The following is a 46,968-nucleotide window of genomic DNA, read 5'->3' as shown; positions in this document are numbered from 1 at the left end:
CCGACCCCAAGCCCTACCTCTGGACCAAGACCGCAGACGAGATCCTTGAACGCCTCGCCTCTTATCTGAACAGAATTCCCGACTCAGAAGACTAGGGCCGGTCGGTCGGGGCAGGAACGTTCACGTGGGCCGCCGGCTCGCGTGGACGCCGCCATGACAGTCTCCGAGGCGCCAGGAGTGAAGTGGGTACTCCTGACGCCGAGCCTTTGTACGGAGGCTTCTCTGCGGTGGCCGGCGCGAGGGGCGGGCGCCGCTTCAGGGGTGCGTTGGTAGTGCCGGGATGTTGCGGAACGCGTGGTGTCGGGCCCCGGTGACGATGAGCAGGCTGACTGCTCCGAGGGCGGCGGCCGACGCGGCGACCGCGGAGACACCCGCGCTTTGCAGCAGGAGACCTCCGATGATGCCGCCCAGGGCCATCGCCGCGTTCCAGAGGGTGACGAGGACGGCCTGCGCGCTGTCGGCGGCGGCGCTGCCGCGTCGCATCCCGGCCTGTCCGGCCGCGGTTTGCAGCAGGGTCGGCGCACCGCCCCACCCCAGGCCCCAGAGGACAGCGGCGATCCAGACGATGGCGTGTGCGGTGGTGACGGCGAGAGCCGCCGTGGCGAGGGTGAACAGCGCCGCGTCGGCGACCGTCAACGTCCTTGGACGCCGGTCGACATGGCGTCCGACGTACCAGATGCTCAGCAGGCAGGCGACACCAAAGGCGAGGAGAACCGCGTCCGTTGCCGCCCCGAGCCCGGCGTGCCGCAGATAGGGCGCGATGTAGGCGTAGATGATCGTGTGCCCGAGGACGAACGTCGTGACCGTGGCCATGATCGCCGCGACACCGGGCACCGCGAGGGTCTGTCGCAGGGAAGACTTCGCTGATGCTGACGCTGACGCGGGGCCCGGATGGTTGGTGTCCGCCTTTTCGGGGGCGGGCCGACCCACGCCGGGGACGGACGCGCCGATCCAGCCGATGACGGCGAGAGTGACTACGGAGACAGCGCCGAACGCCGCCCGCCAGCCCACCTGTTCACCGATGAGGGTGCCCGCGGGAACTCCCAGGGACAACGCCACCGGGATCCCGGCCATCGCCACCGCGATGGCCCGCCCCTCCATACCGGCGGGTGCGATACGGCGGGCGTAGCCGGCGAGGATCGCCCACGCGAGGCCCGCGGCCACGCCGGCGAGGAAGCGGCCCGCGAGCAGGACGGCGTATCCGGGGGCGGCGGCAGTCAGTGTGTTGGCCACCAGGAACACGGCCATGGCGCCGAGCAGCAGTGGTTTGCGTGGAACGGACGCCGTCGCCGCGGCGAGCGGGATGGCGGTCAGGGCCGTACCGGCGGCGTAGACGGTGACGGCCTGGCCGGTGGCACCTGAACTGGTGCCCAGCGAGGCCGACATCTCGGGCAGCACACCGGCGGGCAGGGTCTCCGTGAGGCTTGTGATGAAGACGGCGGTGCCCAGGGCCAGCAGCGCCGACCAGGGCAGGCCGGACTGTCGCGCACGAGGCTGTGGGTCACAGGACGTGGTGGTCATGGACCGCATCCTGAAACGTTCACACAGGTGTGATGGTCAAGCCCGGATGTGCCGGGTAGCTTCGGCGGGTGTGAGGATCGGTGGCTGGTGTGAGGATCGGTGAACTGTCGCGCCTGACGGGCGCGTCGCGTCGGCTGCTGCGCTACTACGAGGAGCAGGGGCTGATCGTCCCGGACCGGGGCGAGAACGGGTACCGGGACTACGACGACCGCTATGTGGACCGGGTCAACCAGATCCGCGGCCTGCTCGACGCGGGCCTCCCCACGCGCATCATCAAGCAGATCCTTCCGTGCCTGGACAAACCGCGCTCGATCCACTTTCCCGACGCGACCCCGGAGATGCTGGCCCTGCTGGCCGCCGAGCGGGACCGGCTCACCGAGCGGATCGAGGTACTCGTCCGCAACCGCGACGCGATGAGCGAGTACCTGGCGGAAGTCGGACAGTGCCGGGCGCCGGCTCCCCGCGGCACGCCGGACTCCCCGTCGGTGGCGTCGTCGGTTACGCCCCGACGCACAGGAGCGTCCCCGTCGTGGTGACGGGGACGCTCCTGTCCGGAAGCCGGGGTCAGCAGCTCAGACGGATGTCCCCCCAGTCCGCGTGGTCCCAGGTGGAGCCGTCGCCGCCGTCGGTGACGAGGAGCCGGACCACGGTCGCGCCGGTGACGTCCGCGGTGAGCGACTCGGCGGGCATCGCGGTGGTGAGCACACTGCTGGCGGCGGTCCGTTCGTCGTCCGCCCAGACCTCGAAGGCGACGCTGCCCGTGTCGTGCGCCTCGTCGTCGACGCCGACGTGCGCGGTGACCGTCTCGCACTGACCGCCGGTGTAGTACTCGATCACACTCTCCGCGTGCACACCGAGCCCCTTCCGGTACACCGTGCCCTCGATGGTCAGGGGCGCGCCGTCGCCCGCCGCCTGCTCGCCGTTGCTCATGTCGCGCTCGGCCGGCCCCCATCCGTTGACCGACGACAGCCAGGGCAGATCACTCAGGGCCGAGGTGCCCGCGGGCGGCGCCACGGCCACGGTCGCGGTCAACGGCAGCTCGTTCTGGACGCGTTGGCCGTCCGGCGAGCGATAGCGCGTGCGCAGCGTCAGATCGTAGGAGCCCGGCTCGGTGCCCTCGGGTGCGGTGACCTTCCAGCGGGTGGTGAGGGAGCGGCCGGTCGGCAGCGAGCGGGCGGTGGTCGGCGAGGTGGCGCGGACCTTCCAGCCCTCGGGGCCGCGCAGAGAGACGGACACGTCCTTCGCGGCCGTCCGGCCGAGGTCGGTGACATGGCTCGTGAGCGTGGCCGGCTGACCGCCGACGACGAACGGGCGGGCGTCCAGCCCGAATTCGACGGCCGGCGGGTGCGTGGCCCAGCGGGAGTCCGCCCGGACGCGGAGCAGGACCGTGCCGTGCGCGGGCACGGTCGCCGCGATCGTGCCCGCGGTGTTGTAGCTGCGGTGCTGCCACAGGTCGCGGGCGGTGTACCCGGAGGCGCCCTTCAGGCCGACGGCCTTGGCGGTGGTGCTGACGCGCTGCGCGGTGCCGGTCTCGTTGAACAGCGCCACCGTACGGCTGCCGTCCTTCATCTCCTTGGAGACGACCCAGCGTCCGGCCTCCGACGACACGACCGCGCCCTGCTTGCCCAGCGGGTCCTGGTCGACGGCGATGACCTCGCGGTTGCCGAGGATCTCGAAGGTCTCGTCGGACGCCTCCCGCAGATCGCTGCCGATGAGCAGCGGCGCCGCCATGATCGACCACATGGAGAAGTGGGTGCGGTACTCGGTGTCCGTCATGCCGCCGTTGCCGACCTCCAGCATGTCGGGGTCGTTCCAGTTGCCCGGCCCCGCGTACGGGGCGAGCGGCAGGTTCCGCTTGAGGATCGACAGCATCGAACCCCACTCGTCGGTGATGTCACCGGTGGTGCGCCACAGATGGCCGACGTCCTGCGCCCACTCCCAGGGCCGGTTCTCGCCCCACTCGCAGATGCTGTAGACGATCGGGCGGCCGGTGGTGGCCGACGCGGCCCTCAGGGCGTCACGCATGGTCGTGTAGCGCAGTTCGGCGTCCACGCCCTCGTTGTTGCAGTTGTCGTACTTGAGGTAGTCGACACCCCAGTCGGCGAACTGCTGGGCGTCGCTGTACTCGTGGCCGAGCGCGCCCGGGAAGCCCGCGGTGTTGCAGGTCTTCACTCCGGCGCTGGTGTAGATGCCGAGCTTGAGGCCGCGGGAGTGCACGTAGTCCGCGACGGCCTTGATCCCGTTGGGGAACCGGACCGGGTCGGGGACGAGTTTGCCGTTCGCGTCACGGGAGGGCAGGGCCCAGCAGTCGTCGAGGTTGACGTACTCGTAGCCGGCGGCCTTGAGGCCCTTCTCGACGAAGATGTCGGCGATTCCCTTGACCATCGCCTCGTTGAACTCCGCACGGCAGTGGGTGGAGTTCCAGTTGTTGAAGCCCATCGGAGGGGTGAGGGCGAGACCGTCGTCCAGGGTGGGTGCGGCCGGTGCGGCGGGCGGGGTGGTCGCCTCCTCGGCGGAGGCCGCGGGCGCGGTGGCCGCCAGTGCGGACGGCGCCGCGAGTCCCGCCGTACAGAGAAGTCCGGCGGTGAGCAGTCCGACCAGTCTCCGTGCCGTGCGGTGGTGAAGGTAGCGCGTCATTACGTTCCTCCCAACGCGAAAGATCGGATGACAGCATGCCCATGCCATCCGTGCGGTCACGGTAGATCCTGTCCGAGTCTGTTGGAAGGGGTTGGATCCCGTTTGTTTTGCCGTGCCCGAAGGGGCAGCCGTGACCCTCTGGCGTCTGTGCAGTTGAGCCGTGCATGAAGAAGCGCAGCATGCTGGCCATCGCCTCCCTCGCCACCGGTTTCGTCGTCGCGGCCGTCACCCCGTCCCACGGGCTCGGCAGCGATCTGACCGAGGTCGACGTGCCGGGCACCCTGAACACCGTCGAGAAGACCATCGCCAGCGAGAGCCTGGCCATGGACCACAACCCCCTCGGAGGCGGCGCCGAGGCCAAGTGACCGCACCGCCGACCGAGCGCCGTGGGGGGGGGGGGGGGGGGGGGGGGGGGGGGGGGGGCCCCCCCCGCGGGGGGCGCCCCCCCCGCGGGGGGGGGGGGGGGGGGGGGGGGGGGGGGGGGGGCCCCCGCCCCCGCCCCCCCCCCCCCCGCCGGGGGGGCGCCCCCCCCCCCCCCCCCCCCCCCCCCCCCCCGCGCGGGGGCCCCCCCCCCCCCGCCGGGGCCCCCCCCCCCACGGCGCTTTCACGCACCCTCAACTGGGGCTGGTTTCCGTGGCAGGGTGGAGCGGGCAAGCCTCAGGGGGCCAACAGAAGAGGGGGAAACGTGATCGTTTGGATCAACGGCGCGTTCGGTGCGGGGAAGACCACCACCGCACGGGAACTGATCGAGCTGATCCCGGACAGCACGCTCTTCGACCCCGAGGTCATCGGTGGCGGGCTGACACATCTGCTGCCGCCCAAACGCCTCGCCGAGGTCGGCGACTTCCAGGACCTGCCGATCTGGCGCCGCCTGGTGATCGACACGGCCGCCGCGATGCTCGCCGAACTCGGCGGGACCCTCGTGGTGCCCATGACCCTGCTGCGCCAGGACTACCGCGACGAGATCTTCGGTGGCCTCGCCGCCCGTCGGATCAGCGTCCGCCATCTGCTTCTGACCCCGGCCGAAACGATCCTGCGCGAGCGCATAGCCCAGCGGGAGATACCCGCCGACCTCCCCGACGGCGAGATACGCGTACGGCAGTGGTCGTACGACCACATAGAGCCGTTCCGGGCGGCCCTCGCCGGCTGGCTCGCCGCAGACGCGCACCCCGTCGACAACGGCACCCTCACCCCGTACGACACCGCCGTGCGCATCGCCGAGGCCGTCGGCTCCGGGACCGCGCCCGTCAGCGACATCGTGCAGACCCCGGAACCCACCGCCGAGACCGTCGCCTCCGGTGTGCTGCTCTTCGACGAACAGGACCGCGTGCTGCTCGTCGACCCCACCTACAAGCCCGGCTGGGAGTTCCCCGGCGGCGTCGTCGAGGCCGGCGAGGCCCCCGCACAGGCCGGTATCCGCGAGGTCGCCGAGGAGACCGGCGTCCGCCTCGACGGCGTACCCCGGCTGCTCGTCGTCGACTGGGAACCGCCCGCACCACCCGGTTACGGTGGTCTGCGGCTGCTCTTCGACGGCGGCAGCCTCGACTCCACCGAAGCGGCGCGGCTGCTGCTGCCCGGCCCCGAACTGCGCGACTGCCGGTTCGTCACCGAACAGGAGGCCGCCCACCTGCTGCCCCCTGTGCGCTACGAACGACTGCGCTGGGCGCTGCGGGCCCGGGAGCGGGGCGCGGCCCTCTATCTGGAGGCGGGGGTGCCGGTGGGGGCGGGGGCCTGAGGCGGGTGTCGGCCGAGCCGGCTCCCGCAGCGACGATGCCGGTGCAGACCTGCGGCCGTGACTCGTCCTCGCCGGTGCCGGGCGCCCGCACGGCGGCCCGCTGCTCGCCGGTACCGCCGAAGTACTCGGAGCCCAGGGGTGCCACCGGTCCGCGTGCCGACCACTCGGAGAGGATCGTCCCGGCGTCCCGGCGTCCCGGCAGCCCGGCGTCCCGGCAGCCCGGCGGCCCGGCGGCCCGGCGGCCCGGCGGCCTGGGAGTCCGGGAGCCCGGGAGTCCGGGAGTCCGGCGGCCCGGGAGCCCGGCGGCCCGGCAGCCCGGGAGTCCGGGAGTCCGGCGGCCCGGCAGCCTGGGAGCTCGGCGGCCCGGCAGTCCGGTGGCCCGGCAATTGGCGGAGGCCCGGCAGACGGCGGAAGCCCGTCGCGTGCTCCCCGGCGCCGTCCGCGAGCGAGTCGCACGGGGTGTCCGTCACCGGCATCGGAGCGAGGCACTGTCCGATCGGCGCCGGGCGGGTGGCGGTGAGGGCGTCTGAGGCGGGGTCTCCGGATCGGCGTCGGGTGGGCGGCGGTGAGGGCGGGGGGTCACCCCCCGCCCAGGAGTCCGGCGTCGGCGGGTGCTGCCCGCGGTTCGTAGCCCGGGACCCGCGCCCGCCCCTCCGTCAGCTCCCCGCGTAGTTGCGCAGGAACAGGGCCTCCGCCACCGACAGACGCTCCAGCTCCTGCGGGGACACGCTCTCGTTGACCGCGTGGATCTGCGCCTCCGGCTCGCTGAGGCCGATGAGCAGGATCTCCGCGTCCGGGTAGAGGGCGGCGAGGGTGTTGCACAGCGGGATCGAGCCGCCCTGGCCCGCGTACTGCATCTCCTGGTCCGGGTACGCGACCGCCATCGCCTCGGCCATCGCCGCGTACGCCGGGCTGGTGGTGTCCGCGCGGAACGGCTGGCCCTGCCCGATCTGCTCGCTGCTCACCCGCGCGCCCCACGGCGTGTGCCGCTCCAGGTGGGCCTGGAGCAGCCGGGTCGCCTCGGCCGCGTCGACGCCCGGCGGCACCCGGAGGCTGACCAGCGCCCGCGAGCGCGCCTGCACCGACGGGGTGGCGCCCACGACCGGCGGGGCGTCGATGCCGAGGACCGTGACCGCAGGGGCGGCCCAGATCCGGTCGGCGACCGTGCCGGACCCGATCAGCTCCACGCCGTCCAGCACCTTGGCGTCCTTGCGGAACTGCTCCTCGTCGTAGCTCAGCCCCGTCCAGCCGGGACCGTCGCTCAGCCCGTCGACGGTGGTCGAACCGTCCTTGGCGCGCAGCGAGTCCAGTACGCGGATCAGCGCGGCCAGCGCGTCCGGGGCGGCGCCGCCGAACTGGCCCGAGTGCAGGTTGCCTTCGAGGGTGTCGACCGAGACGCGGACCAGCGTCATGCCGCGCAGGGTGGTGGTGACCGTCGGCAGGCCGACCCGGAAGTTGCCGGCGTCGCCGATCACGATGGTGTCCGCGGCGAGCAGCTCCGGGTGCTCCTCGGCGTACCGCTCCAGGCCGCCGGTGCCCATCTCCTCGGAACCCTCGGCGATCACCTTCACGTGTACCGGCACGCCGCCGTTGGCCCTGAGCGCGCGCAGCGCCAGCAGGTGCATGATCACGCCGCCCTTGCAGTCGGCGGCACCGCGCCCGTACCAGCGCCCGTCGCGCTCGGTCAGCGTGAACGGCGGGGTCGTCCAGGCGGCCTCGTCCAGCGGCGGCTGCACGTCGTAGTGCGCGTAGAGCAACACGGTCTTCGCGCCCTCGGGGCCGGGCAGATATCCGTACACCGACTGCGTGCCGTCGGGGGTGTCGAGCAGGGCGACGTCCTGGAAACCCTCGGCGCCCAGCGCGTCCGCGACCCAGCGCGCGGCACCCTCGCTCTCGCTCCTCGGGAACTGGTCGAAGTCCGCCACCGACTTGAAGGCCACCAGTTCGGTGAGCTCCGCCTTCGCCGTGGGCATCAGCGAGGCGACGGTCTCGGCGACCGGATTCGACGACATGGGCACGCTCCTCGTAGGTGCGACGTTGTACTTCTCTGTACGGGTCTGCGCGGTCGGCAGACGCCGCGAAGTGCAGTCTGGTTCTTGTGTGGACGCTTCTCCGCACGGACGGATCACGCTTTTGCGCACTGTTGACCGCACGGATGTAGGCGCGCCCTGGTGTGCGGGGCGCATACGGGCCGATCCTCCCACAGTGACCTGCGGCGCCTCCGCCGTAGGATGCGGGGGACAGTCGGCAGGCGGCGGATCGGGAGCAGTAGACCATCGTGAGCAGCGAGAACTCTTCGGCGGACGACGTGCGGCAGGTGTGGGACGTCGTCGTGGTGGGCGCGGGACCTGCGGGTGCCTCGGCCGCATACGCGGCGGCGGTCGCGGGACGGCGCGTCCTTGTGCTGGAGAAAGCGGAGCTGCCGCGGTACAAGACCTGCGGCGGCGGCATCATCGGCCCTTCGCGCGACGCGCTTCCGCCGGGCTTTGAACTGCCGTTCCAGGACCGGGTGCACGCGGTCACCTTCTCCAACAACGGCCGCTACACGCGCACGCGGCGCTCCAAGCAGATGCTGTTCGGCCTGATCAACCGGCCGGAGTTCGACCAGCAGCTGGTGGAGCACGCGCAGAAGGCGGGTGCCGAACTGCGGACCGGGGTCACGGTCACGCGGGTCGAGCAGCACGGCTCGGCGGTGCCCGACCGGCGTACGGTCGCGGTCGTCCTCCAGGGCGGCGAGACGCTCCTGGCGCGGGCGGTGGTCGGCGCGGACGGGAGCGCCAGCCGCATAGGAGCGCATGTCGGGGTCAAACTCGACCAGGTGGATCTCGGTCTCGAGGCGGAGATCCCGGTGCCGGAGACGGTGGCCGAGGACTGGAGGGGACGGGTCCTCATCGACTGGGGTCCGATGCCCGGCAGTTACGGCTGGGTGTTCCCCAAGGGCGACACCCTGACCGTCGGCGTGATCTCCGCGCGCGGCGAGGGCGCCGCCACCAAGCGGTATCTGGAGGACTTCATCGGGCGGCTCGGCCTCGCCGGCTTCGAACCGAGCATCTCGTCCGGCCACTTGACCCGCTGCCGCGCCGACGACTCGCCGCTGTCGCGCGGGCGGGTGCTGGTGTGCGGGGACGCGGCCGGGCTGCTGGAGCCGTGGACGCGCGAGGGCATCTCCTTTGCCCTGCGGTCGGGGCGGCTCGCGGGGGAGTGGGCGGTCCGGATCGCCGAGTCGCACGACGCGGTGGACGCCCGCCGCCAGGCACTGAACTACGCGTTCGCCGTCAAGGCGGGCCTGGGTGTCGAAATGGCCGTCGGCAAGCGGATGCTGAGCATCTTCGAGCGGCGGCCGGGGCTCTTCCACGCCGCGCTGACCGGGTTCCGTCCGGCGTGGAAGTCGTTCATGGACATCACGCGCGGCGCGACGACGCTCGGTGAGCTCGTCCGCAGCCGTCCGATGGCCCAGCGGGCGCTGCACATGATGGACCGGCGGGCGGCGGAGGCCCAGCAGCCGACGGACGCCGAGGAGTTGTCGAAGCCCGAGCCGGAGCCCGCGGAGGAGCCGGAGACGGGCAAGGGCGCCTGAGAGGGGCGTCCGTCGTGGACGCGGGCCGGTCGGTGACCGGCCCGCTTCGGCTGTCCGACTCGCTTGGGCTGCCCGCCCCGTCGCGCTGCCGCCGGCCCGTCCCGTTCACCACGGCGACCGCCGCCAGGGCGACGGCCAGGCCGATGCCGGTCTGGATGGTGAACGTCTCGCCGAACATCAGCGCGCCCCATACGGCGGTCACCGGTGCCATCAGGAACATCAGCGTGTTGACCCGGGTCACCCCGGAGCGCCGCAGCACCAGCCAGTAGAGGCCGTAGCCGCCGAACGTCGACAGGGTCACCAGCCACACGGTCGCGATCCAGAAGGACGCCGTCGCCGGCGGTGCGGCGGCGCCGGTCACCAGGGCGGCGCCGGTGAACACCACCGCGCTGGACGAGCAGTGGACCGTCATCGACACCAGGGGCGCGACCGGCGTCCGGGACCGCTCGTCGAGGAAGGTGGCCGCCACCAGGCAGAGCATCCCGGCGAACGGGACGAGGTACGTCCACCGGGCGACGGAACCGTTGGCCGCCGCGTCGGCCGTGCTGACCACCACGACCCCGGCGAGGCCGAGCCCCAGCCCGAGCCACTGCCTCCCCGACACGTACTGCCGCAGCAGCGGGCCCGCCAGCGCCCCGGCGACCAGCGGCTGGGTGCCGTCGATCAACGCCGTGGTGCCGCTGGAGACACCGAGCTGGATCGCGTAGTAGACGGTCAGCAGATAGCCGCTCTGGGAGAGCAGTCCGATCACGGTCTGCCGGCCGAGGTCGCGCGCGGTCAGGCGTCGCCACGCGTCCCGGCCGCGGATCACCGCCACGGCGCCGAGGACCACCGCCAACGGCAGAAAGCGCCACATCAGCAGCGTCACGGCACCGGACTGTCCGGTACCGAGCTTCGCGCCGACGAACCCCGAGCTCCAGCACAGGACGAACGCGGCGGAGAGGAGGACGTTCATGATGCGCTCCCTCGGTGACGTCTGGACGCTCGTGACTCGGCGGACCCGTGACTATACCGATCTGTATACCTGCCTCGGGGAATCCACTATACAGATCGGTATAGTCTGGTGTCATGAGCATCAGGCGGATCACGATGACCCCCGGCGCCCGCCGGGTGCTGGAGGCGGCGTCCCGGCTCTTCTACGAGCGCGGAATCCACGCCGTAGGGGTGGACCTGATCGCCGCCGAGGCGGGCGTGACGAAGAAGACGCTCTACGACCGGTTCGGCTCCAAGGAGCAGCTCGTCGTCGAGTACCTCGCCGCCCGGGACGAGCGCTGGCGGCAGTTCCTCGCCGAGCGGACCCCAGAGGTGGGGGCGGGGCCCGCCGACCGTGTCCTGGCGGTCTTCGAAGCCTCCCGTGCCTGGATGTCCGAGAACGGCGCCAAGGGATGCAGCATGGTCAAGGCGCACGCAGAGATCAGCGACCCCGTCCATCCGGCGTTCGCGATCATCACCGCCCAGAAGCAGTGGATGCTGGCCCTCTTCACCGGGCTGGTGGGGGAGTTGGGCCCGGACCGCGCGGACGAGCGGGCCCGGACGCTCATGCTGCTGCACGAAGGTGCGCTGGTCGCCCACGGGGTCCGGGTCTTCCCGGATCCGATCGGGCACGCGCGGGACGAGGCGGGCAGACTCCTCGCCGACTGGGCACGCGAGGCGGCCGGGTGAGGGACCGGTGGCCGCCGTGTCTCAGGACACCGGCACCGCGGGCAGCGGCAGCAACTCCGGGTCCTGACGCAGGATCCGGGTGTGCAGTGACCGCAGGGCCGGCGCCGGGTCGGCGCCCATCGCCTCCGCCAGCCGCTGTCGTGCCGCCTCGTAGACGGTGAGGGCGTCCGTGGGGCGGCCGGTCCGGCACAGCGCGATCATCAGCAGCTCGACCGGGCGCTCGCGCAGCGGATGCGCGGCGACCAGACGCACCAGCTCATGGACGTACTCGAAGGAGCGGCCGAGGGTGATCTCGCCGGTCAGCCGGGCCTCCAGGACGGTCAGCCGCTTCTCGGCCCAGCGCAGGCGCTCCGCCGCGAGATACGGCGCCGCAAGTCCCTCCGCGAAGTCGCCGCGCCACAACTCCTCGGCCCGCCGGGCGAGTCCAACGGCCCGCTCGACCTCACCGGCGTCCCGCGCGGCCAGTGCCTCGTCGACGAGACGCCGGCGCTCGCGCAGGTCGGCGAGGTCCGTGCCGGAGAGCCGGTATCCGGCGCCGGTCCACGCCAGCTCCGGCCCCGGGCCCAGCGCGCGGCGCAGTCCGGAGACGTACTTCTGCACGAGGTTGCGCACATGCACGGGCGGTGTGCCGCCCCAGACGGCTTCGACCAGACCGTCGTAGGAGAGCGGGTGGTGCTCCTGGAGGAGGAGTACGGCGAGGACGGCGCGCTGTCTGGGCGGGCCGAGGGGGATCTCGGTGCCGGACCGCAGGGCGCGCAGGGGGCCGAGGATCTCGAAGCGCAGCGTGTCCGCGTCCACCGGTCCGACACTCGCCTCAGCCATGCGTCGAGCCTATCCCGGGCCGCGTCTTCCAGTGGATCTTCCAGCGGGCCTTCCAGTGGCCTCGCCGACGGTGAGCGGGACAGTGACCTCCGGCGAAAGGCTCCACGATGCTCACCCGGCTCGGCCGTCCGGCGGTGGGGCACAGCCGTGCCGTGCTGCTCGGCTTCCTGATCGCGTTTCTCGGTCTTGCCGCCTACGGCGCCGGCGCGCAGGCCGATCTCGAACTTTCCCGCTGGGACTCGCCCGGCACCGAGTCGGTGCGCGCGGGCGAGCAGGTCCGCGACCACTTCGGCACCGGAAACCCCAATCTCGCCCTGCTCGTCACCGCCCGCGACGGCGACGTCGACAGCCCCGTCACCACCCGGGCCGCCCGTGAACTCGCCGCCGAGGTCGGGCGGTTGCCCCTCGTCGGCGACGTCACCTCCTACTGGGACAGCGACAGTCCGGCGCTGCGCGGCGAGGACGGCCGCCGCGCGCTGATCCTCGTGCACCTGGTGGGGACGGCCACCGAGACCCGGCAGGAACTCGCCACACTCTCGCCCGAGTTGACCCGCACCACCGCCGAACTCGCCGTACGGGTCGGCGGTCAGGAGGAGATCAGCCGGCAGGTCGGCGAGCAGGCGCGGGCCGACTTCCTGCGCGCGGAGGTCTTCGCGCTGCCCGCCGTACTCCTGCTGCTGATCCTCGTCTACCGGCGCACAACGGCCGCGCTCCTGACGCTCGGTGTCGGACTCTTCGCCGTGCTCGGCACCCTCGCCGGGCTGCGCGCGATCGCACAGTTCACCGAGGTGTCGACGTTCGCGGCCAACCTGGCACTCGTCCTCGGTCTCGGACTCGGCGTCGACTACAGCCTGTTCATGATCAACCGGTACCGGGAGGAACGGGCCGCCGGCCGGGCGCAGGAGGACGCCGTGCTGCGCGCCACCGCCGTCGCCGGGCGGACCGTGCTGTTCAGCGGGGTCACCGTGGCCGTCTCGCTGAGCGCGCTGCTGGTGTTCCCGTTCTTCTTCCTGAGCTCGTTCGCCTACGCCGGGATCCTCGTTGTCCTCACCGCGGTGACCGGCGCCGTACTCCTCCTGCCCGCCGCCCTCGCCCGCTGGGGCCACCGCGTCGAACGTCCCGCCGCGCCCGCCTCGGGGTTCTGGCACCGCACCGCCCTGCTCGCCATGCGCCGCCCGCTGCTCGCCGGGGCGGGAGTCCTGACCGTGCTCCTCGTCGCCGCCTCGCCGGTACTGGGCCTGCGCTTCGGCCTCCCGGACGAGCGCACGCTTCCCGAGGGCACCAGCTCGCGCACCACTGCCGAGATCGTGCACCGCGAGTTCGCCGCCGAGCCCACCGACACCGTCCAGATCGTCCTCACCGAACCGGCCGACACCCGCGCCTACGCGGCCGAACTCTCCCGTGTCCCGGGCGTGTTCCAGGTCGACGCGCCCTCCGGCGCCTACCACGACGGCGAGCGGACCGGCCCGCCCGGACAGGGCCGGCTCACCGGCGACGACGGCCGTGTACGCCTCGCGGTCGTACCCGAACAGCGGACCATGTACGGCGACGTGCCCGCCTTCGTCGAACGGCTCAGGGACACCACGGCCCCGGCCGGCGCGCTCGTCGGCGGCTATCCCGCCGAGACCACGGACTTCCGCGCCACCCTCCTGGACCGGCTCCCGCTCGCCGTCGGGATCGTGCTGGTGGCGACGTACGTGATCCTCTTCCTCATGACCGGCAGTGTGCTGCTGCCCCTCAAGGCGACCGTGCTCAACCTGCTCAGCCTGTCCGTGATGTTCGGCTGCCTGGTCTGGGTCTTCCAGGACGGCAACCTCTCCGGACTGCTCGGCTTCACACCCGCGGGATCGATCGAGCCCAGCATCCCGGTCCTCATGTTCTGCGTGGCCTACGGGCTCTCCATGGACTACGAGGTGTTCCTGCTGGCCCGCATCAAGGAGGAGCACGAACGCACCGGCGACACCGTGCGCGCGGTCGGCGAGGGCATCCGGCGCAGCGCCCCGCTGATCACCGCCGCGGCCGGGATCCTCGCCCTGTCCTTCCTGTCGTACGCCACCGGAGGCGTCGTCTTCCTGAAGGAGATGGGTATCGGCACGGCCCTGACGATCCTCGTCGACGCGACCCTGATCCGGGTGGTGCTGCTGCCGGTCACCATGCGGCTCGCGGGCCGCGCCAACTGGTGGGCGCCACGCGCGCTGCGCCGGCTGCGGATCAGGGAGCAGACCCCGGCGCGCGACGACGTACTTCCGCGGGAGTACGTGTGATCACGCCGCCCGGCTGACGTCGGGGACGGCCGGCGGCGTCTAGCGTGGCGGACATGGACAGGGAGCAGGGGCGATGGGCCGCCGCGCCGCGCTGGTGGCGGCAGGGGCCGCCGTGGTGGAACCGCTGGGACGGGGAGAGCACAAGCCGGCTGCCCTGGCGGTCCACCCTGCCGCTGACCGTCTTCGTCCTCGTCGGGTCGAACTTCGCCTCCGAGGCGCAGGCCGGTGAGCGTGTGGCACTGGACCCCTTCGCGCGGGTGCTGCTGATCGTCGGCTGTGCGCTGCTGCTGTTCCGCAAACGCCGGCCGGTCCTCGTCGCGTTCGGTACGGCACTGACCGCGATGCTCTACCTGGGCGCCGGGTACGCGTACGGGCCGGTGTTCTTCACGGTGGCGCTGGGGTTCTTCAGCGCGCTCGTGGCGGGGCACCGGCGGGCCGCGTGGGGTGCCGTCGCCATGCTCTGGGCCGGTCATGTGCTGGTCGGCCACTGGCTCTACCAGTGGCTGCCGCGGTCCGGCGACCACGCCGCGCCCTGGGGACAGGAAGTGGTGGTCGCGGCCTGGCTCGCGGCGATCGGGGCGGTGGCCGAGCTGACCCGGGTACGGCGCGAGCAGTGGGACAAGGAGCGCGAGGAACGCGCCCAGGCGGCCCGGCGGCGCGCCGACGAGGAGCGGTTGCGGATCGCCCGCGAACTGCACGACGTCCTCGCGCACAGCATCTCCGTGATCAACGTCCAGGCAGGAGTGGGTCTCGCCCTCCTCGACTCCGACCCGGAACAGGCGCGGACCGCGCTGACCACGATCAAGTCCGCCAGCAAGGAGGCGCTCGGCGAGGTCCGCCAGGTCCTCGACACGCTCCGCACCCCCGGTGACGCCCCCCGCGCGCCCGCCCCCGGCCTCGACCGGCTCCCGGAACTCGTCGAGCAGGCGGCCTCCGCCGGACTCACCGTCGACGTCGAGGGGAAGGCGCCCCGCCTGTCACCGGGCGCCGACCTCGCCGCCTTCCGGATCGTCCAGGAGGCCCTCACCAACGTCGTACGGCACTCGGGGTCCCGGCGGGCGCGGGTCCGCCTGGAGCACGGCGGCGGCGCGCTGCGGCTGCGGGTCGACGACGACGGCCCCCCGACCGGTACCGACGCGGGTGGCAGCGGCAACGGGCTGGCCGGAATGCGGGAGCGGGCCGCGGCGCTCGGTGGCACCATCGAGGCGGGCCCGCGCGCCGACGGCGGGTTCCGGGTGCTGGCGGTACTGCCCCTGTCGGACCAGGAGCGCAAGGAGGACGACCGGTGATCCGCGTACTGCTCGCCGACGACCAGTCACTGGTACGGGCCGGGTTCCGCGCCCTGCTGGACGCGCAGCCGGACGTCGAGGTGGTCGCGGAGGCGCCCGACGGCGAGGAGGCCGTGCGCAAGGTGCGCGAACTGCGGCCGGACGTCGTCCTGATGGACATCCGGATGCCGGTCCTCGACGGTCTCGCCGCGACCCGGCGGATCACCGGGGACGCCGAACTGGCCGACGTCAAGGTGGTCATGCTGACCACCTTCGAACTCGACGAGTACGTCTTCGAGGCGATCCGGTCCGGCGCCTCGGGCTTCCTGGTGAAGGACACCGAGCCGGAGGAACTCGTGCGCGCCGTACGGGCGGTGGTGGCCGGTGACGCCCTGCTGTCGCCCGGGGTGACCCGGCGGCTGATCGCCGAGTTCGCCGCCCGCTCCAAGGAACCCGCGGCGGCACAGACCCTCGGCCGGCTCACCGAGCGGGAACGGGAGGTGATGGCGCTGGTCGGGATCGGGCTGTCCAACGAGGAGATCGCCCGCCGTCTGGTCGTCAGCCCGCTCACCGCGAAGACCCACGTCAGCCGCACCATGGTGAAGCTCGGTGTGCGCGACCGGGCCCAACTCGTCGTGCTGGCCTACGAGTCGGGGTTGGTCCGGCCCGGCTGGCTCGGCTGACCGCCTCGCCGGCCGAAGCGCAGCAGCACACTGACCACCCGGGCGAGGAACAGCACCGGGGCGAGCACCGAACCGGTGCGCAGCAGCACGGATTCGAGCGTCCGGGACAGGTCGAACAGCAGGGCGGGACCGGCCACCACCGCGAACAGCAGCGCCGCCGCGAACGCCGCGCTGGCCAACGCGTAGCCGATCTCGATGGTCATCGCGTCGCGTTCGCCCTGCGAGCGCCGTCCCCCGTAAGTGCTCATCCCCGCAGTGTCACGGCCGAGTGCCCGGCGAGGCAAGCCAACCCCGCCGGGCACTCGTGTCGGAGGCGTTCCCCCTAGTCGCGGACGGTCACCCGCTCCGCTTCCGGCGCCTCCTCGGTGGTGGACTTGGCGACCACGAGCGAGGAGCGCTCGCGTCGGACGCGCAGGCCGGTCAGGGAGAGCAGCAGGCCCGCCGCCGCGACTCCCGTGACGATGAGCAGGCCGGGGCGGTAGCTGTCGAGGACGGCCTGCGGGGTGGCGTTCTCCGGGGCGCCGGCGGTCACCGCCGCCGTCACTACGGCCAGGAAGATCGCGCCGCCGACCTGCACCGAGGTGTTGAGCAGGCCGGAGACCATGCCCTGCTCGTGGTCGTCGACGCCGTTGGTGGCCTGGATGTTGAGCGACGGGAAGACCAGGGCGCAGGCCGCGCCGATCAGCAGCATGCTGGGCAGGATCGCGAGGGCGTAGACGGGATCGAGGTCGACGCCGAGGAACAGCGCGTAGCCGACGAGCATCAGCGCGAAGCCGACCGCGATCAGGCGTTGGGTGCCGAAGCGGTCGACGACCGAGCCGACCTTCGTCGCCGACAGCGCGACCAGGGCGCCCGCGGGCAGGAAGGCCAGCGCGGTGTGCAGCGCCGACCAGCCGAGCAGCGACTGCATGTAGAGCGTGACCAGGAACTGGAAGCTGACGTACGAGCCGAAGAACGCCATCGCGCCGAGCTGGGCCCGCACCTGGGAGCCGGCCCGCAGTACACCGAGCCGGATCAGCGGTCCGGGCGAGCGGCGCTCGACCCGCACGAAGACGGTCAGCAGCACGATCACGGCCAGGAAGGACAGCAGGGTGCGGGCCGAGGTCCAGCCGACCTCGGGGGCCTCCACGACCGTGAAGACCAGCAGCAGCATCGAGGCGGTGCCGAGGACGGCGCCCGGGACGTCGTAGCCGTTGTGGTCGCGTTCGCGGGAGCTGCGCGGCAGCAGCTTCAGACCGGCGAAGAGCGCGATCAGGGCGATGGGCGCGGGCAGCAGCATGGTCAGGCGCCAGCTGGCCTCGGTGAGCAGGCCGGACAGGACCAGGCCCATGGAGAAGCCGGTGGCGGCGCAGGTGGTGTAGATGGACAGCGCCCGGTTGCGCAGCGGGCCCTGCGGGAAGGTCGTGGTGATGATCGACAGGCCGGCGGGTGCGGTGAACGCGGCGCTCAGGCCCTTGATGAAGCGGCTGGCGATCAGCAGCGGGCCGGAGTCGACGAGCCCGCCGAGCAGCGAGGCGACGGCGAAGACGCCGAGCGCGATCAGGAAGACCTGGCGCCGGCCCAGCAGGTCGGCCGCGCGGCCGCCGAGCAGCAGCAGGCCGCCGTAGCCGAGGATGTAGCCGCTGACGATCCATTGCAGGGTCGAGGTGGAGAGGCCGAGGTCCTCGCCGATGGACGGGAGGGCGACGCCGACCATCGACACGTCGAGCGCGTCGAGGAACATCGCGGCGCAGAGCACCAGCAGGGTGCCCCACAGCCGGGGGGTCCAGCGAACCGTCGGTGACGGGTCCGCGGGGGAGGCGAGCGGAGAGGTCATGCGCCAGACACTACATGCGCATGCATTCAATGCAAACGCATTTAATTCAGATGCAATAAAGTTTCCGCTCTGCTACGGTGCGGTTCATGTCGGTGACGAACGGCGACCGGGCCCTCGTGGAGCAGTGGCGCGACATCCTCGCCCTGCACGCCCGCACCCAGTGCGAACTGGACCGCGTCCTGCATCAACACGGCCTGGGCGCCAGCGACTTCGAGGTGCTGGACGTGCTCTCCGAGGGCATCGCCGACGACGGCAGCTGCTCGTTCCGGGTCCAGGAGATCGCCGACCGGGTCCACCTCAGCCAGAGCGCCCTGTCCCGCCTGATCGCCCGCCTGGAGCGCGAGGGTCTTGTGGAGCGCGCCATGTGTGTCGAGGACCGGCGCGGCGTCCGTGTGGTGCTCACCACGAAGGGCCGTGACCTGCACGGGGACGTACTGCCCGTGCAGCGGGCGGTCCTGACCCGGATGCTGGCGGCCGACGCGGACTGAGTCCGCGCACTCCTCGGGCCGGTCCCGGCGAGCTAACCCACCCCCGACTTCTCCCGCCACAGCACCGCGAGCGCCGGGTCGCCCGTCACCTCCGGCAGCGGCGCCCGGTTCCACAGCGCCGGATACAACTCCGCGGCCGGACCGGACAGTTCGCACTCCGCGTCCCCCACGGCTCCCCGCACCGCCGCGGGCGGCTCCTGCGACAGCCGTACGGTCCACACCGCGTCCGTGTCCGAGGCGCGCACCCGCAGCACCCGCGGCTCCTCCGTGCGCACTCGGCTCCTGGAGCGGGCGTGGAACCCGCGCAGCAGCTCGTCGATGCCGTCGACGGCGAACTCGGTGCCGACGGGGGAGTGCGGTACGCCGAGCGCCGCCTCCGCGTCGAACCGGTGCACGGTCGTCTCGTGCGCCTGGCGCCGCCGCCAGAACGCCAGCGGGGAGGGCGCGGGCAGAAACGCCCAGCACGCGGTGTCCGGCGTGGCGGCCTCCAGGGTCTGCACCAGCTTGCGGTGGCTCTCCCGGTACCAGTCCACCAGCTCGGCCCCGTCGAGCTGCGGCGACGGTCCGAAGGGGCGTCGCTCCATGACCCCCTCGGCGACGAACCCCGCCGCCCAGCGATGCACGTTCCCCGTGTGCAGCAGCAGGTCACGTACCTGCCAGCCGGGGCAGGTCGGCACGGCGGCGGCGGTTCCGGCACGCTCGGCGGCCGCGGCCAGCAGCCGGCCCTCGGCGTCGAGTCGTTCGAGGAGGCGGGCGGTGTCCATGGGGGCGAGTCTGCCGGATGAAGTGCGCTCGCAGGCAAGGGCATCACCGGGGTGGTGGCGCCCTTGCGCCGGTGACGGGCGCGCGGTGCGGTGGGGCGGGCGGCGGTGGGGACCGGCGGCGCGGTGCGGCGGGGAGGGCGAGGCGGCGGGGTGACCGGCGGCGCGGCGGGGGCGGTGGCGCGGGTGTGCGGTGACGTGGGGGGTGGTGACGCCCTGGGGCGTCGGTTACTCGCTTCGGCAGCTCTCGTTCGGTGCTTCGACCGTGACCGGGCGGCCCGTCGGGGTGGCCGCCGCCGTCGCGTGGCGGGTGAGGAAGCCGATCAGCGCGGCCACCCCGGCCAGGATCGCGACACTGGTGAGTGCGGCGGTCAGGGAGAACCACTCCGCTATGAATCCGATCGCCGGCGGGCCGAGAAGCATGCCGCTGTAGCCGAAGGTGGAGGCGAGCGCTACACCGCTGGGTCCGGCCAGGGTGCCTGCGCGTTCTACGGCGACGGGGAACAGGTTGGCCAGGCCGAGCCCGGTGATGGCGTAGCCGATCAGGGCCGCCCAGACGGTCGGGGCGAAGGAGCCGAGGAGCATGCCGGCCGAGGCCACGGTGCCGCCGGCGACCACCGTCCGGGTACGGCCGAGCCGCTCCAGCAGGGTCGTGCCGGACAGCCGGCCAATCGTCATGGCCAGGGCGAAACACGAGTAACCAACCGCCGCCAGACCCATCGAGGCGTCCAGGTCCTGCTCCAGATGGAGCGCGCCCCAGTCGGCCATCGCGCCCTCGCCGAAGGCGGTGCACAGCGCGATGAGCCCGAAGACCACAACGAGCCGGCGATTGCGGCTGTCGAGGGGGCGTCGGCCGTCCTTGCCCGCGTCGGCCACCGGCTCCGGCGGCCGGGGAGGCTCGATGCGCAGCAGGGCCCGGCCGGCGAAGGCGGTGACCAGCAGGCCGATGACCGTCAGCCCGAACAGATGCTGCGTGGGGGAGAGTGAACCGGCGACCAGCGCGCCGAGTCCCGCGCCGGTCATGCCGCCCAGGCTGAACGCCGCGTGGAAGCTCGGCATGATCGGCCGCCGCAGGGCGGTGACGAGATCGACGGCGGCGCTGTTGAAGGCGACGTTGATTCCGCCGTAGGCGGCGCCGAAGACCAGCAGTACGGCGCCGAGAGCCAGTGCCGAGTGGGTCAGCGGGGGCAGGGCGACGCTGAGGGAGAGCAGGACCGCACAGACGACGGTGACCAGATGGCTGCTGTAGCGCCGGCAGAGTCGGCCGGTGAACACCATGGTCACGACGGCGCCGGCGGAGACGCCGAGCAGCGCCAGGCCCAGCGTGCCGGCGGAGGCTCCGGTCTGCTCCTTGATCGCGGGGATGCGGACGACCCAGCCCGCGAAGATGAAGCCGTCGAGGGCGAAGAAGACGGTCAGGGCGACACGGAGGCGGACGAGGGAGTCGCCCGGCACTCCGTTGTGCGATCGGGCTTTGTTTATTCGCGGCACAAACTCAGGCTAGGTGGGGTCCCGGGCTGGGGCAAGGTCGTTGTCCTGGGACTTCGCGCTGCCGGTCCCGGTGCCCGGGCCGGCGCCGGGTGAGTCCGCCCCGAGCGGCTCACTTCCTTCCCTCGGCCCAGGAGGCGGGCCCCGGGGTGATCCGGTTCGGGTGGGGCAGGCTCGTGCCGCTCAGCGGGCCGATGGCGCGCGGGCCGCCGTTGGCCTGCTGCGGCAGCCAGATCTGGGCCGCCGCTCCGAGCGCGCCCCGGAACTCCGGTGGGCTGTACGCCACGTACTGCCGTACCGCGTCGTACATCCGGTAGTGGAACCGGCCCTCGTCGTCGACGCCGCCGACATGGATCATCTGCCGGTCCAGCAGATCGTCGAGGAGGTCCGCCGCGAGGCCCCGGGACGGGGTCACCCGGGCCACCACGTCGTCGACGCCGAAGTCACCGCGTACGGACTTCAGCCGTTGCAGTGAGGCCTTGGCCGGAGCCGGGAGCGAGGAGTAGCAGGCCGCGACGCTCGCCTGAAGGGACAGGTCGCCTATGCGCAGGAACCGGATGCGGTCCTGCTCCGGGGCCAGCCGGTCCGCCAGTTCGCGCAGGGTGCGGTGCGGCCGAGCCAGGAGCCACAGGCCCGCGATGTGCAGGGCGAGCGGGAGCCGTCCGCAGGACCGGACGATGCTCATCGCGGACGCCCGCTCCGCGTGTGTGCGTTCGGCGCCGAGCAGATCCTCCAGGAGCCGGTGGGCGTCCCCTTCGGTGAGGGCGTGGATCCGCTGCCTGAACTGCGCCGGAAGGGCAGGGAGTTCGCGCCGCGCCGCCACCAGTACGGCACTGCGCCCGCCGTCGACCAGCAGCGGGCGGACCTGTGCCTCGCTGTCGACGTTGTCGAGGACGACGAGGACACGGCGTCTGCTCAGCGCGTCCCGCAACTGGGCGCTCGCCTCCTCCGGATGGTCCGCGACGGGCGCGCCGCCGAGCGAGCGCAGCACCCGGCGGACGACCTCCTCCGGGGTGAACGGTGCGGCGGCGGACGCCGGTTGGAGATCGACGTAGACCTGTCCGTCCGGGAATCTCGCGCACACGGTGTGGGCCGTCCGCAGGATCAGCGCGGTCTTGCCGGCGCCGGGGGGGCCGACGACGACCGCGGGCTTTCCGAGTTCGAGCCGTTCCCCGGCGGACAGATGGGCCCGCAGGGCGTCGATGTGCGGTTTCCTGCCGGCCAGTTCGTGGCGGGGGGCCGGGGGAAGTTCCGCCGGGACCAGGGCGGGCGGCTGCTCGCGGGGGTGCTCGGCGAGTGGCCTGCGCAGCAGCCGTCCCATCTCGCCCGGCGTCAGCCCGAGCGCCTTGGCCAGCAGCAGGAGGGACTGCTTTCGGGGCCGGGAGGTCTGACCGGTCTCCAGGTTGCGGATGGCCCGGACGCTGACCCCGGAGCGCTCCGCGAGATCCTCCTGGGTGAGACAGGCCGCCTCGCGCGCGTGGACCAGGGCCTGCGCGAGTGTCTTCAACGACGGTCTCTCGGTCACGACACCACCGTCCCCTCGGTCGCCACAGTCCGGTCGGCTTGCATTCGGCTTGTGCGAACGCCCTGTTGCGTCACGACACTCCCAGTATCGATGTGGTGGGGCAGGGTCCCCGTGCTGTCCGCCGCGGGGTGTGGGGCCCCGGGCGCGGCGTGCGCTCCGTGCGGTCGTCGGAGCGGACGCGGTCGTCATCGTGAGGAAGGGGTGAAGGGGAGCGGTGGAGGCGAACCCTGGGAGGGGGTGACACCGCCGGTTGCCTGCCGCGTCGGGCCGTACCGTGTCGGCGGTCCGGTCGGGTGGTGGGGGGCCGGCGGTGTCCACGGGTGCCGTGGACGGTGTGTGGTGGAAGAGAAGACGGATCCGGGGGCCGTGCGGTTCAGTCCGCGGTGGGCATCAGGGTCACGACGAACTTGTAGCGGGAGCCGCGGTACACGGAACGGACCCACTCGACCGGTCTGCCCTCCTCGTCGTGCGAGTGACGGGACAGCAGCAGCATCGGAAGGCCTACGGCCGTGCGGAGCAGCGCGGCCTCGCGCGGGGTCGCGAGCGAGGTCTCGATGCCCTCCTCGGCCTGCTCCAGGTGCACGCCGTACACCTCGGACAGGGCCGAGTACAGGGATCTGTGCCGGTCCAGCGACTCGCGCAGACCGGGGAACCGCCGGGCCGACAGATGTGTCGTCTCGATCGCCATGGGCTCGCCGCTGGCCAGCCGCAGCCGTTCGATTCGCAGCACGCTCTCCCCGGGCTCGATGCCGAGCAGGCCGGCCAGCTTCTCGTCCGCGTCGATGTGGCCGATGTCCAGCACCTGCGAGGCGGGTTCGAGGCCCTGGGCCTGCATGTCCTCGGTGTGCGAGGTGAGTTGGAGCGTGCGGTAGAGCTTCGGCCGTGCAATGAACGTGCCCTTTCCCTGAACGCGGTCCAGCCGGCCTTCGCCCACGAGCTCCTGGAGCGCGTGTCGGACGGTGGTGCGCGAGGTGTCGAGCCGGACGGCCAGTAGCCGCTCGGCGGGCATCCGCGAACCGGGCATCAGCGACTCCGCGATGTCGAGAACCTGTTGCTTCACGCGGTAGTACTTCGGCACGCGGGCGACGCCACCGGGAGCCCCGGTGACGTGCTGGGCGCTGCTGACGTCGGTGGTCATGACTTGCCTTCCGGGCGCTCTCGCAGGTCTCTCGTTATAAGCCCCCAACCGCCCTGTGGTCTAGTCCAACTCTGGGGGTGTGTTCCGGGTGGAGGACGGCCCGGCGACCTTCCCGGAAGCGCCACGGCGGCCTACTGGGCCGCCTTGACGCTGCGAAAAGTCTAGGCCAAGCTCCCCCGTGCAGGTCTACACCATTCGGAGCAGCCCGCGGCGGCGGCGCGCTCGGCGATCCCGTGTCGGCCCGCACCGCACCGCGCTCGACGACGACCGTGGTGCCGCGTCGGCGCGACCGCCGCCGGCGTGCTGTCCGAGCCGACCCCGACCCCGCTTCTCTGCAATGCAAAGGCCGCGAGTCGCCGAGCCACGCGCCGCGAGCGGCCGGCCGACGGCCCCGTGAAGGGATGACCCCTCCGATGACAGTTTTCGCCACCCTCGACGACACCCTCACCAGAGACGCTCTCGCGGTGCTGCAACCGGGGTTCGACGGCACCACCGCCCCCGACTGGGTGCGCCGCCGGGTCGGTGAGGGACTGGCCTCCGTCGCCCTGTTCGGCCGCAATGTCGTCGCCCATGATCAAGTGGCGGAGCTCACCGCACAGTTGCGGGCGGAACGGGACGACCTCCTGGTCGCCATCGACGAGGAGAGCGGCGACGTCACCCGCCTCGACGTCCGCACCGGCTCCGCGTTCCCCGGCAACCTCGCCCTCGGTGCCGTCGACGACCCGGAGCTCACCCGGCGGGTCGCGCGCGAACTCGGCCGGCGCCTCGCCGAGTGCGGTGTGAACTTCAACTGGGCGCCCTCCGCCGACGTCAACGCCAACCCCGACAACCCGGTCATCGGCGTCCGGGCCTTCGGCGCCGACACCGACCTCGTGGCCCGGCACACCGCCGCCTACGTCCAGGGGCTCCAGTCCAGCGGTGTCGCCGCCTGCACCAAGCACTTCCCGGGGCACGGCGACACCAACGTCGACTCCCACCACGCGGTGCCGCGCATCGACGTCGACGAGACCACCCTGCGCACCCGCGAACTGGTGCCGTTCCGCGCGGCCATCGAGGCCGGCACCCGGGCCGTCATGAGCGCGCACATCCTCGTCCCCGCCCTGGACCCCGAGCGCCCCGGCACCCTCTCGCACCGGATCCTCACCGATCTGCTCCGCGGTGAACTGGGCTTCGACGGGCTGATCGTCACCGACGGCATCGAGATGCAGGCCATCTCGGCGGCCTACGGCCTGGAGAACGGCGTGGTCCTCGCGATCGCCGCGGGCGCCGACGCCATCTGCGTGGGCGGCGGGCTCTGCGACGAGGGCACCGTGCTCAGGCTCAGGGACGCGCTCGTGGCCGCCGTACGCTCCGGTCAACTGCCCGAGGAGCGGCTGGCGGACGCGGCCGCCCGGGTCCGCAGGGAGGCCCGGTGGACCGCCGAGGCCGCGCAGACAGCGCGGGCCGGCGCCGCCCCCGACCCGGAGGTCGGACTGATCGCGGCCCGCCGGGCCCTGAAGGTGACCCGCACCGCTCCCGCCGCGCCGCTCGACGAGCCCGTCTTCGTCGCGACGTTCAACCCGGCGCCGAACATCGCCGTCGGGAACGTGACGCCGTGGGGTGTCGACGCCGACCTCGAACGGCTGCTGCCGGGCACCCGCAGCGGCACCTTCACCGCCGAGGACGCGGCCGGCGCGGCACTGCGGGCGGCGGACGGGCGCCGGGTGGTCGCGGTGGTCCGTGACGAGCACCGGCACTCCTGGATGGGCTCGGCCCTGGACGCGCTGCTCGCCGCCCGGCAGGACACCGTGGTGGTCGAGATGGGCGTACCGCAGGCCCCGCCGCGAGGCGCGGTGCACATCGCCACACACGGCGCCGCCCGGGTGTGCGGGGTGGCGGCGGCCGAGCGGATCGTCGCCGGCTGAACGCACGCGTTCGTACGGGCCGGCGCCCCGCGGTGCCGGCCCGGGGGCGCGACGCCCCTGCCCGGGGGGCGCGATGCCGTCGTACGGAAACAGCGGGTGACGGCGCCGCTACCAGCGTGTTCGGCAACCGGCAACTCACAGGCAGTTGGCGGCAGTTTCGGCTGGTTCTTGTTGACACCCCCAAGTGGTCTAGCCCATTTTTGGGGAACCTCAGTTCGATCAATGTGGCGGCTGAGGTACCACTCGGCCACTGAGGACCAGAGCCTTGGAGTGATCGCATGCCGAAGCCTGCCCCTTACCTGTACAGGGCCTTGACGGAACGGCCTTATTTCAGCGCCGACGGCGAGACCTACCTCGCCCAGACGCAGCTGCGGGACATCGACAAGACGCGGCCCCTGCGCGCGCTGTCGGAGGAGGACTACGCCTTCTGGAAGACGTACGGCTACGTCGTCGTCCGGAACGCCATCTCGCCCGGCGCCGCCAAGAGCCTGCTCGAGTTCGCCTGGGAGTTCCAGGGACTCGACCCGGACCGGCCCGAATCCTGGTACCAGGAGCGGGAGTTCCGCTCCGACCTCGACCGCGACCTGCACGTCTACGGTTTCGTCGAGGCCTACCACCACCAGCTGATGTGGGACAACCGCCAGACCCAGCGGGTCTACGACGCCTTCGCGGACGTCTGGGACTGCGACGAGCTGTGGGTCACGCTCGACCGGCTGAACCTCAACCCGCCCAACCGCGGCACTCGTTCGCGCTCCCTCATCGAGCCGACCGACGAGGGCTTCGACATCGAGCTGCACTGGGACGTCGACACCACCCTCGGCGTACTGCCGCAGCGCGTCCAGGGCATCATCGCCCTCAACGACACCCAGCCCGAGCTCGGTGGATTCCAGTGCAACCCCGAACTGTTCCGGCAGTTCGAGGAGTGGCGGATCGCCCAGCCGGCCGGCCGCGACCCGATCAGGCCCTCGGTCGACCGCACGGAGTTCCCCGTGGTCCGGCCCGACCTGCACGCCGGCGACCTGCTGATCTTCAACGGTCTGCTGGCCCACGGAGTGGCGGGCAACTACTCCGAGAACGGTGTCCGCGCGGTGCAGTACCTGTCGATGATGCCCGCGCTGGAGGAGCACGAGGCGCTGCGCGCGTCCCGCGTCGACTCCTGGCGCACGCTCAGCACCCCGGACTGGAACGGCACGCTCCTCGGCGACGCGGACCGGCCCGAAGCGGACCGCTACGGCGCCGCCGAACTCAACGACCTGGGCAAGAAGCTCCTGGGACTTGAGTCCTGGAGCGGACAAGAGAGCGCGAAGTGAGCCGACAGACCAGCACTGACCGCATCTGCCTGACCCTGCCCACCAACCGGGAGTGCTCCCGCACCATCGTCGCCATGGGCGAGGAGGCCGTCTACGCGGCCCGTACCTTCGGCGTCGAGGTGGAACTGGTGATCCTCGACTCCTGCGACGAGGAAACCTGGGCCGAACACGCCCGGGTGGTGGCCGCACTGCCCGCCGTCGAGCACGTCAACGTGCACCATCTCAACGAGGCCCGGCAGCGCGACTTCCTGGCCGGCGCGATCCGCGAGGCGGGCCTCGACGCACCCGACCGGATCCTCGACCTCATGCTGCCGGACGCCCTCTCCTACGGCGCCTGCACCAACCGCGCCTTCCTGATCGCGAGCGCGCTCGGCTGCCGGTCGATGCACCGCAGGGACTCCGACAGCAACTACCAGGTGCTGGACGGCGAACAGATCTTCCCCATCCACCACGAAGTGATGTCGCTGAGCAGGCCGGCTACCGACGCCGCGGCCGGCGTGTCGGAGACCGACCTCGACCCGGCGCACACCCACCGCCCCGTCTCGATGGTCGGCGCCTCCTTCATCGGCGAACTGTCCGTCGACATCGCCGAGATCGAACAGCTCGACGCGGGCATCTACCACGACGTGGTCAGCCTGTGGGCGCCCGGCGACTGGTCGGACGAGCAGAAGCGCGCCCTGGTCGACGAGTCCTTCCGCGGCGCCGGTACCGACCCGTTCACCGGCGACCACTCGACACTCACCCTCGTCGACCCGATGCGCGTCGACATGCTCAACATCAGCTTCGACCAGGGCGTCTACGAGCGGATACCGCTGCCGCCGGCCACCAACACCATCGGCAGCGACTACTTCCTCATCCACGTGGTCCACGACGCCCAGCTCCCCGGCGTGCTCCACAACCGGCACATCGAGAACTTCTACACGCCGGAACGGCGTACCGACGCCGGATTCGTGGCCTACCAGCTGCGGTTCGTGAAGTTCCTGCTGTCCATGCTCTACCTCAACTTCGTCTACGACCGGATGGGCACCGCCGGCGCCGGCACACTGCTGGACGACCAGGAGCACGTCAGTGGCGACGTGTTCGCGGCCCTGATCCGGGAGAGCACCTCGCTCGACCGCACCGAGAACCTCTGGCGGCTCGACCGCGTGAGCACCTCGTACCGCAAACTGGGCGGCCGCTACGAGGAGTTCGCCGCACTGCTCGACGAGCGCCGCGACCAGCTGCTCGACGAGGCGGAGTGGGACATGCGGGACTTCGCCCTGCTGATCGACGTCTGGCCCGCGCTGGTGCGTGCCGCTCGCGACACCGGACTCGGGAGTGCCGACGGGTGAGCACGGACCTGCACACGCGGCTGTCCTCCGCACTGGCGGCCGCGTCGTCGGACAGCATCGTGTTCGACCTCACGGGGATCGCAGACCAGTACGACCGCCTGATGCGTGAACTGCCCGGCACCGCCGTCCGGTTCGCGATGAAGGCGTGCTCCGTCGACGAGGTGCTGACCTGCCTCGCCGAGCGGGGCGCGGGCCTCGACGCGGCCAGCCCGGTCGAGATCACCCAGGCCCTCCGGCTCGGCGTGCCGCCGGACCGGATCCACTACGGCAACACCGTCAAGTCCGACGAGACCATCGCCGAGGCCCACCGGCTCGGCGTACGGACCTTCGCCACGGACAGCGTCCAGGACGTGGCGGCCATCGCCGCGCACGCGCCGGGCGCCCGCGTCTACTGCCGCCTCGCCACCAGCGGGGACGGCGCCCTGTGGGGCCTGAGCCGCAAGTTCGGCTGCTCGAAGGACGAGGCCGTCCGGGTGCTGACGGCGGCCCGCGACGCCGGTCTGGTACCGGCCGGGCTCTCCGTGCACGTGGGCTCGCAGCAGATGACGTTCGAGGCCTGGCAGCAGGCCACCGACCTGCTCGCCGACACCCTCGTCGCGCTGCGCGGCCGGGGGATCGTCCTCGACCACGTCAACTTCGGCGGCGGACTGCCCGCGCTCGGCTATCTCGACCGGCGGGGAAAGCGGCTGGACCCCCCGCTGGACAAGATGTTCGCCGTCATCCGCGAAGGCATGGAACACCTCCGGATCCTCAACGCGGCGCCCCTCGACTTCGTGATGGAGCCCGGCCGCCACCTCGTGGCCGACCACGGCGCCGTCCGGGCCCACGTCTACCGGCTCACCGAACGCCGGCAGTCCGACGGCGAGTCCGTGCACTGGCTCTACCTGAGCTGCGGCAAGTTCAACGGCCTCTACGAGATGGACGAACTCTGCCACCGGCTCGTCTTCCCCGGCCACGACAGCGGCCCCTACGTGTCCGCCTACGTCGCCGGTCCCACCTGCGACAGCGACGACGCCTACCGGGCCCCGCACCAGCGCGTGCCCAGCACGCTCAGGTCCGGCGACCCCGTCTGGATCCTGTCCGCCGGCGCCTACGCCACCAGCTACATGACCCAGGGCTTCAACGGCTTCCGCCCGCTCCCGTACACCGCGACGGACGACGGAAGCGCCCTGGTGGGGGCGGCGGCCGGAGGGCGGAGCCGGTGACCGCACAGGTGAACATCCGCCCGGTCCTCCACGGCGACTGGCCCGGCATCGCGGCCCTGGAGGCCCGGACGTACGCCGGCTCGTCGCTCGTCGAAGGACAGGCGGCGCTGGAGTCCAAGGGGCGCGCCTCGCCGGACACCTGCTTCGTGCTGGAACTCGACGGACACGTTCGCGGCTATCTGCTCTCCCTGCCCTATCCGCTGTTCCAGTACCCGCATCTGGCGCAGACGGAAGAGCCCGTCCACCGGTCCCGGAACCTCCATCTGCACGACGTGGTCGTCGCCGAGGAGCAGCGGGGCAGGGGCTGGGGCACCGGCCTCGTGAACCGTCTGACGGCGGCCGCGAGTCCGGCGTACGAGCGGATCTCCCTCGTCGCCGTCGACGGGATGGCGACGTTCTGGGCGGCGCGCGGCTACCGGCCCCACCCCGAGGTCGGCCTGCCCGAGAGCTACGGCGACGACGCCGTCTACATGTCCAGCGAGGTGCCCGCAACCGGCACCGGTGGTTCGAAGGAGGTGAGCCGGTTCCCATGCTCGGTGTCCTAGACGACTTCAGACGCGCGCAGTTGGCGATCGCCGCGCTGTTCTGTTTTCTCGGGTTCCAGTACGCCACCTGGGCCTCGCGCCTTCCCGCGCTGAAGGAGCGGCTCGACCTCGACGAGTCACAACTCGGCCTGCTCCTGATGGCCTGCGGCGTCGGGGCGGCGGTCGCCTTCCCGCTCATCACGTTCCTGATGAGACGGCTCGGCGCGCGCCGCCTCGCCCTGGCCTCCGGCCTCGGTATGGTCGCCGTCCTGCTCGGGCTGGGCGTGGCGCCCAACTACCCGGTGGCGCTGCTGATCCTCTTCGTCGACGGCATGCTCGTCGGCTGCCTCAACGTGGCCATGAACGCCCAGGGCGCCGCCCTCGAAGCGACGTACGGGCGTACCGCCATGGCCCAGCTGCACGCCACCTTCAGCGCCGGGTCGTTCCTCGCCGCCCTGGTCGCGTCCGGCATGAACGCCCTGACCCACGACCTCGTCCCGCACTTCGCCGCCGCGGGCCTGCTGCTGGTGCTGCTGCTCGTGGGCTCGCGGCCCCGGCTGCTGCCGGACACACCGCAGGAGGCACCGGCCGAGCAGAAGGACACCAAGCGCCGCCGCACCCTGACCCGGCCGAGCCAGATCACGCTGTGGCTCGGCCTGGCGATGGTGTTCGGCACCGTCGTCGAGGGCGCCATGAACGACTGGTCGGCGCTCTACATGAAGGAGATCGCCGGCGCCTCCGCTCAGGTGGCGCCGCTGGGCATCGCGGTCGTCTCGGTGATGATGGTCGCCGCGCGTCTGCTCGGCGACGGCTGGCGCAGCCGCTGGGGCGACGCCCGGCTGGTCCGTGGCGGCAGCGCGATGGCGGGCATCGGCCTGGCCCTCGCCCTGCTGGCGGGCGGCACGGTCCCCGCCCTCATCGGCTTCGCCTTCGTGGGACTCGGCGTCGCCCTCGTCACCCCGTGCCTCTACGTCGCCGCCGCGGCCGAGGGCCCGGACACCCTGTCCCTCGTCGCGGCCATGGGCACCACCGGCCTGCTGGCCGGCCCCGCGCTGATCGGCTTCGTGGCGGGCTTCAGCAGCCTGGTCTGGGGCATGGCAGTGGTCGCCGCCTGCGCGGTCCTCGTCTCCCTCTGCACCACTCGCGTCCGCTTCACGGTCCAGGAGAAAACACCGGGACTGGCGACGGCGGAGGGGACGGCCTGACGGGCCGGGGGCCCGGGGGCCCGGGGGTCTGGGGGCCCGGGGGTCTGTCGGGCGGGGGCCCGTCGGGCCGTTCCCGACCGGGTCAGCCCGTGGAGCCGGGCCCCGGCCCCGGTCCCCGGTAGTCAATGGAGACGGGCCCCGGTCTCGGCGGCCCGTGGGGGAAGGGCTCCGGCCCGGTCGGCGCGTCAGCGCGCAGGGACGAAATCCGGGTCCGTACGCACCGTGCGGGCCGGGGTCGCCCTTCGGGCGGAGCCTTCCAGAAGGCCGCCCGTGCGCCGCGCCGAGTCGCGCCCCGGCGGCCGGTGACCTCTACCCGCGCTCCATAAGCCCCTTCAGCGTCGCCAGGTCGGCAGTGATCGCGGCCGCGTCCCGGTGGAACTCCTCGTTGCTCATCTCCGGCCTGCGGCGGAGGGTGAAGACGACCTCGCAGCCGGGGCCGTCGGCGATCACCCGGACCGGGTTGTGGACGGTCTTGCCCGACGGCAGCGTCACATGGTGGTCCAGGACACCGAACTCGTTGGGCGGCGCGAACACGACCACCACGCGCCCCATCGGCGAGTCCGCGACCCAGCGCCCGTCGACCTCCTCCACGGACCGGCCCAGACCCGCCGCCCACTCGGGCAGATGGGACGGGACCGACGCGTAGGCGTACACCTCCTCCGCGGTGCGGTCGATGTGGGTGCTGATGTGCTTCGAGTACGTGGTTGCGGTCTCCATGACCCCGACCGTACGCAGCGGGCGCCGACACCGTCTTGAACGAAACGGACGTCGGCGCCCCGCCCCCGGACCGGCCCCCCGGCCCCCGGCCCCCGGCCCCTCGGCCCCTTGGCCTCCCGGCCCCTTGGCCTCCCGGCCTCCCGGCCCCTTGGCCTCCCGGCCTCCCGGCCCCTCGGCCCCTCGGGCCCCCGGGCCCCCGGGCCCCCGGGCCTCCAGCCCCCTGGACCCCCGGCCCCTCGGGCCTCCGGGCCTCCGGGCCCCCGGGCCCCTGGACCACCGGCCCCTTGGACCACCGGGCCCCCTGGACCACCGGGCCCCGGACCCCCGGCCCCGACCGACTACCGGCGGTGATACCGCTTCGGCAGCCGCATCCCGCGGTCGGCCATGATCTCCCGGACCCGGTCCGGGTAGTCGGTGATGATGCCGTCGACACCCAGGTCCATCAGGGCCTCGATGGTGGCCGGGTCGTCACAGGTCCACGGGATCACCTTCAGGCCCCGGGCATGCGCGTCGGCGACCATCTTCGGGTCGGGGTAGAACCGGAAGCCCGGGTCGCCGATCTTGCCGTTCTGCGGGAAGCCGTAGTTCGGCGACAGGGCCTTGACCCCGCGGATCGTGGCGGCGGCCCTCACGAAGTCGCCGCCGTAGTCGTCGGCGTCGATCCCGCCGAGCCACGGGGAGGCGCCCTCCTTGCCGACCTGGAGGAAGTCGTAGTTCGTGAGCGCGACCAGCGGCCACTTCGGCGCCAGCTTGTGCATTGCCTTCAGCGCGCCCCAGTCGAAGGACTGGATGGTGACCTGGTCCTGGATGCCGGACCTGCGGATCTCCTCGTACACCCGGCGTACGAACAGCTCGCGCGGCGCGGTCTGTTCGGGCGCGCCCGCCTCGACCTTCGTCTCGATGTTGAGCTTCACACCCCACGCGCGGTAGCTCTTCACCAGGTTCAGCACGTCCTTCAGCTCGGCCATCCGGAAGCCCTTGACGACCTCCTGCTCCGGATGGCCCGGCAGCTGCTGGAATCCGCAGTCCATGCTCTTGATCTGGGCCAGCGTCAGGTCCTTGATGTACTTCCCGACGTACGGGTACATCGTGTCGCCGGGCGTGATGGGGCCCGTGTCACGGCACTTGGTGGCACTGACCTGCCGGTCGTGCGTGACGACGACCTTCCGGTCCTTGGTGATCTGGGTGTCCAGCTCCAGCGTCGACACCCCGAGCCGCAGCGCCTTGCCGAACCCCTCCAGGGACTCCTCGGTGGTCAGCCCGAGACCGCCCCGGTGGGCCTGAAGATCGAACACGGCCTTCCGGGGCGGCACTCCGGCACCGTCGGACGTCGTCGCCTGCGCGGCGGCGGGCAGGGCGGACACCGTGAACACCGGGGCCAGGGCCAGACCGGCGAGGACTCGTCTTGCGGACATCGGCACCTCACTCATGACGGGTTGGTACGACCCCACGACGGTAGTTCGACCGTCGGCGGGTGCAACCGCCCCGAGGTGATGCGGCCGTGAATGACTGCCGAACGCCTCCTCCTACGTCACCACCGGGCCGGCCGGCCAGGAGCACAACCCCTGCGAGGCCCGCTGCGGCACGGGACGGGTGATGCCCGACAGATCGTGGGCGCGGACGCTGTTGCGGTCGGCCACCGACCGGCCGAGCGCGTGGTGCGGCCACAGACCGCCCGCCACCCGGCGGCTGCGCTCGGTCCACTCACGGGCCGCGGCACCGCCCGCCTTGTAGTGGTTGAGGGCGAACCCGCCGGTGTGGATCCGCAGAAGACTGAACCCGCCCGGATAGTCCTTGACCGCGCTGACCTCCTGCATGGTGACGTGCGGGGCCCCCGGCAGGACCGTGCGTTTGTTGCGGTGTGTGTGACCCGCGTGGTGCAGGAAGACACCGGGAGCGGCGGCGTAGGCGTCGATGATGGAACGCGCCTGGCGGCGCTCGACCCGCTGACCGCGCGTGACGGGAAACACCGAGCCCTGCACGGTCAGTGGATGGTGGCCGAACACCACCGTCGGCTGGTCCCGACTCTCCCGCAACCGGGCGTGGAACCAGGCGAGTTGCTCGGCACCGAGCCCTCCCGCGTCACCGCCGTTGCCCAGCTTGTCGTAGGTGTCGAGCCCGACGATCCGCAGCCCGCCGATGTCCCGCAGGAAGTAGGACAGCTCCCCGGAGCGCAGGAACCCCTCACGGAACCCGTCCCGGCAGCTGCCGTCGCACGACCAGTACCCCTCGTCGTACGTCCCGCAGCCACTGCCCGGCCCGCAGCCGCCGCCGCGTGCCCGGTCGTGGTTGCCGCGCACCACGAAGTAGTCCCGGCGGTGGGTGCCGAAGCCGTCCAGGATCCGCTTGGCGTCGGCCAGGTCGAACGGGTTGCCGTCGGCCGATATGTCCCCGGCGGCGAGCAGCACGTCCGCACCCCGCCGCCGGGCCTCCGCCACCACCGCCCGGCTCATGATCTGCGGATACGGCGTACGTCCCAGCTCCTGCGACACCCCGCGCAGCAGCGGCACACCGGCGACCAGACCCGCCGTGGTCTCGCCGAGATGCAGGTCGTTGCAGAGCGCGATCGACAGCAGGTGCCGGCCCGGGGGCGGCTGGGGTGTGGTGAAGGAGTACGGTCCCGCCGAGCCGAAGCCGTGGCGGTTGGTGCCGACCGCGTTGCCGCGGACGAGGTGCAGTGGCGTGGGGATCGCCGGCACACCTCGTGAACGGGCCTGGTAGTAGTAGGTCTGGCCGGGCTCCAGATGCGTGAGCTCGACGAGATGGTGAGCGGTGGGGTGGCCCTCGGAGGCGGTGTGGATCAGCCGCGACGGATGTGTGCCGTACACGACCTCGCCCTCGGTGACCGCGGGCAGCATGTGGCCGGAGCCGTCGTCGGTGCCGGGCAGGCCGGTGTACCAGGAGACGACCGCGTGGTCCTCGGTGAGCGTGACGAGTTCCAGATGGACGGCCGCGGGGACACCGGGGCGACGGGGCTCGCGCCGGTGGGCCGGGCCGTGCAGTGCGTCGGCGGTGGCCCGCAGGACGGCGGGTGCCAGCAGCGCGCCGGACCGTACGACTTCGCAGGGGGACGGGAGAGCCGACAGGGCTCTGAAGGGAGCGGAGAAGCAACAGCGCATGCCCGATACGTGCCCTCTCGACGTGAACGGCGGCGGAGGTACCGACGGCGGCACCGGGTATGGAGTGCGACTACTCCCCGGTACCGGACGTCTCCCCGGACCCAACGCCTTTCCGACAGCAACAGTTCCCCGAATGTCCGGTTCCAGTGCCTCACGAGCAGGACGATTCCTGAGCCAACGGCCCAAACGCCGTCCGTCCCCGCCTTATTGGATCTTTCCCGGCTGTTACGGATCTCCGCCGCGTAGGCTCAACAGGGATGTGCCACGGGGCACTTGGCGGGGGCCTCGCGGAGGCCGGAAGGCGGAAGCATGGCGCGGGACGAGCTGATCCGACCGGTACACGAGTTTCTGAAGGCGCACGCGCGCCGGTCGGGGGAGCGGGTCGCGTTCAGCGACGCGTCACGCACGGTGACCTACGCCGCCCTGGAGGACCGGACCGCCCGGCTCGCCGCGTATCTGACCCGGACCGGACTGCGCCGGGGCGACCGGGTCGCGATCCTGCTGGGCAACCGCGTGGACATGGTCGAGAGCTGCCTCGCCGTCCTGCGGGCCGGCACGGTCGGCGTCCCCCTCAACCCCCGCTCCTCCGACGCCGAACTCGCCCACTTCCTTCAGGACAGCGGCGCCGCCCACGTCATCACCGACGCCGCGCACCTCGCCCGGCTGCGGCGCCTGGGACCCTCGTACCACCGCCTGGGGCTCCTCGTCACCGGCGCCGACACCCTCCCGGCCGACGCGCCCGACGGCACCGGGCTGTTCCGGGACGCCGTCGAGGGCGACCCGTGCGCGGACATCGACGGGCTCGGGCTCGACGACCCGGCCTGGATGCTCTACACCTCCGGCACCACCCACCGCCCCAAGGGTGTGCTGTCCACCCAGCGCGCCGCCCTGTGGTCCACGGCCGCCACCTACGCCCCGGTCTTCGGCCTCTCGCCCCAGGACCGCCTCCTGTGGCCCCTCCCGCTGTTCCACAGCTTCTCGCACTCCCTGGCGATCCTCGGCGTCACCGCCGTCGGCGCGAGCGCCCACATCGCCCCCGTCCCGCTCCCCCCGGGCGGCCTGTGGCAGGAACTGCGCACACGGTACGAGGGGCTGGGCGGCCCCTTCACCATGCTGGCCGGCGTCCCGGCCACGTACCACCAGCTGGTGGCCTCGGCCGACCCGTCGGCCGACGAGACCTCCCGCCCCGCGCCGCGCATGTGTGTCGTGGCCGGAGCGCCCAGCCCGCCCGCGCTGCGCAGGGCGGTCGAGGAGCACCTCGGGGCACCGCTGCTCGACGCCTACGGCTCCACCGAGACCTGCGGCATGATCGCCGTGAACCGTCCCGGCGCGCCCACGGTCGAGGGCTCCTGCGGACCACCGGCGCCCGGGATGGACGTACGGATCGTCGACCCGGCCGGCGGCGGTGACCTCCCGGACGGCGCCGAGGGCGAGATCTGGGTGCGCGGCCCGAGCCTCATGACCGGCTACCACGACCAGCCCGAGGCCACCGCCGCCGCGCTGCGCGACGGCTGGTACCGGACCGGCGACCTGGGCCGGCGCGTCGAGCACGGACACCTCCGGATCACCGGCCGGGTCAGTGAAGTGATCATCCGCGGCGGCGAGAACATCCACCCCACGGAGATCGAACAGGTCATCCTGGCGTGCCCCGGCGTCGCCGACGCCGTGGTGGTGGGGATGGCGCACGACGTCCTCGGTGAGGTCCCCGTGGCGTTCGTCGTGCCGGGGCCCGACGGCTTCGACACCCGCCAGGTGCTCGCCGCGTGCCGGGACCGGCTCTCCGACTACAAGGTGCCCGCAGAGATCCGCGAGATCGCAGCGGTGCCCCGTACCGCGTCCGGCAAGATCGCCCGCCACGCGGTGGTCACCGGCCCGCCCGTCGCCCCGCCGTCCGACACCGCCCTGTCCGAGCGGCTGCGGTCCCTGCCGCCCGCCGAGCGGGAACGCGCACTGCGGGACGCGGTACTGGCCCGGACGGCCGAGGCCTGCCGACGCGGCACGGACGAACCGCTCGACCCGGACAGCCCGTTCATCGACCTGGGGCTGACCTCCGTGGGCGCGGTCGAACTCGTCGAGCGACTCCGTACGCTCACCGGCCTTCCCCTGCCCACGACCCTGGTCTTCGACCATCCGACCCCGGCGGACGTCGTCCGGCACGTGCACACCCTGCTCTTCGCCACCCAACAGGCGGACTCTGCGCAGGAGTTCGTCGGCGACCGTGACGCCCACGACCAGGATCCCGTCGTGATCGTCGCCATGGCCTGCCGCTACCCCGGCGACATCGCCTCCCCGGAAGACCTGTGGGAGCTGGTGTCCGAAGGCCGTGACGCCACCTCGGAGTTCCCGGCCGACCGCGGCTGGGACCTCGACACCCTCTACGACCCCGATCCCGACCGGATCGGCACCACGTACACCCGCAGCGGCGGATTCCTGCACCGGGCCGCCGACTTCGACGCCAACCTGTTCGGGATCGCGCCCCGCGAGGCACTCGCCACGGACCCACAGCAACGACTGCTCCTGGAGACGTCCTGGGAGGTGTGGGAGCGGGCCGGAATCGACCCGGCAGCACTGCGCGAGAGCGACACGGGCGTCTTCGTCGGAGTGATGTACGACGACTACGCGACCCGCGTCGGCCCCGCCCACGAACTGGAGGCCCACCTCGGCCTCGGCTCCACCGGCAGCGTGGCCTCCGGCCGGATCTCCTACGTGTACGGGCTCAACGGCCCCGCCGTCACCGTCGACACGGCCTGCTCGTCCTCCCTCGTGGCCCTGCACTGGGCGGCCCGCGCGCTGCGCTCCGGCGAGTGCTCACTGGCGCTCGCCGGGGGAGTCACGGTGATGGCGACACCCAACTCCTTCCTCGCCTTCAGCAGGCAGCGCGGCCTCTCGCCCGACGGCCGCTGCAAGTCGTTCTCGGCGACGGCCGACGGCACCGCCTGGGGCGAGGGCGTGGGACTCGTCCTCCTGGAACGCCTCTCCGACGCCCGCCGCCACGGCCATCCGGTACTGGCCGTACTGGAAGGCTCGGCCGTCAACTCCGACGGCGCGTCCAACGGCCTCACGGCACCCCACGGACCCGCCCAACAACGGCTGATCACACAGGCTTTGGCGGACGCGGGCCTGCGCCCGAGTGACGTGGACGCCGTGGAGGCCCACGGCACGGGCACCCGGCTCGGCGACCCGATCGAGGCGCAGGCCCTCCTCGCGACCTACGGCCAGGAGCGCGAACAGCCGCTGTGGCTGGGGTCCGTGAAGTCCAACCTCGGGCACACCCAGGCCGCCGCGGGCGTCGCGGGCGTGATCAAGATGGTGCAGGCCATGCGGCACGGCGAGCTGCCGAGGACCCTGCACGCCGAACAGCCGACACCACACGTCGACTGGACGGCGGGCCGGGTGGAACTGCTGACGCGGGCCCGGCCCTGGCCCACTCGGACGGACCGGCCGCGCCGGGCGGGAGTGTCGGCGTTCGGCATCGGAGGGACGAACGCGCACGTGATCCTGGCGGAGGCGGGCGCTCTGGCCGAGGAGACGGGGGCCGTTGTCGGAGGGACGGGGACCGTGGCCGGAGGGACGGGGGCCGTTGTCGGAGAGACGGGGGCCGTTGTCGGAAGGACGGGGACCGTTGTCGGAGGGACGGAGACCGTTGCCGCAGGGGCGGAGACGTGCCCGGTCGAGACGGCTGCCATGACCGGCGGCCCGGCGAACAAGGCCCCGGCCCCCGTCCCCTGGCTGCTCTCCGCCGCCGACGAGGGAGCTCTCCGCGCCCAGGCAGGGCGCCTCGCCGCCGAACTGGCCGACCGGCCCGACCTGTTGTCCCTCGACGTCGGCCACACACTCTCCGTGTCGCGGGCCGCGCTCACCCATCGTGCGCTGATCCCGCACGGCGACCGGCCGCACATGCTGGACGCCCTCCGCGCACTGGCAGTGGGCCGGGACACGCCCGGTGTTCTGCGGGGCCTGGCGGATCGTGAGGTCCGCACCGCCTTCCTCTTCACGGGGCAGGGGTCCCAGCGTGCCCGGATGGGAGGCGAACTCCGCGCCGCGTACCCGGTCTTCGCGGAAGCCCTAGACGAGGTGTGCCGACACCTGGACGACCGGCTCGAACAGCCGCTGAGCGGTGTGCTGTCGGCAGAGCCGGGTTCGCCGGAAGCGGCACTGCTGGACCGTACGGACTTCACGCAGGCGGGTCTGTTCGCGTTCGAGGTGGCGCTGTTCCGGCTGCTGGAGTCGTGGGGAGTACACGCCGACCACCTGGTGGGCCACTCCGTCGGCGAACTCGCTGCCGCGCATGTCGCCGGTGTACTTGACCTCCCCGACGCCGCCGAACTCGTGGCGGCGCGCGGCCGGCTGATGCAGGCGTTGCCGGAGGGCGGGGCGATGGTGGCTCTGGAGGCCGCCGAGGACGAAGTGCGTGCTGTGCTCGGGGAGCTGGGCCCGTCCGTGTCGATCGCCGCCGTGAACGGCCCACGTTCCGTGGTGATTTCGGGCGCATCGGAGTCGGTGCTCGCGGTGGCCACCGGTTTCGAGGCACGCGGGCGCAGGGCCGTACGGCTCCGGGTGAGCCATGCCTTCCACTCCCCGCTGGTGGAACCGATGCTCGACGAATTCCGGCGTGTGGCAGACGGGTTGACCTACCGGTCACCACGTATCCCGGTGATCTCCACACTCACGGGCCGTCCCGCCGAAGCCGGAGAACTGTCCTCCCCGGAGTACTGGGTGCGGCACGCCCGGCAGCCGGTGCGTTTCGCCGATGCCGTGCGAAGGCTCGCGGACGACGGTGCCACCGCCTTCCTGGAGATCGGCCCCGGGCCCGCGCTCACGGCGAGCGCCGAGGACTGTCTGACCGGCGAGGACGAGTCGGCCGCCGCCGGCGGGCGGGGCGGACGGCTGCTGGTGGTGGCCACGCGGAGCGGCGCGTATGAGCCCGGGACTCTGCTCTCCGCCGTGGGGCAGTTGTATGTGCGGGGCGCGGCAGTCGACTGGACGGCGGTCCTGGCGGGTTCGGGCGCGCGGCGCGTGGACCTGCCGACGTACGCCTTCCAGCGGCAGCGGTACTGGCTGGACGTGTCCCCGGCCGTTGGGGTGGGGGCCGCCCGCGATCAATCGGCCTTGCTGGGACCGGCGTTCGAGGTGCCGGGCACCGACCGGACCGTGCTGACCGCCCGGCTGTCCGTCGCGACCCATCCCTGGCTCGCCGACCATGTGATCGCCGGGCGGGTTGTTGTGCCGGCGACCGTGTTTGTCGAGATGGCGGTGCGGGCGGGCGATGCGGTGGGCTGCGGGGAGGTGGCGGAGCTGGTGATCTCGGCGCCGCTGGTGGTGCCCGGTGCGGTGGCGGTCCGTGTGCAGGTGGTGGTCGGGCCGGAGGACGACTCCGCCAGACGCTCGGTCGACATATATGCGCGGCCCGAGGACAACACGGGTGACGCCGATGACGCGGGTGACGCGGAGGAGGCAGGGCGCGCGGGGGACACCCGGGACGTGTCCTGGACGCGGCACGTGACCGGCCACCTCGCCGCAGTCCCCGTACCACCGGAGCCACAGCTCACCCAGTGGCCCCCGCAGGATGCCGCCGAGGCCGACATCACTGACGCCTACGCAGACATGGCGGAGTTCGGACTCGCCTACGGGCCTGCCTTCCGGGGAGTGCGTGCCCTGTGGCGGCGGGGCGAGGAGATCTTCGCGGAGGTGCGGTTGCCCGAGACGACGGCTGCCGACGCCGGCACCTTCGGCCTCCACCCCGCCCTGCTCGACGCCGCGTCGCACGCGTCCGTCCTCGCCGTGTCCGGTGCCGCGCCGGACGCGCCGGACGCGGTGCGGGTGCCGTTCGCGTGGAGCGGGGTGAGCCTGTACGCCTCCGGTGCGACGGAGGTACGGGTGCGGATCACCCCGGCCGGACCCGACACGGTCTCGCTCACCCTCACCGACCCGGCGGGCGGTCCGGTCGCCCAGGTGCGCTCGCTCACGACGAGAGAACTCCCTTCCACACGCACCGACATGGCGGACGACATCGTACGAAGGGCCCTGCTCCGGCCCGACTGGAGCGAAGTCGCCCTGCCCGACCCGGCGGAGGCGCGGACCTGGGCGGTACGGGGGCCGGACCCGCTCGGCCTCGCCGGGTTCCTGCCCGCGGCGACGGCCACCCCGCACGACTTCGTCGCCGTCACGGCGGCCGCGGTGGACTCCGATCCGCTGGACGCCGTACACGAGTTGACCGGTGCGGTACTCCCGGTGCTCCAGGAGTGGCAGGACGATCCGGCGACGGCGGAGGCCCGGCTCGTGGTCGTCACGCGGGATGCCACCGCGCCGGTGCCGGATCTCGCCGGAGCGGCGGTCTGGGGGCTGGTGCGGGCGGCACAGTCGGAGCTGCCCGGCCGGATCGTCCTGATCGACGTGGACGGACGGCCCGAGTCGCTACGGCTGCTGCCGGCGGCCGTGGCATCGGGGGAGCCCCAGCTGTCGTTGCGGGCCGGGCGGGCGCGCGTGGAGCGGCTTGCCGCGGCCACCGGTGCTCCGGGTGCGGGCGTTGGCCTCTCGGCCGACGGCACGGTTCTGATCACGGGCGGCACCGGCGCGCTGGGCGCGGAAGTGGCCCGGCACCTCGTCGCCGAACACGGCGTACGACACCTGCTGTTGACCGGGCGCCGTGGCCCGCAGGCGCCTGGTGCGAAGGAACTCCGGCGCGAGCTGGAGGAGTTGGGCGCCGAGGCCGACATCGTCGCCTGCGACACCGCCGACCGGGCCGCGCTGCCCGAGCTGATCAGTCAGTGCGAGCCGCCGTTGACGGCGGTGGTGCATGCGGCGGGCGTGCTCGACGACGGAGTACTGAATGCTCTGACCCCCGAACGGATGGCCGGCGTACTGCACCCCAAGGCCGACGGGGCGTGGCATCTCCACGAACTCACCCGGCACCTGGACCTGTCGGCGTTTGTCCTGTTCTCCTCCGTGTCCGGTCTGCTGGGTCGGGCGGGCCAGGGCAACTACGCGGCGGCGAACACCTTCCTCGATGCGCTCGCCCGGCGCCGGGTCGCCGAGGGGCTGCCGGCGGTGTCGCTGGCGTGGGGGCCCTGGGAGCACGCCGGCGGTATGGCCGTACCGGTGAGGCAGGGCCGTGACGTGTTCACCGCGCTGTCGACGCGGCAGGGTCTGGATCTGTTCGACGCGGCGCTGCGGGACGGCGAACCGGTGCTGGCACCGATCCTGCTGGACCGGGCGGGGCTACGGTCGGCGGGCGCACAACTGCCGCCGCTGCTAAGGGGTTTGGTGCGAGTGCCCGGAAGGCCAACCGCCGCCTCGGCCGCCGCCTCCGGGTCGGAAACCACGTCAGAGCCGGGCAGCTGGTTGGAGCGGATGGCTCAACTCCCCATCGCCGAGCGGGAGTCGGCGCTCGTGGAGCTGCTGGGAGCCGAGATCGCCGCCGTCCTCGGATATCCGGGCGCCGACGCGCTGCCCGTGGGGAAGAACCTCGCCGACCTGGGCTTCGACTCCCTCACCGCGGTACAGGTCCGCAACCGGCTGAGCCTCGCCCTGAAGCTCCGCCTCCCGGCGGCGATGGTCTTCGAGCACCGCACGACGGAGGAACTGGCACGGCACGTACTGACTCTCCTGGACGACGAGGCACCGGCGCCGCAGCCGTCCCGGCCCGAACGCCCCACGCACACCCTCGCCGCCCTGTTCCACCAGGTGAGCGCGGCCGGGCAGCCGGTCGCGGCCACACATCTGCTCGTCACCGCCTCGTGGGCGCTCCCCACCTTCACCGGAGCCGAGGGCCGCACGCACGCCCTGCCCCCGATCCACCGCTCACGCGCCCAAGGCGGCGGCCCCGACCGACCGACGGTGGTCTACTTCCCGGCCCACCACCCGTCCCACCCTTCTCCCGGCGGTGACCACCCACGCTTCCACGGCGCCTTCCGCAACGACCTGGACGTCATGGAGTTCCCCCACCCCGGCATCGGCGCCGGCACCGCGGTACCGGAGGACGTGGCCGCGCTCGCCGTCACACACGCGGAGAGCGTGCTGCGGTCGGTCGGGGACGGGCCGCTGGTGATCGTGGGCCAGTCCGCCGGCGGCAATGTGGCGCACGCGGTGACACGTCGACTGGAGCGGGCCGGGCGTGCGCCGCTCGGACTGGTGCTGCTGGACACGTACCGCGTCACGCGGGACAACAGCGGCAAGGACTGGCTGCTGTCCCTTGCGGGCCCACCCCGGCCGCACACCGAACAGCCCGCCCTCACCGGCGAGGACGACAGCACGCTGGCCGCGATGGGCGCGTACCACCGCATCTTCCTCGACCACCACCCCGAACCGGTCGACACCCCCACCCTCCTCGTACGCGCGACCCAACCCACCCCGGCGATGGCCGCCACCAAGACCCCGGCCGACTGGCGGACGTCTTGGCCCCTGCCCCACGAGACGGTCGACGTGCCGGGCAACCACCTGACAATGATGACCGAACACGCCCAGACGACGGCGTCCGCGATCCGGGGGTGGATCGAGGTGCGAACGAGGTCTGGCGGAGGGTGAGTCAGCCCTGCGGTGGCGGTGCATTGCCCCCGGGCTGCTCGGTCGGCGTCGGCAGCGGGCCGTTGAACGAGATCCCGTGGAAGTCGCGGCCCTGTATGACCGGCCCGGACTGGGTTCCGCCGCTGACGGTGTTGTGCACCTCGCCGTCCCCGGTCCGCACCAACCTGGCCTGCTCGTACCACTGCTCCAAGTCCGCGCGTATGCCGTCGTCCACTGCCGCGCGTGCTGCCAGAGCGATACTCAGGGCATGCGCGCGTGCAGGATCGGCCGGTGCCCGGCCCAACGCGATGAGCTCCGCTTCCCCAGAACTGATCTCAGGAGCCTGCGTGTTGTCGGGAGCGCGTCCGATCCGGAACGGGCGCCGTAGAAGATCGGTCAGGCTTGCCCAGGACTGTCGGCCCAGCTCACCTCCGGCTCCGCCGGCCAGTGCCGCCAACAGCCCCACCGATATTGGATCCATCCTGACTCCCCCTTCGTACGGACGCGTTCAGTTGCCGGCATGCGGTCGCTCGTACCGGTCACGGGCGTGGTTGCGGCATCGGGACGACGGCACGAGGGTCGTCGAGCCAGGTGCGCGTTCGCGCGACGCCGCTGCCGTCCAGCATCACCTCGTAGAGGGCGAGCGCGCTGCGCCAGTGCTCGCATGCCTTCTCCCTGCCGCCCGCACTGTGGAAGACCGTGCCCAGGGTCTCGAGTGCCCACGCCTCTCCCGACCGGTCACCGATCTGCTCGGCGTTGGTGCGGGCCTTGTGGAGATATTCCACGGCCTCCGAGGCCCTTCCCAACAGCAGGCAGGCGAGGGCGAGCCGGCCGAGGGCGATGCCGGCACCAAAGCGGTCGCCCGTCTCGCGGAACACCGCGACAGCCCTGCGGCAGTGCTCCGCCGCCGATGTGGGTCTCCCCATCCGGTGGTACGTGGACCCAAGGCCCTGGAACGCGTAGGCCTCGGCATTGCGGTATCCCGTCCGTCGAGCCGCGGCGAGCGCCTGGTGCAGCCAGTCGAGCGACTCCTCGTACCGTTCCAGTGCCGCGCAGGCACTGCCGAGATTGACGAGGAGAATCTCTCCGGGCCAGCCGAGCCGCCGGTAGCCCTCCAGCGCCAGGCGGTGGTGATCGTAGGACTCCTCGGCTCGGCCGAGGTAATACAGCGCACCCCCGAGTCCCCGGTGCAGCTCCGCTTCGGCGTGCTGGTCGTCGGCCGCGCGGGCGGCCTCCACGCCGAGGGTGTGCGTGGTTGTCCAAGGGCCGAGTGACATTCGACGTTGAAAGTAGGTCTGGCAGGCCACCGGCAGCCAGGAGGCGATGTCGTGACGTGCCGCGTCGGCGGCCTGGCGCACGGCCGCCACCAGGTTGTCCGCTTCGGCGTCGAACCACTTCATGGCCTGCTCGGCGTCGGTGAACCCGAGAACCGGATCGGGCGGCGGATCGAACCGTTCCGGAAGGGCGAAAGGACTTTGGGGACGGCGTGCCGAGACCGCGGAGCGGGCGGCGGCCGCGGTATGCGCGTACCAGAGGAGCAGGCGGCTCACGGCCTGCTCTCGCGACTGTGCGGGCTCGTCGACGACGGCTTGTTCTCGCGCGTAGGCGCGCAGTAGGTCATGGAAGCGGTACCGGCTCGCCGTGTCCTCGCGGAGAAGACTCGCGCCGGCCAGGGTCTCCAGTTGGCGGCGCAGGTCCCGTGCAGCCACACCCGTCAGCGCGACGGCCGCCTCGGCGGAGATGTCCGTGCCGGAAGGGAGTGCCAGCAGCCTGAACACCTTCGCGGTTTCCGGGCGCAGGCCCCGGTACGACCAGGAGAACACGGTGCGCACTTCGCTGAGCTCGTCGTCGGGGACGGCGATGGCGTCCAGCCGGTGTTGCTCCGCCGTGAGTTCATGGGCCAGTTCCATCAGAGACAACCGTGGGCGGGTTGCCGCGCGTTCCGCGACTATGCGAAGGGCGAGCGGCAGATACGCGCAATGGCGGGCGATGAGCGAGATCGCTTCGGGCTCGGCGTGCGAACGGGCGGCGCCACTGATCCGCCGAAGCAGGTCGGTGGCCTCTTCCTCGGACAACGAGTCCAGTACGACCCGCCGTGCTCCCTCGCGAGCGCCGAGCCCGGACAGCAGGCTGCGGCTGGTGACCACCACCATGGTTCCCGGGGAGCCGGGCAGTAACGGACGGACCTGTTCGGCGCTGTGGGCGTTGTCGAGAACAACGAGTGTTCGCTGACCGTCGAGCAGTGTTCGATACATCGCGGACCGCGTTTCGGGATCCGGCGGGACACGCTCGGGAGGCACCCCCATGGTCCACAGAAGACCCTCGAGAACGTCCGTGGGGCTCGCCGGAACACCTGTGCCGTAACCATGCAGATCCAGGTACACGGCACCGCCCGGGAAACGGTCTCTCACTCTGTGCGCCCAGTGAATCGCGAGCGCGGTCTTCCCGATCCCCGGCATGCCGGACAGGGTGGCGATGACCATCGTTCCGCCGCCCCCGGCCTCCGCCAGCAGAGAGTCCAGCACCGCGATGGATTCACGTCGACCGGTGAAGTGAGTGACATCGGGCGGCAGATGGCGCGGCGTTTCGGGCCGGACGGTGTCATGCGTGTGCAGGTGAACGCCACCGTAGAAGTCGCGGCCCTGCACCACGTTGTGTGCCGTGCCAGACATCGCATTGTTGGTATTGCCCCCACGATCCACGGCGAGTTACCCCCTGTGCGACGCGGCCCACACCAGTCTCGACCTTCTGGGGGAGTCCGTCAGCTTGCCGGCGAATTCGTCCGGGGTGGCATCAGGACGTGAGCCCTCCCGGTCGCGCTCGGTGTGGCTCTCGTCTCGGTGACCGGAGCCTTGGTGCTTGCGCCCTCCGCGGTCCCGGCTGCTTGACTCTCCCATGGAGGGAGAGTCGAGGGTGAGGGACATGCGTAGGGACGACGGCTCGCGGCCGACGTGGAGTATCGGGGCCGTGGCGCGGCAGGTCGGGCTGCCGGTGAAGGTGGTCCGGCACTGGTCGGACGTGGGGGTGGTGGTGCCGGTCGGCCGGACCGCCGGGGGATACCGCCGCTACGACACCGCGGGCGTGGCCCGGCTGCACCTGGCCCGGACTCTGCGGGACCTGGGGATGGTGCTCGGTGAGATCCGGGCCGCCCTGGACCGCGAGAACGGGCTGTCGGAGGTGGCGGCCGCGCACGTCGAGGCACTGGAGGCGCAGATCCGCGGCCTGCGGACCCGCCAGGCCGTCCTGCGCACCGTCACACGCCGTACCACTCATGAAGGACTCGCCCTGATGACCCGTACCGCCCACATGTCCCCCGACGAACGACGGAAGCTCGTCCACGACTTCCTCACCAACACGCTCGGCGATCTGGAAGTGCCCCATTTCCGGGAGGGGTTGCTCTCGGCCGGCGCCGACCTTCCGGACGACCCCACCGACGAGCAGGTCGAAGCATGGCTGGAGCTGGGTGAGTTGCTCGCCGGTGAGGAGCTGCGACCGGCCATGCGGCGGATCGCGGAGTACGGCGCCCGGCACGCGCAGGGGGCGCAGGACTCCGCCACGGCGGAGGAGATGCGCGCCCTCACCGACGCCTGGACCGCACGCGTGCGCACCGCGATGCGGGCCGGTACGGCGGCGGACTCCCCGGCCGCCGACCAGGTCGTCGCGGACATCGTCGCGGCCTGGCTCCCGAGCCGGGCGAACATCACCCCCGCCGTGACCTCGGACGGGGCCGCGGCACGCGAGCGGCTGCGCGACCAGCTCACCGCTG

At 72.2% G+C, this 46,968-nt stretch carries 32 protein-coding genes and 1 pseudogene (1 of these 33 cut by a window edge); 17 read left to right on the top strand and 16 right to left on the bottom strand.

Annotation, left to right across the window (positions count from 1 at the left end; genetic code table 11):
* Nucleotides 1–255: 255 nt before the first annotated feature.
* Nucleotides 256–1,521 (bottom strand): MFS transporter, encoded by a 1,266-nt coding sequence (locus ACIQAC_RS23685; protein WP_402193933.1) that lies wholly within the window; start codon nucleotides 1,519–1,521, stop codon nucleotides 256–258.
* Nucleotides 1,522–1,610: 89 nt separating this feature from the next.
* Here ACIQAC_RS23685 and ACIQAC_RS23680 point away from each other — a divergent pair, with 89 nt between their 5' ends.
* Nucleotides 1,611–2,057: a MerR family transcriptional regulator gene (locus tag ACIQAC_RS23680; protein ID WP_402193931.1), complete on the top strand. Its 447-nt coding sequence runs from the start codon at nucleotides 1,611–1,613 to the stop codon at nucleotides 2,055–2,057.
* Between the two features lie 28 nt (nucleotides 2,058–2,085).
* Here the strand turns inward: ACIQAC_RS23680 and ACIQAC_RS23675 are convergent, their stop codons facing one another.
* Complete coding sequence (locus ACIQAC_RS23675; protein WP_402193929.1) at nucleotides 2,086–4,158, bottom strand: NPCBM/NEW2 domain-containing protein; 2,073 nt, start codon at nucleotides 4,156–4,158, stop codon at nucleotides 2,086–2,088.
* A gap of 164 nt (nucleotides 4,159–4,322) precedes the next feature.
* Between ACIQAC_RS23675 and ACIQAC_RS23670 the strand changes: the two genes are divergently transcribed.
* Both ACIQAC_RS23670 and ACIQAC_RS23665 read left to right on the top strand, forming a co-directional pair.
* Nucleotides 4,323–4,523: a hypothetical protein gene (locus tag ACIQAC_RS23670; RefSeq protein ID WP_402193927.1), complete on the top strand. Its 201-nt coding sequence runs from the start codon at nucleotides 4,323–4,325 to the stop codon at nucleotides 4,521–4,523.
* Between the two features lie 320 nt (nucleotides 4,524–4,843).
* Nucleotides 4,844–5,893, top strand: a complete 1,050-nt coding sequence (locus ACIQAC_RS23665; protein WP_402193926.1) for an NUDIX domain-containing protein — start codon at nucleotides 4,844–4,846, stop codon at nucleotides 5,891–5,893.
* Between the two features lie 656 nt (nucleotides 5,894–6,549).
* On the opposite strand, the gene ACIQAC_RS23660 is transcribed toward ACIQAC_RS23665, so the two are convergent.
* On the bottom strand, nucleotides 6,550–7,905 hold the full coding sequence (locus ACIQAC_RS23660) for a dipeptidase (protein ID WP_402193925.1): 1,356 nt from the start codon (nucleotides 7,903–7,905) through the stop codon (nucleotides 6,550–6,552).
* Nucleotides 7,906–8,171: 266 nt separating this feature from the next.
* Between ACIQAC_RS23660 and ACIQAC_RS23655 the strand changes: the two genes are divergently transcribed.
* Nucleotides 8,172–9,470, top strand: a complete 1,299-nt coding sequence (locus ACIQAC_RS23655) for a geranylgeranyl reductase family protein (protein ID WP_402193923.1) — start codon at nucleotides 8,172–8,174, stop codon at nucleotides 9,468–9,470.
* 93 nt (nucleotides 9,471–9,563) lie between these two features.
* On the opposite strand, the pseudogene ACIQAC_RS23650 reads toward ACIQAC_RS23655, so the two are convergent.
* Nucleotides 9,564–10,425, bottom strand: a pseudogene (locus ACIQAC_RS23650) (DMT family transporter); the annotation flags it as partial.
* A gap of 113 nt (nucleotides 10,426–10,538) precedes the next feature.
* Here ACIQAC_RS23650 and ACIQAC_RS23645 point away from each other — a divergent pair.
* Entirely contained in the window at nucleotides 10,539–11,132 is a 594-nt protein-coding gene (locus tag ACIQAC_RS23645; protein WP_402193922.1) for a TetR/AcrR family transcriptional regulator, read from the top strand.
* Nucleotides 11,133–11,153: 21 nt separating this feature from the next.
* Here ACIQAC_RS23645 and ACIQAC_RS23640 read toward each other — a convergent pair whose 3' ends face one another.
* The gene (locus tag ACIQAC_RS23640; protein WP_402193920.1) at nucleotides 11,154–11,954 is read right to left on the bottom strand and encodes a BTAD domain-containing putative transcriptional regulator; all 801 of its coding nucleotides are present in this window, start codon (nucleotides 11,952–11,954) and stop codon (nucleotides 11,154–11,156) included.
* Nucleotides 11,955–12,061: 107 nt separating this feature from the next.
* Here ACIQAC_RS23640 and ACIQAC_RS23635 point away from each other — a divergent pair, with 107 nt between their 5' ends.
* From ACIQAC_RS23635 to ACIQAC_RS23625, 3 genes are read left to right on the top strand one after another with little or no spacing between them, the layout of a single operon-like run.
* Nucleotides 12,062–14,218 carry an MMPL family transporter gene (locus ACIQAC_RS23635; protein ID WP_402193919.1) on the top strand — a complete coding sequence of 719 codons (2,157 nt, stop codon included), beginning with the start codon at nucleotides 12,062–12,064 and terminating at the stop codon, nucleotides 14,216–14,218.
* Between the two features lie 53 nt (nucleotides 14,219–14,271).
* Nucleotides 14,272–15,507, top strand: a complete 1,236-nt coding sequence (locus ACIQAC_RS23630) for a sensor histidine kinase (RefSeq protein ID WP_402193918.1) — start codon at nucleotides 14,272–14,274, stop codon at nucleotides 15,505–15,507.
* Nucleotides 15,504–16,169 (top strand): response regulator, encoded by a 666-nt coding sequence (locus ACIQAC_RS23625; RefSeq protein ID WP_402193916.1) that lies wholly within the window; start codon nucleotides 15,504–15,506, stop codon nucleotides 16,167–16,169. Before ACIQAC_RS23630 ends, ACIQAC_RS23625 begins: the two co-directional genes overlap by 4 nt.
* Here the strand turns inward: ACIQAC_RS23625 and ACIQAC_RS23620 are convergent.
* Entirely contained in the window at nucleotides 16,130–16,417 is a 288-nt protein-coding gene (locus ACIQAC_RS23620) for a DUF6332 family protein (RefSeq protein WP_402193915.1), read from the bottom strand. The two genes, ACIQAC_RS23625 and ACIQAC_RS23620, sit on opposite strands and share 40 nt — an antisense overlap.
* A gap of 74 nt (nucleotides 16,418–16,491) precedes the next feature.
* Nucleotides 16,492–17,985 carry an MFS transporter gene (locus tag ACIQAC_RS23615; RefSeq protein ID WP_402193914.1) on the bottom strand — a complete coding sequence of 498 codons (1,494 nt, stop codon included), beginning with the start codon at nucleotides 17,983–17,985 and terminating at the stop codon, nucleotides 16,492–16,494.
* A gap of 86 nt (nucleotides 17,986–18,071) precedes the next feature.
* On the opposite strand from ACIQAC_RS23615, the gene ACIQAC_RS23610 reads away from it, so the two are divergent.
* On the top strand, nucleotides 18,072–18,473 hold the full coding sequence (locus ACIQAC_RS23610) for a MarR family winged helix-turn-helix transcriptional regulator (RefSeq protein WP_402193913.1): 402 nt from the start codon (nucleotides 18,072–18,074) through the stop codon (nucleotides 18,471–18,473).
* Nucleotides 18,474–18,505: 32 nt separating this feature from the next.
* Here the strand turns inward: ACIQAC_RS23610 and ACIQAC_RS23605 are convergent, their stop codons facing one another.
* The 4 genes from ACIQAC_RS23605 to ACIQAC_RS23590 all read right to left on the bottom strand — a co-directional run bounded on the left by ACIQAC_RS23605 (nucleotide 18,506) and on the right by ACIQAC_RS23590 (nucleotide 23,385).
* Complete coding sequence (locus ACIQAC_RS23605; RefSeq protein ID WP_402193911.1) at nucleotides 18,506–19,237, bottom strand: maleylpyruvate isomerase family mycothiol-dependent enzyme; 732 nt, start codon at nucleotides 19,235–19,237, stop codon at nucleotides 18,506–18,508.
* A gap of 225 nt (nucleotides 19,238–19,462) precedes the next feature.
* Complete coding sequence (locus ACIQAC_RS23600; RefSeq protein WP_402193961.1) at nucleotides 19,463–20,689, bottom strand: MFS transporter; 1,227 nt, start codon at nucleotides 20,687–20,689, stop codon at nucleotides 19,463–19,465.
* 145 nt (nucleotides 20,690–20,834) lie between these two features.
* Nucleotides 20,835–22,247 carry a helix-turn-helix domain-containing protein gene (locus ACIQAC_RS23595; protein ID WP_402193910.1) on the bottom strand — a complete coding sequence of 471 codons (1,413 nt, stop codon included), beginning with the start codon at nucleotides 22,245–22,247 and terminating at the stop codon, nucleotides 20,835–20,837.
* A 373-nt stretch (nucleotides 22,248–22,620) separates the two neighbouring features.
* On the bottom strand, nucleotides 22,621–23,385 hold the full coding sequence (locus tag ACIQAC_RS23590) for a GntR family transcriptional regulator (protein WP_402193909.1): 765 nt from the start codon (nucleotides 23,383–23,385) through the stop codon (nucleotides 22,621–22,623).
* Nucleotides 23,386–23,798: 413 nt separating this feature from the next.
* Between ACIQAC_RS23590 and ACIQAC_RS23585 the strand changes: the two genes are divergently transcribed.
* The 6 genes from ACIQAC_RS23585 to ACIQAC_RS23560 all read left to right on the top strand — a co-directional run bounded on the left by ACIQAC_RS23585 (nucleotide 23,799) and on the right by ACIQAC_RS23560 (nucleotide 30,864).
* The gene (locus ACIQAC_RS23585; RefSeq protein ID WP_402193908.1) at nucleotides 23,799–25,289 is read left to right on the top strand and encodes a glycoside hydrolase family 3 protein; all 1,491 of its coding nucleotides are present in this window, start codon (nucleotides 23,799–23,801) and stop codon (nucleotides 25,287–25,289) included.
* A gap of 278 nt (nucleotides 25,290–25,567) precedes the next feature.
* On the top strand, nucleotides 25,568–26,599 hold the full coding sequence (locus ACIQAC_RS23580; protein ID WP_402193907.1) for a phytanoyl-CoA dioxygenase family protein: 1,032 nt from the start codon (nucleotides 25,568–25,570) through the stop codon (nucleotides 26,597–26,599).
* Nucleotides 26,596–27,930: a DUF6271 family protein gene (locus tag ACIQAC_RS23575; protein WP_402193906.1), complete on the top strand. Its 1,335-nt coding sequence runs from the start codon at nucleotides 26,596–26,598 to the stop codon at nucleotides 27,928–27,930. Before ACIQAC_RS23580 ends, ACIQAC_RS23575 begins: the two co-directional genes overlap by 4 nt.
* On the top strand, nucleotides 27,927–29,135 hold the full coding sequence (locus ACIQAC_RS23570) for a type III PLP-dependent enzyme (protein WP_402193905.1): 1,209 nt from the start codon (nucleotides 27,927–27,929) through the stop codon (nucleotides 29,133–29,135). Before ACIQAC_RS23575 ends, ACIQAC_RS23570 begins: the two co-directional genes overlap by 4 nt.
* Nucleotides 29,132–29,680, top strand: coding sequence for a GNAT family N-acetyltransferase (locus tag ACIQAC_RS23565; protein ID WP_402193903.1), 549 nt, complete (start codon nucleotides 29,132–29,134; stop codon nucleotides 29,678–29,680). The genes ACIQAC_RS23570 and ACIQAC_RS23565 overlap by 4 nt, the downstream gene beginning before the upstream one ends.
* Nucleotides 29,665–30,864 (top strand): MFS transporter, encoded by a 1,200-nt coding sequence (locus tag ACIQAC_RS23560; RefSeq protein ID WP_402193902.1) that lies wholly within the window; start codon nucleotides 29,665–29,667, stop codon nucleotides 30,862–30,864. Before ACIQAC_RS23565 ends, ACIQAC_RS23560 begins: the two co-directional genes overlap by 16 nt.
* Before the next feature lie 309 nt (nucleotides 30,865–31,173).
* Here the strand turns inward: ACIQAC_RS23560 and ACIQAC_RS23555 are convergent, their stop codons facing one another.
* The 3 genes from ACIQAC_RS23555 to ACIQAC_RS23545 form a co-directional block, all read right to left on the bottom strand.
* A complete protein-coding gene (locus ACIQAC_RS23555; RefSeq protein WP_402193901.1) occupies nucleotides 31,174–31,581 on the bottom strand; it encodes an SRPBCC family protein in 408 nt (135 codons plus the stop codon).
* 338 nt (nucleotides 31,582–31,919) lie between these two features.
* Entirely contained in the window at nucleotides 31,920–32,996 is a 1,077-nt protein-coding gene (locus ACIQAC_RS23550; RefSeq protein ID WP_402193900.1) for a glycerophosphodiester phosphodiesterase family protein, read from the bottom strand.
* 111 nt (nucleotides 32,997–33,107) lie between these two features.
* Nucleotides 33,108–34,700: a metallophosphoesterase gene (locus tag ACIQAC_RS23545; protein ID WP_402193899.1), complete on the bottom strand. Its 1,593-nt coding sequence runs from the start codon at nucleotides 34,698–34,700 to the stop codon at nucleotides 33,108–33,110.
* Nucleotides 34,701–35,009: 309 nt separating this feature from the next.
* On the opposite strand from ACIQAC_RS23545, the gene ACIQAC_RS23540 reads away from it, so the two are divergent.
* The gene (locus tag ACIQAC_RS23540; RefSeq protein WP_402193898.1) at nucleotides 35,010–43,223 is read left to right on the top strand and encodes a type I polyketide synthase; all 8,214 of its coding nucleotides are present in this window, start codon (nucleotides 35,010–35,012) and stop codon (nucleotides 43,221–43,223) included.
* Between the two features lies 1 nt (nucleotide 43,224).
* Here the strand turns inward: ACIQAC_RS23540 and ACIQAC_RS23535 are convergent, their stop codons facing one another.
* Nucleotides 43,225–43,437 carry a hypothetical protein gene (locus ACIQAC_RS23535; RefSeq protein WP_402193897.1) on the bottom strand — a complete coding sequence of 71 codons (213 nt, stop codon included), beginning with the start codon at nucleotides 43,435–43,437 and terminating at the stop codon, nucleotides 43,225–43,227.
* A 304-nt stretch (nucleotides 43,438–43,741) separates the two neighbouring features.
* Nucleotides 43,742–45,874 carry an ATP-binding protein gene (locus ACIQAC_RS23530; RefSeq protein WP_402193896.1) on the bottom strand — a complete coding sequence of 711 codons (2,133 nt, stop codon included), beginning with the start codon at nucleotides 45,872–45,874 and terminating at the stop codon, nucleotides 43,742–43,744.
* Between the two features lie 250 nt (nucleotides 45,875–46,124).
* Between ACIQAC_RS23530 and ACIQAC_RS23525 the strand changes: the two genes are divergently transcribed.
* Nucleotides 46,125–46,968, top strand: the 5' portion of a protein-coding gene (locus tag ACIQAC_RS23525) for a TIGR03086 family metal-binding protein (RefSeq protein ID WP_402193895.1). It continues 737 nt past the right edge of the window; the window shows 844 of its 1,581 coding nt (coding positions 1–844); its start codon is at nucleotides 46,125–46,127; its stop codon lies off the right edge, out of view.

It is taken from the genome of Streptomyces sp. NPDC088387, assembly GCF_044753385.1.
Classification (GTDB): domain Bacteria; phylum Actinomycetota; class Actinomycetes; order Streptomycetales; family Streptomycetaceae; genus Streptomyces.
Note: the sequence above shows the minus strand (reverse complement) of the source record. Positions and strands in the feature narration are given on the sequence as shown.

Excerpts from the sequence above, each read along its gene's own strand:
- ACIQAC_RS23685 (WP_402193933.1), bottom strand. The coding sequence starts at position 1,521 with ATGACCACCACGTCCTGTGACCCACAGCCTCGTGCGCGACAGTCCGGC.
- ACIQAC_RS23675 (WP_402193929.1), bottom strand. The coding sequence starts at position 4,158 with ATGACGCGCTACCTTCACCACCGCACGGCACGGAGACTGGTCGGACTG.
- ACIQAC_RS23670 (WP_402193927.1), top strand. The coding sequence starts at position 4,323 with ATGAAGAAGCGCAGCATGCTGGCCATCGCCTCCCTCGCCACCGGTTTC.
- ACIQAC_RS23660 (WP_402193925.1), bottom strand. The coding sequence starts at position 7,905 with ATGTCGTCGAATCCGGTCGCCGAGACCGTCGCCTCGCTGATGCCCACG.
- ACIQAC_RS23645 (WP_402193922.1), top strand. The coding sequence starts at position 10,539 with ATGAGCATCAGGCGGATCACGATGACCCCCGGCGCCCGCCGGGTGCTG.
- ACIQAC_RS23640 (WP_402193920.1), bottom strand. The coding sequence starts at position 11,954 with ATGGCTGAGGCGAGTGTCGGACCGGTGGACGCGGACACGCTGCGCTTC.
- ACIQAC_RS23635 (WP_402193919.1), top strand. The coding sequence starts at position 12,062 with ATGCTCACCCGGCTCGGCCGTCCGGCGGTGGGGCACAGCCGTGCCGTG.
- ACIQAC_RS23630 (WP_402193918.1), top strand. The coding sequence starts at position 14,272 with ATGGACAGGGAGCAGGGGCGATGGGCCGCCGCGCCGCGCTGGTGGCGG.
- ACIQAC_RS23620 (WP_402193915.1), bottom strand. The coding sequence starts at position 16,417 with ATGAGCACTTACGGGGGACGGCGCTCGCAGGGCGAACGCGACGCGATG.
- ACIQAC_RS23615 (WP_402193914.1), bottom strand. The coding sequence starts at position 17,985 with ATGACCTCTCCGCTCGCCTCCCCCGCGGACCCGTCACCGACGGTTCGC.
- ACIQAC_RS23610 (WP_402193913.1), top strand. The coding sequence starts at position 18,072 with ATGTCGGTGACGAACGGCGACCGGGCCCTCGTGGAGCAGTGGCGCGAC.
- ACIQAC_RS23605 (WP_402193911.1), bottom strand. The coding sequence starts at position 19,237 with ATGGACACCGCCCGCCTCCTCGAACGACTCGACGCCGAGGGCCGGCTG.
- ACIQAC_RS23590 (WP_402193909.1), bottom strand. The coding sequence starts at position 23,385 with ATGACCACCGACGTCAGCAGCGCCCAGCACGTCACCGGGGCTCCCGGT.
- ACIQAC_RS23585 (WP_402193908.1), top strand. The coding sequence starts at position 23,799 with ATGACAGTTTTCGCCACCCTCGACGACACCCTCACCAGAGACGCTCTC.
- ACIQAC_RS23580 (WP_402193907.1), top strand. The coding sequence starts at position 25,568 with ATGCCGAAGCCTGCCCCTTACCTGTACAGGGCCTTGACGGAACGGCCT.
- ACIQAC_RS23560 (WP_402193902.1), top strand. The coding sequence starts at position 29,665 with ATGCTCGGTGTCCTAGACGACTTCAGACGCGCGCAGTTGGCGATCGCC.
- ACIQAC_RS23555 (WP_402193901.1), bottom strand. The coding sequence starts at position 31,581 with ATGGAGACCGCAACCACGTACTCGAAGCACATCAGCACCCACATCGAC.
- ACIQAC_RS23550 (WP_402193900.1), bottom strand. The coding sequence starts at position 32,996 with ATGTCCGCAAGACGAGTCCTCGCCGGTCTGGCCCTGGCCCCGGTGTTC.
- ACIQAC_RS23545 (WP_402193899.1), bottom strand. The coding sequence starts at position 34,700 with ATGCGCTGTTGCTTCTCCGCTCCCTTCAGAGCCCTGTCGGCTCTCCCG.
- ACIQAC_RS23540 (WP_402193898.1), top strand. The coding sequence starts at position 35,010 with ATGGCGCGGGACGAGCTGATCCGACCGGTACACGAGTTTCTGAAGGCG.
- ACIQAC_RS23530 (WP_402193896.1), bottom strand. The coding sequence starts at position 45,874 with ATGTCTGGCACGGCACACAACGTGGTGCAGGGCCGCGACTTCTACGGT.